Raw genomic sequence first — 54835 nt, forward strand, 5'->3', positions numbered from 1 at the left:
TGTTCATGCTTAGCGGTCCACGTCGGCCATAACGAAATCGATACTACCCAGGTACGCAATCAAGTCCGCGACCATCTCGCCTTTGATCACCGAAGGGATCTGTTGCAAGTGCGGGAAGCTTGGGGTGCGAATCCGGGTGCGGTAGCTCATGGTGCCGCCATCGCTCGTCAGGTAATAACTGTTGATGCCCTTGGTCGCTTCAATCATCTGGAAGGACTCGTTGGCCGGCATCACCGGGCCCCACGAGACTTGCAGGAAGTGCGTGATCAGGGTTTCGATGTGCTGCAGCGTGCGCTCTTTGGGCGGCGGCGTGGTCAGCGGGTGATCCGCCTTGTACGGGCCGGCCGGCATGTTGCGCATGCACTGCTCGATGATCTTCAGGCTCTGGCGCATTTCTTCGACGCGCACGATGCAACGGTCGTAGGCGTCGCCATTGGCCGCCAGCGGGACTTCGAATTCGAAGTTCTCGTAGCCGGAGTACGGGCGCGCTTTACGCAGGTCGAAATCGCAGCCGGTCGAACGCAGGCCAGCACCGGTGACGCCCCATTCCAGGGCCTCTTTGGTGTTGTATTGCGCGACGCCGATGGTACGCCCCTTGAGGATGCTGTTATCCAGGGCGGCCTTCTGGTACTCGTCCAGACGCTTGGGCATCCAGTCGATGAATTCCTTGACCAGGCGCTCCCAGCCGTTCGGCAGGTCGTGGGCCACACCGCCAATGCGGTACCAGGCCGGATGCAGGCGGAAACCGGTGATGGCTTCGATGACCTTGTAGGCGCGCTGGCGGTCGGTGAAGGTGAAGAACACCGGGGTCATGGCGCCAACGTCCTGGATATAGGTACCCAGGAACAGCAGGTGGCTGGTGATACGGAAGAACTCGGCCATCATGATGCGGATGGTGTCGACGCGGTCCGGTACCTTGATGCCGGCCAGCTTCTCGACCGAGAGCACGTACGGCAGGTTGTTCATCACGCCGCCGAGGTAGTCGATACGGTCGGTGTACGGAATGAAGCTGTGCCACGACTGACGTTCGGCCATCTTCTCGGCACCACGGTGGTGGTAGCCGATGTCCGGCACGCAGTCGACGATTTCTTCGCCGTCCAGTTGCAGGATGATACGGAAGGCACCGTGAGCCGAAGGGTGGTTCGGGCCCAGGTTGAGGAACATGTAGTCCTCGTTGGTGCCGGAGCGCTTCATGCCCCAGTCTTCCGGCCGGAAGCGTGCAGCCTCTTCTTCAAGCTGCTGCTTGGCGAGGGTCAGGCTGAACGGGTCGAATTCGGTGGCGCGGGCAGGGTAGTCCTTGCGCAGCGGGTGACCTTCCCAGGTCGGCGGCATCATGATGCGCGTCAGGTGCGGGTGGCCTGGGAAATCGATACCGAACATGTCCCAGACTTCGCGCTCGTACCAGCTGGCGTTCGGCCAGATACCGGTCACGGTCGGGACGCTCAGGTCGCTCTCGCTCAGCGCGACCTTGATCATCACGTCGCTGTTACGTTCCAGCGACATCAAGTGATAGAACACGGTGAAATCGGCGCCGCTCGGCAAACCCTGGCGCTTGGTGCGCAGACGCTCGTCCACGCCATGCAGGTCATAGAGCATGACGTACGGCTTGGGCAGATTGCGCAGGAAGCTCAGGACTTCGACGAGCCTGGCACGCGCCACCCACAGCACCGGCATACCGGTGCGTGTGGCCTGGGCGGTGAAGGCATCAGGGCCAAAACGGTTATTGAGTTCGACAACCACATCCTGGTCGTCTGCCTTGTAAGGCGGGATATACAGAGCACTGCCTGTAGTCATGGTTTTTTATCGCTTTCGGTCAACGTAAAGAATGAAGCCAGGTTTTCGTTCTATAAAAAGAAGCGGGCTGGATCAGACTTCGTCGGGGCTGCGCAGGTTGGTGACTGCGATTCGCTGTTCGCGGCGCTGTTCCTTTTGGGACGGCATCTCGGCGCGGTACACGCCTTGATCACCGACGACCCAGGACAACGGGCGACGCTCCTTGCCAATCGATTCCTGCAACAGCATCAAGCCTTGCAGGAATGCTTCGGGGCGGGGCGGGCAGCCAGGCACGTAGACGTCCACGGGCAGGAACTTGTCCACCCCTTGAACGACGGAGTAGATGTCGTACATGCCACCGGAGTTGGCGCACGAACCCATGGAGATCACCCATTTCGGTTCGAGCATTTGCTCATAGAGACGCTGGATGATCGGCGCCATCTTGATAAAGCAGGTACCGGCGATAACCATGAAATCCGCCTGGCGCGGTGATGCCCGGATAACTTCGGCGCCAAAGCGCGCGATGTCGTGGGGCGCCGTGAAGGCGGTGGTCATTTCCACGTAGCAGCACGAAAGGCCGAAGTTGTACGGCCACAGGGAGTTCTTACGCCCCCAGTTGACCGCGCCACTCAGCACGTCTTCCAGCTTGCCCATGTAGATGTTCTTGTGGACTTGGTCTTCTAACGGATCGGAAACGGTTTCCCGCTCGCCGATGGGGTACTGCTCGTTAGGAGCATCCGGGTCGATCCTGGTGAGATTGTATTGCATCGCCAAAGCCTCATTGTTTCAGCTTCGCTTGCCGCTTGCGACGAGCTTCCGGAGCCCAGTCAAGGGCGCCCACTCGGAACAGGTAGACAAGACCTGCCAACAGAATTGCTATGAAAACGAGAGCTTCGACGAATCCGGTCCAGCCGCTTTCGCGGACGGACACAGACCAGGCAAAGAGAAAGAGGGCTTCGATATCGAAGATCACGAAGAGCATCGCGACCAGATAGAATTTGGCTGAGAGCCGCAAGCGGGCGCCACCTGTAGGTAGCATGCCGGACTCGAACGGTTCGTTTTTGCTGCGGCCCCAGGCTTTTGACCCGAGGAGGCTGGAGACGCCGAGCATGAAGGCGCAAAGCCCCACAACACCGAGGAGGAAAATGGCAAAGCCCCAGTTGTGGGCCATGAGTCCTGTCGCATCGGTCATGCTGGAAATCCTTAACAGAGAGCAAAGGTCTCTGAGCTCGAAAAAGTAACGATGCAGTGACGATATGTCGCACTGCAATCAATCGCGGTGATTTTATGGCTAAACACCGGGCAAGTAAAATTCCTGTGGCGAAATTATTCGGTGGAATAAGCACATAGTGCACCTTAATGGGGCTGTAGCCCTTGCAGCGCGGGCATTAGCGGGCTTTTTATCAAATGTGTTTTGTTTAAGCGGTAACGAAGTTTTCTCATTCCAAATGATAATGAATATTGTTTGCGTGGGATTTAAGCGAATGTTTCTCGTGTAGCGCGGGAAGTTGCCGTTACTTGGTTGAGTGTCGCTTAGTTGATGGAGCGGATTTTTTAACTGATTTGATCCGGGCAGATACCGCTCTGGATCAATGTTTTGCGCACAATCGTCAAATTGCATGCAATCCCCTGTGAGCGGGGGCTTGCCCCCGATTGCCGAGTGTCAGTCAGCACATCTGTTGCTTGATCCACCGCCATCGTGGGGCAAGCCCCCCTCCCACATTGGTTCGGGGTGCGTCAGTACATGGTGTGCAGGCAAAAAAACGCCCCGAACCAGTCGGGGCGTGATGGTTGTGCGGCACTGCGGTTAGGTCTTCCCTGGGGCCGCAGTGGCCGTGTACTCGGTCACTCAGTGGAACTGCTCTTCCTCGGTCGAACCGGTCAGCGCGGTCACGGACGAGGTGCCGCCCTGGATCACGGTGGTCATGTCGTCGAAGTAGCCGGTGCCCACTTCCTGCTGGTGCGCCACGAAGGTGTAACCCTTCGATGCGTCAGCAAACTCTTGCTCTTGCAGCTTCACGTAGGCGGTCATGTCGTTGCGGGCGTAGTCGTGCGCCAGGTTGAACATGCTGTGCCACATGTTGTGAATGCCGGCCAGGGTGATGAACTGGTGCTTGTAGCCCATGGCGGACAGTTCGCGCTGGAACTTGGCGATGGTCGCGTCGTCCAGGTTCTTCTTCCAGTTGAAGGAAGGCGAGCAGTTGTAGGACAGCAGTTGGTCCGGGTATTCCTTCTTGATCGCTTCGGCGAAACGGCGGGCCTCGTCCAGGTCCGGCTTGGCGGTTTCGCACCAGATCAGGTCGGCGTACGGCGCGTAGGCCAGGCCACGGGCGATCGCCTGGTCGAGACCGGCGCGCACTTTGTAGAAGCCTTCCTGGGTGCGTTCGCCGGTGACGAATGGCTGGTCGTACGGGTCGCAGTCCGATGTCAGCAGGTCAGCGGCGTTGGCATCGGTGCGCGCAAGGATGATGGTTGGCGTGCCGGCAACGTCGGCCGCCAGGCGGGCAGCGGTGAGTTTCTGTACGGCTTCCTGGGTCGGAACCAGTACTTTGCCGCCCATGTGGCCGCATTTTTTCACCGAAGCCAGCTGGTCTTCGAAGTGCACGCCGGCAGCGCCCGCCTCGATCATGCTCTTCATCAGCTCGTAGGCGTTGAGCACGCCGCCGAAACCGGCTTCGGCGTCGGCCACGATAGGGGCGAAGTAGTCGATGTAGCCTTCATCGCCCGGACCTTTGCCGGCTTTCCACTGGATCTGGTCGGCACGACGGAACGAGTTGTTGATGCGCTTGACCACGGTCGGCACGGAGTCCACCGGGTACAGCGATTGGTCGGGGTACATGGATTCAGCGGAGTTGTTGTCCGCTGCCACTTGCCAGCCGGACAGGTAAATCGCCTGGATACCGGCTTTTACCTGTTGCACTGCCTGGCCGCCAGTGAGGGCGCCCATGCAGTTGACGAAATCTTTGTCGGGGCGGAAGGACGGCTTGGCACCTTGGGTGACCAGGTTCCACAGCTTCTCGGCGCCGAGTTTTGCAAAGGTGTGCTCAGGTTGGACCGAGCCACGCAGGCGGACGACGTCAGCAGCGGAATAAGCGCGGGTCACGCCTTTCCAGCGTGGGTTTTCAGCCCAGTCTTTTTCAAGGGCTGCAATTTGCTGTTCGCGTGTCAGTGCCATGGGGAAAAACCTCGTCGCATAGGTCTAGGTGGAAAATTCCATTTGCCAGCCGCGTAATGAGTACGTGGTGATGGCTGCTCGCTGACCAGAAGCTCAGGCGGTCAAGCCGGGTTCGGCGGGGAGGGCGACGGGATGAACGATGGCTCAAGGCGGAGTTGAGCAGGTAAGGGCAAACTGCGAACGGTCTTCGGGCATCGTGGGCCTTGGTACGATCCATCAGTGTGTAGCCGGGTTACCTGGTTGGCTTCCGTCCCTCGGGACAACTTCGTTCCAGTCGCAACCTCGTCAAACACACCTTGTGGGCGGTACAGACACGAATCGGCTCAGGTGGGTAGCTTGGAGCGACGATCCGAAGGCCCTTGCCAGGGCCCCTGATTAGCGGGAGCGAGGCCATCATGCCCATGCTTTTTTGGATCGTCAATTGGTTTGTAGTGCTTTTTTTAAAGCACTACATCTTTGGTCTAATACGACTCGCCAGTCAGTTTTTGGTGCTTCAGTTCAGCGTGTCGACCTTGACCCGCACCGTCAGGTCATCGCGGCCCTGAGTAGAGTAGCTGCGGGTTGTAGCGGATTTATCAGCCTGGGTCTCACGGTTGATGCCAGCCAGGGAGATCCATTCGCCCAGGCGGCCACTGACGCTTGTGTCGGTGCTTTGCACGTTCACTACATCAGGCCGTTCCTGGCTCATGCGGTCACGGTTGGTACTGATGGCCAGGTGAACGGTCTCGCCGGTGACGCTGGCGGTCACGTAGAAACCCTGGGTGACGTTGCGATACTGGGTCTGGTTCTGCAGGCGCCCGTAACTGTCCTGCTGCGTGGTGGTCAACGGTACGCTCTGGCCGACCTGGATCAGCGCGGGCACGCCTTCGCTGGCCTGGATCTGCTGAATGCCACCCTCGCGGCTGGTGGTGCCGTAGCTGATGATACGGGTCTGGCTGTCGCCGCTGTTCTGCTGGTTGTTTTCGTTGGTGTCGACGGTGATCAGCAGGCGCTTGGCCGGTGTGTCGAGTTGAGAAAGCAGGGTGCGCAGGCCCTCTATCTTCGCAGGGTCGGCGTTAACGATAAGCTGGTTGCCGTAGGCACTGACGGTGCCATCCTTGCCGATGAAATTCTGCGCCACGGGCAGCAGGTCGGTGCTGGTGCGGTTGCTCAGGTTGACCACTTCGGTGTCGGCCACGGCCGAGACGCTGGCAGCCAGGAGGAGGGCGGTGAGCAGGGTGCGTAGGGACATGTCCGTTATCTCTGCGAGTCAAAGGCTGGATAGTGCCAGTTTGTCGGCCCGGCGGGTCGCAAGTTGAATACTAGACAGCAAAATGCCCTGGCAAGGCAGGGCATTTTGGGGGGTTGCTGAAATAGTCATCGGGGGCAAGCCCCCTCCCACATTTTGACCGAGTCAATTCCTTGGAATGCGGTCAAGTGTGGGAAGGGGCTTGCCCCCGATAGCGGCGATGCGGTCTCGGATCAGTCCCCGCGTACCATATCCACATGCGGAATCCCGACTTCCAGGAATTCGTCACTGACGATCCTGAAGCCCAGGCGCTCGTAGAACGGCGCCGCATACACCTGGGCACTGAGGAATTGACGGGTCTGGCCGCGCTTCTCGGCCACGCCGATCACCGCTTCCATCAGCTTGTCGCCGACCTTCAGCCCGCGCCAGTCCTTGAGTACCGACACGCGACCGATTTCGCCGCTGGGCAGCAGCCGAGCGGTGCCGATCGGGAAATCACCTTCGAACGCCAGAAAGTGCATCGCACCGGCGTCGTCCGCGTCCCATTCCAGCTCGGGTGGAACCGATTGTTCAGCGATGAATACCGCTTCACGAATGCGCCGAATCTCGTCGATATCCTTTCGCCAGTCCGCGACACTTACGTGAATCCTATTCATCCGCAAACCCCAGGCTGCCTTGCTTGACCAATTCGCACAGCAGGTCGCGGCCGTCTTCGTCCGCTAGCCAATCGCCGAGGTTCTCGCTGTGCAGGGCGTCTGCCGAACACACCAGTTTCAACAGTTCGCGCAGTTTGCCCGGCAGGTAACGGCTCTGGCCGCTGGCGAACAGCAACACGTCGTCGTCCACTTCCGACCAGGCCAGGCGTGCACTCGGGTTGCGCACCAGGATTGCGCCGTCTTGCAGGCTGCTGATGAAGTCGTCCTCGCCCAGCTCTTCGCCTGCCACCAGCTCCGGGTAGCGCGGTTCGGTCATGAACTGGCCGAACCAGGTCAGCAGCATGCGCTCGTCGCTCATGTGCTCGGCCAGCAGGCTCTTGAGGCGATCCAGCGCATCGCTCTGAATCTGATGCGGGTCGCTGACCGGCTGGGCGTCGGCATCGGTGTAGCGCTCTTCGTCGGTCAGGTACTGGCTGAGGAAGTCGGTGAAGTGGGTCAGCACCTCGGCGGCGCTCGGTGCGCGGAAGCCTACCGAGTAGGTCATGCAGTCGTCTTCGGCAATGCCGAAGTGCGCCAGGCGCGGCGGCAGGTACAGCATGTCGCCCGGTTCGAGCACCCATTCGGCGCTTTCTTCGAATTCGGCGAGGATGCGCAAGTCGGCGTGCTGCAGCAGCGCACTTTCAGAGTTGCACATCTGGCCGATTTTCCAATTGCGCTTGCCCTGGGCTTGCAGCAGGAACACATCGTAGTTGTCGAAGTGCGGACCGACGCTGCCACCCGGCGCGGCGAAGCTGATCATCACATCATCAATGCGCCAGCTTGGCAGGAAGCGGAAGTGCTCGAGCAGCTCGGCGACTTCCGGCACGAACTGATCCACCGCCTGTACCAGCAGGGTCCATTCACGCTCGGGCAGGGTGCTGAAGGCGTCTTCGGCGAACGGGCCGCGCCGCAGTTCCCACGGACGTTCGCCGTGTTCGATCACCAGGCGCGACTCGACTTCTTCTTCCAGGGCCAGGCCTGCCAGTTCGTCGGCGTCGATCGGGCTTTCGAAGTCGGGGATGGCCTGGCGGATCAGCAGCGGTTTCTTCTGCCAGTAGTCGCGCAGGAATTCCCGTGCCGTGATGCCGCCCAGAAGTTGAAGAGGGATATCAGGATTCATGTGTAACCTATTGAAAAAAAGCACTTTTAAGCCAGGAATAAAAACGCCCGGCGCGGCCGGGCGTCTCAAAGGGTCGTGCGATGATCAGATGCGCTTGGCTTGCTCTACAGCGTTACCGATGTAGTTGGCCGGGGTGAGCAGTTTCAACTCGGCCTTGGCGGCGGCTGGCATGTCCAGGCCGTCGATGAAAGTTTGCAGCGCATCGGAGGTGATGCCCTTGCCGCGCGTCAACTCTTTGAGCTTCTCGTAAGGGTTTTCGATGTTGTAGCGGCGCATCACGGTCTGGATCGGCTCAGCCAGGACTTCCCAGCAGGCATCCAGGTCGGCGGCGATTTTCTGCTCGTTGAGCTCCAGCTTGCTGATGCCCTTGAGGCTGGCTTCGTACGCGATCACGCTATGGGCAAAACCCACGCCGAGGTTGCGCAGCACGGTGGAGTCGGTCAGGTCGCGCTGCCAGCGCGAGATCGGCAACTTGCTGGCCAGGTGCTGGAACAGGGCGTTGGCGATGCCGAGGTTGCCTTCGGAGTTTTCGAAGTCGATCGGGTTGACCTTGTGCGGCATGGTCGAGGAGCCGATTTCACCGGCAATGGTGCGCTGCTTGAAGTAGCCCAGGGAGATGTAGCCCCAGATATCGCGATCGAAGTCGATCAGGATCGTGTTGAAGCGTGCGATCGCGTCGAACAGCTCGGCAATGTAGTCGTGCGGTTCGATCTGCGTGGTGTACGGGTTGAAGCCCAGGCCCAGCTCGTCTTCGATGAAGGCGCGGGCGTTGGCTTCCCAGTCGATCTCGGGGTAGGCCGACAGGTGGGCGTTGTAGTTGCCCACGGCGCCGTTGATCTTGCCCAGCAGCGGCACGGCGGCGACTTGAGCGATCTGGCGCTCCAGGCGGTACACCACGTTGGCCAGTTCTTTGCCCAGGGTGGTCGGCGATGCCGGTTGGCCGTGGGTGCGCGAGAGCATCGGTACGGCGGCGAAGCGGATGGCCAGTTCGCGGATCGCTTCGGCGGTCTGGCGCATCAGTGGCAGCATCACGTCATCACGGCCTTCGCGCAGCATCAGGGCGTGGGACAGGTTGTTGATGTCCTCGCTGGTGCAGGCAAAGTGGATGAATTCGCTGACCTGGGCCAGTTCCGGCAGCTTGGCCGCTTGCTCTTTGAGCAGGTATTCGATGGCCTTGACGTCGTGGTTGGTGGTGCGCTCGATCTCTTTCACACGCTCGGCGTGCTCCAGGGAGAAGTTTTCCGCCAAGGTGTTCAAGACAGCGTTGGCCTCGGCGGAAAACGCCGGCACTTCGCTGATGGCGGGGTGAGCGGCCAGGCGCTGGAGCCAGCGCACTTCAACCATGACACGAGCACGGATCAAACCGTATTCGCTGAAAATAGGGCGCAGGGCCTGGGTTTTGCCGGCGTAGCGGCCGTCAACAGGGGAAACCGCAGTGAGCGAAGAAAGCTGCATGGGGTGTTCTCGGACAGTCGGGCAACGAAATGGGGCGCGTATCATACATGAAAAAATCCGCCGGTCCGTCGCCAACTGACCGGCGTATTACGCGTAACAACTTGAAAAAGGTCTGCTGGTGCGACTTATTCGTTGCGCATCAACGGGTAAAGCTCTTTGAGCAATTTGCGTCGGCTGATCACCAACTGCCAGCGATGACCGCCCAACTGGCGCCACAATCGTGCCGAACGAATCCCCGCCAGGAGCAGGGCGCGGATTTTCGAGGCGTTGTTCGGTTGCTGCAGGTTGCGCATGTCGCCGTGCACCTGGATGCGCTGGCGCAAGGTGCTCAAGGTGTCCTGGTACAGCGCGCCACAGGCGGCGATCACGTTTTCGTGGGCCGGGCCAAAATGTTCAACCTGGGATTGGATCTGCGGCAGACGCTTGCCGATGGTTTCGAGCAGGTCGTCGCGCTTGGCCAGCTGACGCTCCAGGCCCAGCATCGACAGGGCATAGCGCAAGGGTTCGCGCTGCAAGGTGCTGGGGTCGCGTTCCAGGGCGCCGATCAAGGCCCGGTAGCCTTCACGCAAGGCCAGGTCGTCGCCGCCGTAGACTTCCAGGGTGTCCTTGGGGTCGCGGATCAACAGGCTGCCGAGCATGCAGGCCAAGCCCGCTTCGGTGACCTGGCCGGTCTTGGCGATCTTGTCCACCAGCACGGCGGCCAGAAATACCCCGCCCAGCGCAGTCAATTGCTCCTGGGTCGGGCTCATGCCGGGTTGCTCCAGGCTTGCGCAACTTCGATCACGCCACCGCCCAGGCAGATTTCGCCGTCATAGAACACCACGGATTGGCCTGGGGTGACCGCGCGTTGCGGGTCATCGAAGGTGGCCCGGTAACCCGTGGCGGTTTTTTCCAGGGTGCACGGCTGGTCGCTCTGGCGATAGCGCACTTTGGCGGTCAGGCGGCGAGGGGCGCTCAAGTCGATCGGGTTGACCCAATAGATCTCCGAGGCAAGCAGCGCGCCAGAGAACAGCAGCGGGTGTTCGTTGCCCTGGCCGACGATCAGCACGTTGTTTTCCAGGTCCTTGACCAGCACGTACCACGGCTCTTCACCGGCGTCTTTCAAGCCGCCAATGCCCAGGCCCTGGCGCTGGCCGATGGTGTGGTACATCAGGCCGTGGTGTCGGCCGATCACTTCGCCATCAGTGGTCTTGATCTCACCCGGTTGGGCCGGCAGGTACTGCTTGAGGAAGTCGCTGAAGCGGCGCTCGCCGATAAAGCAGATGCCGGTAGAGTCCTTCTTCTTGGCGGTGGCCAGGCCGTGTTTCTCGGCGATCCTGCGCACTTCGGGCTTTTCCAGCTCACCGACCGGGAACAGGGTCTTGGCGATCTGTTCACCGCCGACGGCGTGCAGGAAGTAGCTCTGGTCCTTGTTCGGGTCCAGGCCCTTGAGCAGTTCGGTACGGCCATCGCTATCGCGGCGGCGTACGTAGTGGCCAGTGGCAATCAGGTCGCCGCCAAGCATCATGGCGTAGTCGAGGAACGCCTTGAACTTGATCTCGCGGTTGCACAGGATGTCCGGATTCGGCGTGCGGCCGGCCTTGTATTCGGCCAGGAAGTGCTCGAACACATTGTCCCAGTACTCGGCGGCGAAGTTGGCGGTGTGCAGCTTGATACCGATCTTGTCGCACACGGCCTGGGCGTCCGCCAGGTCGTCCATGGCGGTGCAATATTCCGTTCCATCGTCTTCTTCCCAGTTCTTCATGAACAGGCCTTCCACCTCATAACCCTGCTCCATGAGCAGAACGGCGGAAACGGAAGAATCCACGCCGCCGGACATGCCGACGATGACGCGCTTCTTTTGTGTGTCAGAAGGGGCTGGATCACGCATAGGGTTTCAACGGGTGTCTTGAAAAAGGACGCGATTCTAGCAGGCCTGGGCCCGCAAGGCTAAAGAGAAGGGCGGATCAATTCCAGGCTGTGACGCTGGCCGGCCAGATAATCATCGATACAGCGGATGATCAGCTCGCTGCGCCAGTCGTCGCGCAGGTCCATCAGTTCGTCCCGGGTCAGCCAGCGGGCACGGAGGATGCCTTCGTCGAGTTGATAGTCCGGGTGGTGTTTCAACGCCTTGGCTATAAAGCAGACCCGTTGATAGGTCACGCCATTGCTCGGTGCGGTGTAGAGGTAGATGCCGACGATGCCGGTGGCTTCGACGTCCCAACCGGTTTCTTCGAGGGTTTCGCGCACGGCGGCTTCGGTCAGGGTTTCGTTCGGGTCCAGATGCCCGGCGGGCTGATTGAGTACGGCACGGCCACCCTTGAGTTCTTCGACCATCAGGAAGCGGCCGTTGTCTTCGACGAGGGTGGCGACGGTGATGTGGGGGAGCCAGGTCATGGGATGCCTCGGTTCAGGGCGCAGTGCGGTCTTGCAGCGCGAATACAGTCAATGTGGGAGGGGGCTTGCCCCCGGTGAGGGCGTGTCAGTGCATACATCCGGGGCTCACCCACTGCTATCGGGGGCAAGCCCCGTCCCACATTTGATCCGGTTTCTTCAGTTGAACAGTGGAAATAGAAACCCCGGCACTCGGCCGGGGCTTCCCTGCATCGTTACAACCTTACTTCAACTTGGCAATCGCCGCATTGAGGGTGTTGCTTGGACGCATGGCCTGGCTGGTCAGCTCAGGGTTCGGCGCGTAGTAGCCGCCGATGTCCACTGGCTTGCCCTGTACGGCGTTGAGCTCGGCAACGATGGTTGCTTCGTTCGCGGCCAGGGTCTGGGCCAGTTCGCCGAACTGCGCTTGCAGGGCAGTGTCTTCGGTCTGGGCGGCCAGGGCCTGTGCCCAATACAGCGCCAGGTAGAAGTGGCTGCCGCGGTTGTCGATGTTGCCGACTTTGCGCGATGGCGACTTGTTGTTGTCGAGGAACTGGCCGGTGGCCTGGTCCAGGGTCTTGGACAGCACCAGGGCCTTGGGGTTGTTGTAGGTCACGCCCAGATGCTCAAGGGACGCGGCCAGCGCCAGGAACTCGCCCAGGGAATCCCAGCGCAGGAAGTTTTCTTCCAGCAGCTGCTGCACGTGCTTGGGCGCCGAACCGCCGGCGCCGGTTTCGAACAGGCCGCCGCCGTTCATCAGCGGCACGATCGAGAGCATTTTGGCGCTGGTGCCCAGTTCCATGATCGGGAACAGGTCGGTCAGGTAGTCGCGCAGTACGTTGCCGGTCACCGAGATGGTGTCCAGGCCCTTGCGGGTGCGCTCCAGGGTGAACTTCATCGCGTCGACCGGGGCCATGATGCGGATGTCCAGGCCTTCGGTGTTGTGGTCTTTCAGGTAAGCCTGAACTTTCTCGACCACTACGCCATCGTGGGCACGCTTGGGGTCCAGCCAGAAGATGGCCGGGGTGTTGCTGGCGCGGGCACGGTTGACGGCGAGCTTGACCCAGTCCTGGATCGGCGCGTCTTTGGTCTGGCACATGCGGAAGATGTCACCGGCTTCGACGTTCTGTTCCATCAGCAGGTTGCCCTGGCTGTCGGTGACGCGGACCACGCCGTCAGCCTTGATCTGGAAGGTCTTGTCGTGAGAACCGTACTCTTCGGCTTTCTTCGCCATCAGGCCGACGTTCGGCACGCTGCCCATGGTGGTTGGGTCGAAGGCGCCATTGGCCTTGCAGTCTTCGATGACCGCCTGGTAGATGGTGGCGTAGCAGCGATCCGGGATCACCGCCTTGGTGTCGTGCAACTGGCCGTCGGTGCCCCACATCTTGCCGGAGTCACGGATCATGGCCGGCATCGAGGCGTCGACGATGACGTCGCTCGGCACGTGCAGGTTGGTGATGCCTTTGTCGGAGTTGACCATCGCCAGGGCAGGGCGAGCGGCGTAGACCGCCTGGATGTCAGCTTCGATCTGCGCTTGCTGGTCAGCCGGCAGCGCCTTGATGCGCGCATACAGGTCGCCGATGCCGTTGTTCAGGTTGAAGCCGATCTGCTCGAGCACGGTGGCGTGCTTGGCGAGGGCGTCTTTATAGAACTCGGCAACGATCTGGCCGAACATGATCGGGTCGGAGACCTTCATCATGGTGGCTTTCAGGTGAACCGACAGCAGCACGCCTTGTTTCTTGGCGTCTTCGATTTCAGCGGCGATGAAGCTGCGCAGGGCTTTTTTGCTCAGTACGGCGGTGTCGATGATTTCGCCAGCCTGTACCGAGGTCTTTTCTTTCAGAACGGTCGCGGTGCCGTCTTGAGCGATCAGCTCGATCTTCACGGCATCAGCCGCTTCGATCTGTACGGCTTTTTCGCTGCCGTAGAAGTCGCCGTTGCTCATGTGAGCGATGTGCGACTTGGAGTCTGCAGCCCAGGCGCCCATTTTGTGCGGGTGCTTGCGTGCGTAGTTCTTGACCGACAGCGGTGCGCGGCGGTCGGAGTTGCCTTCGCGCAGTACCGGGTTCACGGCGCTGCCCTTGACCTTGTCGTAACGTGCACGGGTTTCTTTTTCCGCGTCGGTGGTTACGGTTTCCGGGTAGTCCGGCAGGGCGTAGCCCTGGGCCTGCAGTTCCTTGATCGCGGCTTGCAGCTGCGGAGTCGAGGCGCTGATGTTAGGCAGCTTGATGATGTTGGCTTCAGGCGTAACGGCCAGGTCGCCCAGTTCGGCGAGGTGGTCCGGGATAGCCTTGGCGCCCAGTTGCTCGGGGAAGCTTGCGAGGATGCGCGCGGCGAGGGAGATGTCGCGGGTTTCCACGGCAATATCAGCGGAAGCGGTGAAGGCCTCTACGATAGGCAGCAGTGAATAGGTGGCGAGGGCAGGAGCTTCGTCGGTGAAGGTGTAGATGATCTTCGAGCGGGTGGGCATATTCGGATTAACTCTCTTCTTTGCTGAAAGCGTGCGCAGAAACTCGAGATGCGCCGGGTGGAGCGCGTTCGTTCAAAGTCATCCATGAGCGAAATGTCGAGTGTTCTTCGCGGTGATGTTGGGTTGCATCAGTCGAGCGTCAAGCGTTTGGACTATTGTAATAGTCCTGCTTTCTGGCTGAAGGCTACTGTCTAGAGCGGTCAACCGTCGTGACTCTTGGGTCAGCGGCGGCATTATACATAGGTCGCTATGCTTACGCTGAGCCTTCATACAAAAGGTGTGTCGTCCATTGGTCTAAAGGTCGCAGGCGGGCCGGGTGCGACCAACGTCGCATGTTGTGCTCAAGATTGGCGGTTTTCCCTTTGGTTTCAGGCTTGTAGGCGACAAATTATGCTGTTTTCGACGCAAGTGACCATGGCGTGAGGTTTCGGTCGCCATATATCTGGAGTAGGCTCGAACGCAGCCAGATGTTCAATCCATAGATGGAGTTCAGCATGGGATACAAGAAGATTCAGGTTCCGGCAGTCGGCGACAAAATCACCGTCAATGCAGACCATTCTCTCAATGTTCCTGACCAACCGATCATCCCGTATATCGAAGGTGACGGTATCGGCGTCGACATCAGTCCGGTGATGATCAAGGTGGTCGACGCTGCTGTTGAAAAGGCCTACGGCGGCAAGCGCAAGATCTCGTGGATGGAGGTGTATGCCGGCGAGAAGGCGACTCAAGTCTACGACCAGGACACCTGGCTGCCTCAGGAGACCCTGGACGCGGTCAAGGATTACGTGGTGTCCATCAAGGGCCCGCTGACCACCCCGGTCGGCGGCGGCATCCGTTCCCTGAACGTGGCGCTGCGCCAGCAACTCGACCTGTATGTGTGCCTGCGCCCGGTGCGCTGGTTCGAAGGCGTACCCAGCCCGGTCAAGAAGCCCGGGGACGTGGACATGACCATCTTTCGCGAAAACTCCGAGGACATTTACGCCGGCATCGAGTGGAAGGCCGGTTCGCCCGAGGCGATCAAGGTGATCAAGTTCCTCAAGGAGGAAATGGGGGTTACCAAGATCCGTTTCGACCAGGATTGCGGGATTGGCGTCAAGCCGGTGTCGAAGGAGGGCACCAAGCGCCTGGCGCGCAAGGCCCTGCAATATGTGGTGGATAATGACCGCGACTCGCTGACCATCGTGCACAAAGGCAACATCATGAAGTTCACCGAGGGTGCCTTCAAGGAGTGGGCCTATGAAGTGGCAGCCGAGGAATTCGGCGCGACCCTGCTTGATGGCGGGCCGTGGATGCAGTTCAAGAACCCCAGGACTGGCAAGAATGTGGTGGTCAAGGACGCCATTGCCGACGCGATGCTCCAGCAGATCCTGCTGCGCCCGGCTGAATATGATGTGATTGCGACGCTCAACCTCAACGGCGACTACTTGTCCGACGCCCTCGCGGCGGAAGTGGGCGGCATCGGTATCGCGCCGGGTGCCAACCTGTCGGACACCGTGGCCATGTTCGAAGCCACCCACGGCACGGCACCGAAGTACGCGGGCAAGGATCAAGTCAACCCGGGTTCATTGATTCTGTCGGCAGAAATGATGCTGCGACACATGGGCTGGGTCGAAGCGGCAGATCTGATCATCAAGGGCACCAATGGCGCCATCTCGGCCAAGACCGTGACGTATGACTTCGAGCGGCTGATGGAGGGGGCGACATTGGTGTCGTCGTCGGGCTTTGGTGACGCGTTGATTTCACATATGTAAAACCGCTGCATGAAAAACCGGCCATCCGATAAGTGGGGTGGCCGGTCTTTTCGCCCTGCGCAGGATCAGGCTGTTTCTTTCCTTTCGTTGTGAGCGGCCAGTGCCAAAGGCGTGTCGGTCGCAAGGTTCGTAGGCACAGAAACGCCTTCGGCTTGTTTTCCTTTTGGTCCTTCGACAATTTTTTCGAACTGCACGAGCTGGCCCGCTTTCAGCGTTTTATACCCTTCCATTTCTATTTGTGAGTAATGCACGAAAATGTCCTCTTCGTAGCCCTCCACTCGAAGAAACCCAAACCCCTTGGCGTTGTTGAACCAATTGACCTTACCGCTAGCCATTCCCTTATCCCTCTGCACCAGACTCCATCACTGGAGTATCATCCCGTCTATCCGTCCTAACCCGAATAAATAAGGTTGACTGCGCGGACCTTTTTTACCCACTGTGGGCTCTATTTGTTGTAACACCGATTTGCCGATAGTCAAGGCGACCAAAGGGTCGGAGTTGAAAATCTGACAGGTCGCCCCCACCACTGTATTTGAACCACTGACGAACCTTTCTTTCCATGCATGCAAATAGCCAGATTCGACTAACATTCAATCAGGATCGCCCGGATCAGGAACATGACGACGACGGTTCTGCAGGCATTGCTGTTCAGGAGGCCAAGCCTGCTTTACAGGCGCCGCCGATGTACAAGGTGGTTTTGTTCAATGATGACTACACACCGATGGATTTCGTGGTCGAAGTGCTCGAGGTGTTTTTTAACCTGAACCGCGAGTTGGCGACCAAGGTAATGCTGGCCGTTCACACAGAAGGACGGGCAGTATGTGGAGTGTTTACCCGCGACATCGCCGAGACAAAGGCCATGCAGGTCAACCAGTACGCCAGGGAAAGCCAGCATCCGCTACTCTGTGAAATCGAGAAGGACGGTTAACGCCGACCACTTGGGTATGAGGTGAAGCTATGTTAAACCGCGAGCTCGAAGTCACCCTCAATCTTGCCTTCAAGGAGGCTCGTTCGAAGCGTCATGAATTCATGACCGTCGAACACCTGCTGCTGGCACTTTTGGATAACGAAGCTGCCGCCACCGTTCTACGTGCGTGCGGCGCCAACCTCGACAAACTCAAGCATGACCTGCAGGAGTTTATCGACTCCACCACGCCACTGATCCCCGTGCATGACGAGGACCGTGAGACCCAGCCAACCCTGGGCTTCCAGCGGGTATTGCAGCGTGCTGTGTTCCACGTACAGAGCTCCGGTAAGCGTGAGGTCACGGGCGCCAATGTGCTGGTGGCGATTTTCAGCGAACAGGAAAGTCAGGCCGTGTTTCTGCTCAAGCAGCAGAGCGTTGCCCGTATCGATGTCGTCAACTACATCGCCCACGGTATCTCCAAGGTGCCTGGGCACGGCGATCATTCCGAGGGTGAGCAGGATATGCAGGACGACGAGGGCGGTGAGTCTTCTTCTTCAAGCAACCCGCTGGATGCCTATGCCAGCAACCTCAACGAGCTGGCGCGCCAGGGGCGGATCGATCCGCTGGTGGGGCGTGAGCTTGAGGTTGAGCGTGTAGCGCAGATCCTCGCGCGTCGTCGCAAGAACAACCCGCTGCTGGTCGGTGAAGCGGGCGTGGGTAAAACCGCGATTGCCGAGGGCCTGGCCAAGCGTATCGTCGACAACCAGGTGCCGGATCTGCTGGCCAACAGTGTCGTCTACTCCCTGGACCTGGGCGCGTTGCTCGCCGGGACCAAGTACCGTGGCGATTTCGAGAAGCGCTTCAAGGCGCTGCTCGGCGAACTGAAAAAACGCCCGCAGGCAATCCTGTTCATCGACGAGATCCACACCATTATTGGTGCGGGGGCTGCGTCGGGCGGGGTGATGGATGCGTCCAACCTGCTCAAGCCGTTGCTGTCGTCGGGTGATATCCGCTGCATTGGCTCGACCACGTTCCAGGAATTTCGCGGGATTTTCGAAAAAGACCGTGCCCTGGCGCGCCGCTTCCAGAAAGTCGATGTGTCCGAGCCTTCGGTTGAGGACACCATCGGTATTCTGCGTGGGCTCAAGGGGCGTTTCGAAGCGCACCATGGCATCGAGTACACTGATGAGGCGTTGCGTTCAGCTGCTGAGCTGGCGGCGCGCTACATCAACGACCGGCATATGCCGGACAAGGCGATCGATGTGATCGACGAGGCGGGTGCCTACCAGCGCCTGCAGCCGGTCGAGAAGCGCGTGAAACGCATCGACGTGCCCCAGGTCGAGGACATCGTGGCGAAAATCGCGCGGATTCCGCCAAAACACGTCAACAGTTCCGACAAGGAGCTGCTGCGTAACCTGGAGCGTGACCTTAAATTGACCGTCTTCGGACAGGATGCGGCGATCGACGCGCTGTCCACCGCGATCAAGCTGTCGCGTGCGGGCCTCAAGTCGCCGGACAAGCCAGTGGGTTCGTTCCTGTTCGCCGGGCCGACCGGTGTCGGCAAAACCGAGGCGGCGCGCCAGCTGGCCAAGGCCATGGGAATCGAACTGGTACGCTTCGACATGTCCGAATATATGGAGCGTCACACTGTGTCGCGCCTGATCGGTGCCCCTCCGGGCTATGTCGGCTTCGACCAGGGCGGCCTGTTGACCGAGGCCATTACCAAGCAGCCGCATTGCGTGTTGCTGCTCGATGAAATCGAAAAGGCTCACCCGGAAGTCTTCAACCTGCTGCTGCAGGTCATGGACCACGGCACCTTGACCGACAACAACGGGCGCAAGGCGGATTTTCGCAACGTAATCGTGATCATGACCACCAACGCCGGTGCCGAGACCGCTGCGCGGGCCTCGATTGGCTTTACGCATCAGGATCATTCCTCGGATGCGATGGAAGTGATCAAGAAAAGCTTCACGCCGGAGTTCCGCAACCGCCTGGACACCATTATCCAGTTTGGTCGCCTCAGCCATGAGGTCATCAAGAGCGTGGTGGACAAGTTCCTCACCGAGCTTCAGGCGCAGTTGGAAGACAAGCGCGTGCAGCTGGAGGTGTCGGAAGCGGCGCGCAGCTGGATTGCGGAAGGCGGCTACGACGCGGCAATGGGCGCACGCCCGATGGCGCGTCTGATCCAGGACAAGATCAAGCGGCCGCTGGCCGAAGAGATCCTGTTCGGCGAGCTTTCCGACCATGGTGGCGTGGTGCATATCGATCTGAAGGACGGCGAGCTGACCTTCGAGTTCGAAACCACGGCGGAAATGGCCTGATCGATAGCTACGGGCGCCAATGTGGGAGGGGGCTTGCCCCCGATAGCAGTGTTTCAGTCGCTACATGAGTGACTGATCTACCGCTATCGGGGGCAAGCCCCCTCCCACATTGGTTTTGGGTGTCAGGTAAATAACACACCCACACAAAAACGCCCGGCATAACCGGGCGTCTTGTATTGACTTGCTTAGCGAGCGCGGTAAGTGATGCGCCCTTTGCTCAAGTCATAGGGCGTCAGCTCGACGCGCACTTTGTCACCGGTAAGAATACGAATGTAGTTCTTGCGCATCTTGCCGGAGATATGCGCGGTTACGACGTGCCCATTTTCCAACTCCACACGAAACATGGTGTTGGGCAGGGTGTCGACGACAGTGCCTTCCATTTCGAAGCTGTCTTCTTTCGACATGCAGTAAAGCCCTCGGTATCCAGTGAATGGCCCGGTGCAACTGCGCCAGGCAAAAGCGGCGTGCATTGTGCCCGAAAAAGGGTGTTCAAGCCAAGGGGTTCTAGTTAAGCGTTACCCATCTTTGATTAATCAGTAGCTCAATGGGCCGATATTGGGTCTTGTAATTCATCTTTTTACAGTTTTTGATCCAGTAACCGAGGTACACCGCCTCCAGTTCCAGGCGCAGCGCTTCACCTATTTGCCAGAGAATTGCAAAGCGCCCCAGGCTGCGGCGTTCTTCGGCGGGTTCATAGAAGGTGTACACCGCCGACAAGCCATTGGGCAGCAGGTCGGTCACCGCCACCGCCAGCAACCGTCCGTCGAGGCGAAATTCGTAGAAGCGCGAAAAAGGCAGGTCACGTACCAGGAACGTGGAAAATTGGTCACGGCTGGGCGGGAACATATCGCCGTCGGCATGACGTTGTTCGATGTAGCGTTGATAGAGATCGAAATATTCTTCGCTGTACTGCGGCTTGACCGCGTTTACCGTCAGGTCCGCATTGCGCTTGAGAATGCGTTTCTGGTTGCGATCCGGTAAAAATTGCGCCACCGGAATGCGCGCCGGGACACAGGCATTGCAGTGTTGGCAATGAGGTCGGTACAGATGATCGCCGCTGCGTCGAAAGCCCATCTCGGACAGGTCGGCGTACACGTGCACATCCATCGGCTGGCTGGGGTCGAGGAACAGCGTGGTGGCCTGCTCGTCGGGCAGATAGCTGCAAGAGTGGGCTTGAGTGGCATAAAACTTCAAGCGTGCCAGCTCGGTCATGATCAACCCTCGGGATAAGCTTTGAAATAAGTGTAAGCCAGGTAGGCGGATGTCGCCTAAGAAACCCACGGCCCAGCGTTGGGCTGGTCCAGATAATCGCGCAGGTACCCGGCGAACTCGTTGCGCGGTATGCCGCGTGCGCCCAGGCTGTGCAGATGATCATTGGGCATCTGGCAGTCAATCAGCACAAAACCCCAGGCCTGCAATTGCCGGGTCAGCGTGGCGAAGCCGAATTTCGAGGCGTTATCGGCGCGGCTGAACATGGATTCGCCAAAAAACAATTGGCCCATCGCCAGGCCGTACAGGCCGCCGACCAATTCGCCCTGGTCCCAGACCTCCACGGAGTGCGCGTAACCACGCTGATGCAGCTCCAGGTAGGCGCTCTGGATGCTTTCGGTGATCCATGTGCCGTCCGCATATGCCCGAGGCGCTGCGCAGGCCTGGATGACCGCGGCGAAATCCTGGTCGAACGTCACGCTATAGCGCTGTTGGCGCAATAATTTGCCAAGGCTGCGCGAGACGTGCAGCTCGTCGGGGAATATCACCGTGCGTGGGTCGGGTGACCACCAGAGAATCGGCTGGCCTTCGGAGAACCATGGGAAGCAGCCGTGGCGATAGGCCTGGATCAATCGTTCGGCCGACAGGTCGCCGCCGGCGGCAAGCAGGCCGTTGGGTTCGCGCATGGCCTTGGCCAGTGGCGGGAATGTCAGGGTGTCGCGTTGTAACCAGGTCAGCATGGTATCCAGGCTTACGGAAGGGGAGGGGAGTGGCAGGTTGGGCGCCTGCCCCGGGACCTGATTATTGTCGACACGGCGCCTCGGGGCCAGCGCAAATGGCTGCTCGGGCTGGTTTAGCGTGAAAGGGTGTTTCTGCAACTCTGCGCATAAGGTGCGGTCGTAATCGGGTCTGGCCAATGCACGCCATTTGCCAAGCTTGCCTGGATTGGTAAATACAGCGCATAAGCCTTTGTCAGCAAAGACAATGCATGCTCAAATTGAACAGGCTGCAACGCGTGCAGGGCTCTGGCTGCCGGGTGATGGGCAAGTGCGTGGCATCACGCACGCAAACCCGTACAATGCGGCGATTATGGCGTTATCGCCATTTCATCCATGGGTTATGCAGTGTTAAAAAGTAGATTCAGCAACATTTGTCATTTTTCAGCTGCTCGGATAGAGCAGTCGTGTGCAGTCATTCAACAGATGGACGCGCTAACAGGCGCAGGAAAAGACCCGTTTTGAAGAAATCCGCCGCAACACCCAAAGCAGCAGTCGTGCCGGCCTGGCGTCAGCACCTGCATTACCGACTCAAGGAAGGTGCGCTGATCGCGATCGGCGCGCTGTGCCTGTTCCTGATGATGGCCTTGCTCACCTATGGCAAGGACGATCCCGGCTGGAGCCATAACAGCAAAATCGACGACGTGCAGAATTTCGGTGGCCCGGTGGGTTCCTACAGCGCCGATATCCTGTTCATGATTCTCGGTTATTTCGCGTACATCTTTCCGCTGTTACTGGCGATCAAGACCTGGCAGATTTTCCGCCAGCGTCACGAGCCGTGGCAGTGGAGCGGCTGGTTGTTCTCCTGGCGCCTGATCGGGCTGGTCTTCCTGGTGTTGTCCGGCGCCGCTCTGGCGCATATCCATTTCCATGCGCCCACCGGTCTGCCGGCAGGTGCGGGCGGGGCGCTGGGCGAAAGCCTGGGCGACCTGGCGCGCCGCACCCTGAATATCCAGGGCAGCACCCTGATGTTCATCGCGCTGTTTCTGTTCGGTCTTACGGTGTTCACCGACCTGTCGTGGTTCAAGGTGATGGACGTGACCGGCAAGATCACCCTTGACCTGTTCGAGTTGTTCCAGGGCGCCGCCAACCGCTGGTGGGCCGCCCGCGTGGAGCGTAAGCAGATGGTTGCGCAACTGCGCGAAGTGGACACCCGCGTCAATGAAGTGGTGGCGCCAAGCACGCCGGACCGCCGCGAGCAGGCCAAGGTCAAGGAACGCCTGATCGAGCGCGAACAGGCCCTGAGCAAGCACATGTCGGATCGCGAGAAGCAGGTGCCGCCGGTGATCGCCCCTGCGCCGCCCAAGGCGCCCGAGCCCAGCCACCGCGTGCAGAAAGAGAAACAGGCGCCGCTGTTCATCGACAGCGCCGTCGAAGGCACCTTGCCGCCGATCTCGATTCTCGACCCGGCGGAAAAGAAACAACTCAACTACTCGCCCGAATCCCTGGCGGCCGTCGGCCACTTGCTGGAAATCAAGCTCAAGGAGTTCGGCGTCGAAGTGTCGGTGGACTCGATTCACCCTGGCCCTGTGATTACCCGGTACGAAATTCAGCCGGCCGCGGGCGTCAAGGTCAGCCGTATTTCCAACCTGGCCAAGGACCTGGCCCGTTCCCTGGCCGTGACCAGCGTGCGCGTGGTGGAAGTGATACCCGGCAAGACCACCGTCGGTATCGAGATTCCCAACGAAGACCGCCAGATCGTGCGCTTCTCCGAAGTGCTGTCGACTCCGGAATACGACAACTTCAAATCGCCGGTCACCCTGGCCCTCGGCCATGATATCGGCGGCAAGCCGGTCATCACCGACCTGGCGAAAATGCCGCACCTGCTGGTGGCCGGTACCACCGGTTCCGGTAAGTCGGTGGGTGTGAACGCGATGATCCTGTCGATCCTGTTCAAGTCGGGCCCGGACGACGCCAAGCTGATCATGATCGACCCGAAAATGCTTGAGCTGTCGATCTACGAAGGCATTCCGCACCTGCTGTGCCCGGTAGTGACCGACATGAAGGACGCCGCCAACGCCCTGCGCTGGAGCGTCGCCGAGATGGAGCGTCGCTACAAACTGATGGCGAAGATGGGCGTGCGTAACCTGTCCGGCTTCAACGCCAAGGTCAAGGAAGCCCAGGACGCCGGTACGCCGCTGACCGACCCGCTGTACAAGCGCGAGAACATTCACGACGAAGCGCCGCTGCTGACCAAGCTGCCGACCATCGTGGTGGTGGTCGACGAATTCGCCGACATGATGATGATCGTCGGCAAGAAGGTCGAAGAACTGATCGCACGTATCGCCCAGAAGGCCCGTGCGGCCGGGATCCACCTGATCCTCGCCACCCAGCGGCCGTCGGTGGATGTGATCACCGGCCTGATCAAGGCCAACATTCCTACGCGTATGGCGTTCCAGGTGTCGAGCAAGATCGACTCGCGGACCATCATCGACCAGGGCGGCGCCGAGCAACTGCTGGGCCACGGTGACATGCTCTATATGCCACCCGGCACCAGCCTGCCGATCCGTGTCCACGGTGCGTTCGTTTCCGACGATGAAGTGCATCGCGTGGTGGAAGCCTGGAAACTGCGTGGCGCACCGGAATACAACGACGATATTCTCGCGGGCGTGGAAGAGGCCGGCAGCGGCTTTGACGGCGGCAGTGGGGGTGGCGACGATGACGCTGAAACCGACGCGCTCTACGACGAAGCCGTGGCGTTTGTGCTGGAAAGCCGCCGAGCCTCGATCTCCGCCGTGCAACGCAAGCTGAAGATCGGCTACAACCGCGCCGCCCGCATGATCGAAGCCATGGAGCACGCCGGCGTCGTCACCGCAATGAACACCAACGGCTCGCGCGAAATCATCGCCCCCGGGCAGATGCGCGACTGATTCCGCGCCGCGTGGCAGCACGCGGCGCGCCCTGACTACTCAATGAGGACTCCCATGCGCATTATCCGCATGCTGTTGTTGCCGGCACTGGCCCTGACCGCCGTTTCGGCCCACGCTGACCCGGCTTCCGTGGCCAGTCTGAAGAACCTGCTGGACAAATCCCAGACCCTGACCGCGCGCTTTTCCCAGCTGACCCTGGACGCCGGTGGCACCCAGTTGCAGGAAACCGCAGGCGAAATGGCCGTGCAGCGTCCCGGCCTGTTCTACTGGCACACCGAAGGCAAGGCCGAGCAGACCATCGTGTCCGACGGCCAGAAAGTCACGCTGTGGGACCCGGACCTGGAACAGGCGACCATCAAGAAACTCGACCCGCGCCTGAACCAGACGCCGGCGCTGCTGCTGTCGGGGGACGTGTCGAAGATCAACGACAGCTTTGATATCACCTCCAAGCAAACCAGCAACGTGATCGAATTTACGCTCAAGCCCAAATCCAGGGACACACTGTTCGACACGCTGTCGTTGTCGTTCGGCAACGGCGTGATCAACAACATGCGCCTGGTCGACAGCGTTGGCCAGCGCACCGATATCCTGTTCTCCGGGGTCAAGGCCAACCAGCCTGTGCCCGCGTCCAAGTTCAAGTTCGACATCCCCAAGGGTGCCGACGTGATCCAGGAATAAACTCCCCAGAGGTTTCAAACGCTGCCCATGGATCTGTTTCGAAGTGACCCGATTGCCCAGCCCCTGGCCGCGCGCCTGCGCTCGACCAACCTGGATGAGTACGTCGGTCAGGAACACCTGCTCGCTCGCGGCAAGCCCTTGCGTGAAGCCCTGGAGCAGGGTGCGCTGCACTCGATGATCTTCTGGGGGCCGCCGGGGGTGGGTAAAACCACCCTGGCACGGCTGCTGGCCAAGGTCTCGGATGCGCACTTCGAAACGGTCTCCGCCGTGCTGGCCGGGGTCAAGGAGATCCGCCAGGCGGTGGAAGTCGCCAAGCAGCAGGCCGGGCAGTACGGCAAGCGCACCATCCTGTTTGTCGACGAAGTGCATCGCTTCAACAAGTCGCAGCAGGATGCATTCCTGCCCTATGTGGAAGACGGCACGTTGATCTTTATCGGTGCCACCACCGAGAACCCTTCTTTTGAATTGAACAACGCCTTGCTTTCGCGGGCGCGCGTCTATGTGCTGAAAAGCCTGGACGAAGCGGCAATGCGAAAGCTGTTGCAGCGTGCGTTAAGCGAAGACAAGGGCCTGGGCAAGCGCCAGCTGAGTCTCAGCGATGAAGGCTTCAAGATACTGATGAGCGCCGCCGACGGTGACGGGCGCCGCTTTCTCAACCTGCTGGAAAACGCCTCGGACCTCGCCGAAGACGGCAATGAAATTGGCGTCGACCTCCTGCAAAGCCTGCTCGGCGATACGCGTCGGCGCTTCGACAAGGGCGGCGAAGCCTTCTACGACCAGATATCGGCGCTGCACAAATCCGTACGCGGTTCCAACCCGGACGGCGCGCTGTACTGGTTCGCGCGCATGATCGACGGCGGCTGCGACCCGCTTTACCTTGCCCGCCGCGTGGTGCGCATGGCCAGCGAAGACATCGGCAACGCCGACCCTCGTGCGCTGAGCCTGTGCCTGGCGGCGTGGGAAGTTCAGGAGCGCCTGGGCAGCCCGGAAGGCGAATTGGCAGTGGCCCAGGCCATTACCTATTTGGCCTGCGCACCTAAAAGCAACGCGGTGTACATGGGCTTCAAGTCCGCGCTGCGCGCCGCTGCCGAACACGGCTCCCTGGAAGTGCCGCTGCACCTGCGCAACGCGCCGACCAAGCTGATGAAACAACTGGGTTACGGCGATGAATACCGTTATGCCCACGATGAACCGGACGCCTATGCTGCCGGTGAAGATTACTTCCCCGACGACCTTGAGCCACAACCGTTCTACCAGCCGGTGCCCCGTGGCCTGGAGCTGAAGATCGGTGAAAAGCTCAATCACCTCGCCCAACTCGATCGACTCAGCCCAAAACAGCGGAGAAAGTAGTGCTCAAGACGATTCTTGCCGTGTCCGCAGCGGGCATCGCTGGTACATTATTGCGTTTCGCCACTAGCACCTGGGTCAGCGCCAACTGGCCGAAGCATTTTTATGCGGCGACCCTGGCGGTCAATCTGGTGGGCTGTTTGATCATCGGGCTGTTGTACGGCTGGTTCCTGTTGCGCCCGGAAGTGCCGATTGAAATTCGCGCCGGCTTGATTGTCGGCTTTGTAGGCGGTCTGACGACCTTTTCATCCTTTTCACTGGATACACTGCGCCTGCTGGAAAGCGGGCAGGCCCTGGTCGCCTTCGGGTACCTGGGTATCAGCGTGTTCGGCGGGCTGCTCGCCACCTGGGCCGGCCTGTCCCTGACCAAACTTTGATAAACGAGAGACCGACATGCTCGATTCCAAACTGTTACGTAGCAACCTTCAGGACGTAGCGGACCGCCTGGCATCCCGTGGCTTTGCCTTGGATGTTGCGCGCATCGAAGCGCTGGAAGAACAGCGCAAGACCGTCCAGACCCGCACCGAAGCACTGCAGGCTGAGCGTAATGCGCGTTCCAAATCCATCGGTCAGGCCAAGCAGCGCGGCGAAGACATCGCGCCGTTGATGGCGGACGTCGAGCGTATGGGCACCGAGCTGTCCGACGGCAAAGTCGAGCTGGACAAGATCCAGTCCGAACTGGATTCGATCCTGCTGGGTATCCCCAATATTCCCCATGAATCGGTACCGATTGGCGAAGACGAAGACGGCAACGTCGAAGTGCGCCGCTGGGGCACGCCGAAAGCCTTCGATTTCCAAATCAAGGACCACGTGGCCCTGGGCGAGTTGACGGGCGGCCTGGATTTCGAAACCGCCGCGAAAATGTCCGGCGCGCGTTTCGCGTTGTTGCGTGGCCCGGTCGCCCGCATGCACCGCGCCCTGGCGCAGTTCATGATCAACCTGCACACCGCCGAGCACGGTTACGAAGAAGCCTACACGCCTTACCTGGTGCAGGCGCCGGCGCTGATGGGCACCAGCCAGCTGCCGAAATTCGAGGAAGACCTGTTCAAGATCAGCCGCGACGGCGAAGCCGACCTGTACCTGATCCCCACCGCCGAAGTGTCGCTGACCAATATCGTTGCCGGCGAGATCCTCGATGCCAAGCAACTGCCGTTGAAGTTCGTGGCTCACAGCCCGTGCTTTCGCAGTGAAGCCGGTGCATCGGGTCGCGATACGCGCGGAATGATCCGCCAGCACCAGTTCGACAAGGTCGAGATGGTGCAGGTGGTCGAGCCGTCGACGTCCATGGATGCCCTGGAAGGCCTGACAGCCAACGCCGAACGCGTCCTGCAACTGCTGGAGTTGCCGTATCGCGTGCTGGCGCTGTGCACCGGCGACATGGGATTCAGCGCCGTGAAGACCTACGACCTTGAAGTGTGGGTGCCGAGCCAGGACAAATACCGCGAGATTTCGTCGTGCTCCAACTGCGGTGATTTCCAGGCGCGTCGCATGCAGGCGCGTTTCCGTAATCCGGAAACCGGCAAGCCGGAGTTGGTACACACCCTTAACGGTTCGGGCCTGGCCGTAGGCCGTACGCTGGTGGCCGTACTGGAAAACTACCAGCAGGCCGACGGGTCGATCCGCGTGCCTGAGGTGCTCAAGCCGTACATGGGCGGCGTCGAGGTCATCGGCTAAATGGAATTTCTGCCGCTGTTTCATAACCTGCGCGGCAGTCGTGTGCTGGTCGTCGGTGGGGGGGAGATCGCCTTGCGCAAATCCCGCCTGCTGGCTGACGCCGGCGCAGTGCTGCGGGTGGTTGCTCCCCAGATCGAAGACCAGTTGCGTGAATTGGTACTGGGCAGTGGCGGGGACCTGATGTTGCGCGGTTATCAGGAGGCCGACCTCGACGGTTGCGTGCTGATCATCGCGGCCACGGACGACGAGCCACTGAACGCGCAAGTGTCCAGTGATGCCAAGCGTCGCTGTGTTCCGGTCAATGTGGTGGACGCGCCAGCCTTGTGCAGCGTGATCTTCCCGGCGATCGTCGACCGTTCGCCGTTGGTGATTGCAGTGTCCAGTGGCGGCGATGCGCCGGTGCTGGCGCGCCTGATCCGCGCCAAGCTGGAAACCTGGATTCCGTCAACCTATGGCCAATTGGCCGGGTTGGCGGCGCGTTTTCGCGCCCAGGTCAAAGGCTTGTACCCGGATGTGCAGCAGCGCCGGGCGTTCTGGGAAGAGGTGTTCCAGGGCCCGATTGCCGACCGCCAATTGGCCGGGCAGGGCGATGAGGCCGAGCGCCTGTTGATCGAAAAGGTCAATGGCGCGCCGCCTTATGCACCGGGTGAGGTGTACCTGGTGGGCGCAGGCCCCGGTGATCCGGACCTGCTGACCTTCCGCGCCTTGCGCCTGATGCAGCAAGCCGACGTGGTGTTGTATGACCGTCTGGTGGCCCCGGCGATTCTGGAGCTGTGCCGTCGTGATGCCGAGCGCGTGTATGTCGGCAAGCGTCGCGCCGAGCATGCCGTGCCGCAGGATCAGATCAACCAGCAACTGGTGGACCTGGCCAAGCAAGGCAAGCGCGTGCTGCGTCTCAAGGGCGGCGATCCGTTCATTTTCGGGCGTGGCGGCGAAGAGATCGAGGAACTGGCGGCCCATGGCATCCCGTTCCAGGTGGTGCCGGGCATCACGGCGGCCAGTGGTTGCGCGGCGTATGCGGGCATTCCGCTGACGCACCGTGACTATGCGCAGTCGGTGCGCTTTATCACCGGACACCTGAAAAACGGTACGTCGGATCTACCCTGGCAGGATCTGGTGGGGCCGTCACAGACCCTGGTGTTCTACATGGGCTTGATCGGTTTGCCGATTATCTGCCAACAGTTGATCCTGCATGGCCGCGCCGCCGATACGCCGGCAGCGTTGATCCAGCAGGGCACCACCTCCAACCAGCGCGTGTTCACCGGCACCCTGGCCGACTTGCCGCGCATGGTGGCGGAGCATGAAGTGCATGCGCCGACGCTGGTGATCGTGGGTGAGGTGGTGGTGTTGCGCGAGAAGCTCAAGTGGTTTGAAGGCGCTCAGTCTCAGGTGTAAGCCTCAAAAGCATCGCGGGCAAGCCCCCTCCCACCTTTTGACTGTATTCACAGATCCAAGTGTGGGAGGGGGCTTGCCCCCGATGAGGCCATCAGCTTCAACCCATCATCCGCATCAGCCAAAGACACCCTTACCACTCAACCGCTCCCGATCATGCCCAACATCAAAGCGCTGGGCAGGCCCCTTCGGCACAATCCCCGTCGGGTTGATCGTCCGATGGCTGGCATAGTAATGCCCCTTGATATGCTCGAAATCCACCGTCTCGGCCACCCCCGGCCACTGATACATCTCCCTTAGCCAGTTCGACAGGTTCGTGTAGTCGGCAATCCGCCGCAGGTTGCACTTGAAGTGGCTGTAATACACCGCATCAAAACGAATCAGTGTGGTGAACAGCCGAACATCCGCTTCGGTGAGGTATTCGCCGGCCAGGTAACGATGCTCGCCCAGGTGGCGTTCCAGGTGGTCGAGCTCGGCAAACACATCATCAAACGCGCTTTCATAAGCCTGCTGCGAGGTAGCGAACCCGGCGCGGTATACGCCGTTGTTCACGGCGGGGTAGATGCGTTCGTTCAGGGTGTCGATGGTCGAACGCAGTGCCTGCGGGTAGAAATCCAGGGTATTGCCGGTCAGTTCATTGAAGGCGCTGTTGAACATGCGGATGATCTCCGCCGATTCGTTGCTGACGATGCGCTTGAGCTTCTTGTCCCATAACACCGGCACCGTGACGCGCCCGGTGTAGTCAGCGGTGTCGGCGGTGTACCGCTGGTGCATGAAGTCAAAACCGTCCAGTGCATCGCCGCTTGAGCCGTGGGCCTTGTCGAAGGTCCAGCCGTTTTCCAGCATCAGCCAACTGACTATCGAGACGTCGATCAGACTTTCCAGGCCCTTGAGTTTGCGCAGGATCAGGGTGCGGTGGGCCCAGGGACAGGCCAGGGAGACGTAGAGGTGATAGCGCCCGGCCTCGGCCTTGAAGCCGCCTTCGCCGCTCGGGCCGGGCTGGCCGTCGGCGGTGACCCAGTGACGGCGTTGCGCCTGTTCACGCTGGAAAGCGCCATCTGCGCTACTTTCGTACCACTGGTCTTTCCAGTGTCCTTCGATCAGCAAACCCATGACTGGCTCCTTGGCTAATAAGCGTTGGAGCCCAGTTTAAAGGGATGAGTTCGAACTAAAAGCGCAAAGACCGGAGCTCAATGATCGATTAAATCGATTTCTCTCGCGCATCCCAGTACTGCCGGGCCAGTTCGAACGCTTGCTCGCGGGTGCGTCCAAGGCCGCGCAAGGCCAGGGCCATGGTCGCGATCAATGCCAGTTGCGGGTAGCTGTCTTCGACGTCGCCACGCCACACGGCGTTCAGGTGCTCGGGCTCCAGGCTCGCCGGTTTGACGTGGCGCTGGGCGGAGAGGGCGGGCCATTTTTCGTCCCAGCTCTGGCCGCCGGTGGTGCCATACAAGTGGCTGAGGGTGTCGGGGTTGATCTCGATCTCGCCGCCGTCGCCCTTGACCACAATCACGTTGTCGCCCAGCAGGCCACTGGCATCGCGGTGCACGCCCTGGTAACCCGGGTGGAAAATGCTTTGCAGGCCGCAACGGGCATTCAGCGGGTTGAGCAGGCGTGCCAGGGAGTGGATCGGCGAGCGCAGGCCCAGGGTGTTGCGCAGGTCGATCATGCGCTGCAACTGGGGTGCCCAGTCACCCAGCGGGATAAACGCCAGGTTGGCGTGTGCATACGCCGCCTCGACCTGTTGCCAATTGCGGCACAGCGGTATGTGCAAGCGCTCCAGCAGTTGCTCGGTGTACAAGCGCCCCGCCGTATGCGCGCCGCCGCCGTGCATGAGGATGCGCACGCCCTGTTGCGCCAGGCATTTGGCCGCCAACAGGAACCAGGGCAAGTGGCGCTTTTTGCCCGCATAGGTCGGCCAGTCGATATCGACATTCAATGCGGGCGGGTTCAACCGCTCGCGTACCGCTTCGGTGAAGCCGGCGAGCTCTTCCGGGCTTTCTTCCTTGTGCCGCAGCAGCATCAGGAAGGCGCCCAGTTGGGTGTCTTCGACTTTTTCGTCGAGCAGCATGCCCATGGCTTGCCGCGCTTCCTCACGGGTGAGGTTGCGTGCGCCGCGCTTGCCTTTGCCAAGGATGCGCACAAACGGCGCAAACGGATGTTCTTCAGGCGTCGAGAGGGTCAGGGGGGCAAAGTCGGTCATAAGCAATTCGTCGGCCTGGGCAGGCCCGCCAGCTTGGCGGCGAGTTTGGCGGGAGTGCCGTTGAACAGTTTGTTGAGGTGCAGGCTGTTGCCCTTTTGCGGGCCGAGCTTCAAGGCGGTGTACTTGATCAGCGGGCGCGTGGCGGGGGACAGCTGGAATTCGGCATAGAACTGGCGCAGCAACAGGAGGATTTCCCAATGGTCCGGGGTCAGCTCCACGGCTTCGGCGGTGGCCAGGGCGTGCGCCACCTCATCGGACCAGTCATCCAGGTCGACGAGGTAGCCGTCCTTGTCCAGCTCGAGGGTGCGCGTGCCTACGGTCAGCGTGTTCATAGCCAAGTATTGACCTTGTCATAGTCGATCGACAACTGCACGAAGCCCGGATAGTCCACGCTGTCGGCCCAGTCCGGGAGCGGCAGGTTGCGTGCCTGCAGGTCTTCAGCCAGCACAAACACTTTCACCCCCCTGGTTTGCAGCGCTGCGTTGTGCAGGCCGTAGGCGCCGTCGCCGCACAGCAGGATGGCATCCGCGCTGCCGCACACACGCAGGCAACTGTCCAGACGAATGTCGGTAAAGGGGGAGTGGGTCACCACATGTAGAGTCGACATCAGAGGGTAATCACCTGGTCGTAACGGTCAATCAGCTGGGTAATGGCTTGGCTGTCCAGCGCCTGCGCAGTGTGCGGTGGCGGCAGCCCGCGCGCGGACAGGCTGTGGCTGCAGGCGAACACGTCATCGATGCCGAACAGGCCCAGCGCCTGCAGGTTGGCGCTCAAATCTTTTTGTTGCACGGCCTTGGCGTCCTGGTGCGGCGCCAGTTGGAACACACCGTCGTCCAGAAACAGCAGGCCGATGGGCAGGTCGAACGCGCCGCCGGCCAGCACGATATCCAGCGCTTCGCGCGCACTGGGGCCGGACCACGGCGCCTGGCGGCTGATGATCAGCAATGATTGGGCCATCACGAGCCTCCAAAACAGATCAGGCGGTCGGCGTCCTGGATCGCGTCATGCAATTGCCCCAGGCCCGACAGGGCCCAGGGCGCGTCCAGGTTCACCGCGCTGCGTTGATAGCGCGTGGCTTCCTCGGCATTGAGCACGCCGCGGCGCAAGGCGGCGGCGATGCACACGACGCCGTCCAGTTGTTGAGTACGGACAAATTCGCGCCATTGGCGCGCGATGTCCTGCTCGTCCTGGGGCGCGACGATGTTAGTGGAGGCGCTGTACACGCCATCCTGATAAAAAAACAGCCGCACAATCTCATGCCCGCCGGCCAGCGCCGCCTGGGCGAACAACAGGGCGCGGCGCGAGGCGGGCGCGTGGGCGGCGCTATACAGTGCAATCGCGAACTTCATGGAACACTCTGCCAACAAACGTGGGCCAATGATAAAGCCGCCGCGACGAAAAAGCCCGCCGTGATCAAAACGGTCACTGCGGTTGATTGTTCTGACGATTGCCGTCAGCGCCGAAGGCTGACTACGCTGTGGCCCGTCCAATTGCAAACGGAGTTTGTATGTCAGGTCCCTTGGCGTCCCTCAAAGTGCTGGATTTTTCCACCCTGTTGCCCGGCCCGTTCGCCTCGCTGATGCTGGCGGATATGGGCGCCGATGTATTGCGCATCGAATCGCCGACGCGGCCGGACCTGTTGCGCGTATGGCCGCCCCATGATCACGGCACGTCGGCGAGCCATGCCTACCTCAATCGCAACAAGCGCAGCCTGGCACTGGACCTCAAGCGGGCCGAGGCGCTGCAGATCGTCCTCGAGTTGGTCAAGGGCGCCGATATTCTCATCGAACAGTTCCGCCCCGGGGTCATGGACCGTCTGGGCCTGGGGTACGCCGCACTGCAGGCGATCAACCCCAGGCTGATCTATGTGTCGATCACCGGCTACGGCCAGACCGGCCCCTACAGGGATCGCGCCGGTCACGACATCAACTATCTCGCAGTCGCAGGCTTAGCCAGCCACACCGGGCGACGGGACAGTGGGCCGTTGCCGCTGGGCGTGCAACTGGCGGATGTGGGCGGTGGTTCCCTGCATGCAGTGGTGGGCGTGCTCGCGGCGGTGGTTGCACGGCAGCACAGCGGCGTCGGTCAATACCTGGATGTGAGCATGACCGACTGCTCGTTCAGCCTGAACGCCATGGTCGGCGCGGGTTACCTGGCCTGCGGGGTAGAGCCGGAGCGGGAAAACCATGTGCTCAATGGCGGCAGTTTTTACGATTACTACCGCACCCGGGACGGACGCTGGATGTCGGTGGGCAGCCTGGAACCGGCGTTCATGCAGCGGCTGTGTGAAACCCTGGGGCGACCGGAGCTGGCGCTGCACGGCGTGAAGCCTGAGCAGCAGCCGGCACTCAAGCGGGCGTTGCAGGTGGAGTTTGAAAAACGCAGTTTTGACGAGCTGTGCGCGTTATTTGCGCAAGTGGATGCGTGTGTGGAACCGGTGTTGAGCTTGAGCGAAGCGCTGGCGCATCCGCAGTTGCAGGCGCGCGGGTTGATCAGCCAGGTGCCGAGGGGCGATGGTTCGACCCAGGCGCAGATGGCCTGCCCGCTGAAGTTCTCCGAGGGTTTGCCGGCGCCACGGCATATCGGGGCTGAGGTCGGCGCGCACAGTGATGAAGTGTTGGCGGAGTTGGGGTTGAGTGCTGAGCGGATTGCGGATTTGCGGCAGGCCAAGGTCATTGGGTGACTGCTCTGGCGCTATCGGGGGCAAGCCCCCTCCCACATTTGCCCGTGTTCACAGCGTTAAGGTGGGAGGGGGCTTGCCCCCGATAAGGCCCTCATTCCACCCGAGTCTCCCCAGTGAACACAAGAGTATGCCGGCACCGCCGACACAAGTACCGCCGCCCCTGGCCGACCAACCCATGACGCTGGGCCGAAAACGCAAAGTCGCTGTCGGCACACGGGCACCGGTAGATATAGCGAGTCACCTGGCGACGCTTGACTGCGTAGGTGTGACAACGGTCCGGCGGCAGTTCGTAAACCCCACGCATGATCAACTGCCATTCCTCCCCATGGGGCTGGATGCGCTCGCCAAACAGTTGGTGGGCAATCAGATGCGCCACTTCGTGGGCCACGGTCTGTTTCAGGAAGTGCTGGCTGTTTTCTTGATAGAGCTGAGGGTTGAAGCGCAGCAGGTTTTCGTGCAAATGCGCGACACCGGCTTTCTGGCCCCGCAGCTTGAGGCTGACCGTGGGGCGTTTGAAGCTTCGTTTGAAAAAGGATTCGGCTTGCAGGAAACAATCTTCGACGCGGGTATTGAGTTGCTCGGGCATGCTGTACATATCTCCAGAGACGCCCAGTATGCCGCAAAGCAGGGGGTTTTCGAATCTGTCAGGCGCCGAATGGTCATGCATAACGCACAAAGCCACCGTATCGGTGGCTTTGCCTGCATTCCAAGGCGTCAACTGGTGTAGATGGGCCCCACGCCCAGGCCCCAGACAATGACGGTAAACGCCATGATTGCCACCAGCACCACCAGGCCTACAGCCAATACCGAGCTGGAAAACAGAAAGCCTTCATCCGGGTCGATACTCATGAACGTCGGCAAGCCCACGTACAGCAGATACACCGTGTAGCAGATCGCTGCGGTCCCCACCACCATACCCAGCCACATGTGCGGATAGAGTGCCGCCAACCCGCCGATGAACAGGGGCGTCGCGGTGTAGGTGGCAAAGGCCACGCAACGCGCCATGCTGGGGTTGGCATCATAGGTGCGGGCCATCCAGTGAATGAACGCGCCCATCACCGCCACACCGCCCAGCATCGCGGCGTACGACATCAGGGTCATCCATAGCGCGCTTTCCTGGGTGAGCATCACCGGGGCACGGTTGCCGATGACCCAACCGACCCGGGTGGTGCCGATAAATGCGGCTACGGCGGGGATCGCTGCGAGAACCAGCGTGTGAGTGAGGTACATGTGGCTGATGCTTTCTTCCTTATCGCCACGAATTTCCCGCCATTCCTGATCGGGATGGGTAAACAGCCCCACGACGTGATGGATCATGCCAGTCACTCCTGTCGTTATTACTATCGCCCCCATCGGAGCGCCCACCGGCCAACTGGCCTGCAAGGTCTGGATAGTTGTGCGACCTCACGTCGCAGTATAGGAAGTGATGTCCGGGAAAACTGTAGGGCCTTTAGAGTAAATCGCGCTGTAAACACGGGGCGTAATCGCCGCTGGGTCTGTGGATGGCAATTCGATCCAATGTGGGAGGGGGCTTGCCGCCGATGGCAGTGTGTCAGTCGAGGTAGTTGCTACTGATACACCGCAATCGGCGGCAAGCCCCCTCCCACATTGGAACTTGGTCGTTCATACCGGTAAAATGTCCGGCTTTTCGTCACACACCTCTAGCGGATCCAAGCGCCATGGGCACTCTTACGGTCAACCAGAACAAACTGCAAAAACGCCTGCGTCGCCTGGCCGGTGAAGCGGTCGCTGATTTCAACATGATCGAGGAGGGCGACAAGGTCATGGTCTGCCTCTCCGGCGGCAAAGACAGCTACACCCTGCTCGACGTGCTGCTGCACCTGCAAAAGGTCGCGCCGATCAAGTTCGAGATCGTTGCCGTCAACATGGACCAGAAGCAGCCGGGCTTTCCCGAGCATGTGCTGCCGGCCTATCTGAAGGAATTGGGCGTCGAGTACCACATCGTCGAGAAAGACACTTACTCGGTGGTCAAGGAGCTGATCCCGGAAGGCAAGACCACCTGCTCGCTGTGTTCGCGCCTGCGGCGTGGCACGCTCTATACCTTTGCCGATGAGATCGGCGCGACCAAGATGGCCCTGGGGCATCATCGCGACGACATCGTCGAAACCTTCTTCCTGAATATGTTCTTCAACGGTTCGCTCAAGGCCATGCCGCCCAAGCTGCGCGCCGATGACGGACGCAACGTGGTAATCCGCCCGCTGGCGTATTGCAACGAGAAGGACATCCAGGCTTATTCCGACTTCAAGCAATTCCCGATCATCCCGTGCAACCTGTGCGGCTCCCAGGAAAACCTGCAACGCCAGGTGGTCAAGGAAATGCTGGTGGACTGGGAGCGCAAGACCCCTGGGCGTACCGAGAGTATTTTCCGCAGCCTGCAGAATGTGATTCCGTCGCAATTGGCCGATCGCAACCTGTTCGACTTCGCCAGCTTGAAAATCGATGAGACGGCAGCTTCGCGTTTCGTCAATGTAGTGAACCTCTGAGCCTTATCGAGGCTCTAGTACACGGCGCTTGCGGGCGCCGTTTTCCATTCAACTGCCAGGAGAGGGCATGCGCGATTACAAGTGGCTGCACGAATATTGTCTGAATCGCTTCGGTTCGGCGGCCAAGCTGGAAGCCCATCTGCCTGTGCCCAAGACCCCGGCGCAACTGCGCAAGATCCCCGATGACCGTTACCTGTCGACCTTGGCGCTGCGGGTGTTTCGTGCGGGCTTGAAGCACAGTGTGGTCGATGCCAAGTGGCCGGCATTCGAGCAAGTGTTTTTCGGTTTCGACCCGGAAAAAGTCGTGCTGATGGGCGCCGAGCACCTGGAGCGCCTGATGCAGGACACGCGCATCATCCGCCACCTGGGCAAACTCAAGAGTGTGCCGCGCAATGCGCAGATGATCCTGGATATCGAGCAGGAAAAGGGTAGCTTCGGTGCGTTTGTCGCCGAGTGGCCGGTGACCGATATCGTCGGGTTATGGAAATACCTGAGCAAACACGGTCACCAGTTGGGCGGGCTGTCGGCCCCGCGTTTCCTGCGCATGGTGGGCAAGGATACGTTTGTGCCGAGTGATGACGTGGTGGCGGCGTTGAATGCGCAGAAGATCGTCGACAAGGCACCCACCAGCCTGCGCGACCTGGCGGCCGTGCAGGGTGCCTTTAACCAGTGGCATGCGCAAAGTGGGCGGTCGATGTGTCAGTTGTCGATGATGTTGGCGTACACCGTCAACCATTGATCATCAGGCCGCCGCCATCCGCCGATTCAACTGATGCCGCCAGCGCACATACAACAGCGCCGTGCAAAACACCGCCAGGCTCGCCAGCATCTCAAGCACCCCGAACCCTTGCCGGTTCGGGTCATACGCCGCCAGTGCGCCCTTGATGAAATACAGGTTCACCACAAAGCACATCCACGAATGCCCGCGCGCGCTGCCCGTGATCATCCCTGGCGCCAACACCAGCAGCGGCACCAGTTCGATCAGCAGGATGACCCACGGGCGTGCCCCGTGCAGGTCGGCGACGAACAGGTAATACGCGCACAACAAGCCCACCAGGCCGAAAAACGCCAGAAGACTCAGGGCGCGCGCCAGCTTGACCCGTGGTTCCAGCCACGCCTGGGACGGTAGAACCTTAGGCTTTCTGGCCAACGCCGTTCTCCAGCAGTGTGGCGGTCTTGGCCAGGCGCAGGCCCAGGGCGCGGCACAGGGCGATTTCATGCGGGTCGAGCAGACGCTTGCCGTCAGGCCCGGCGTGGTGGCTGGCGCCATAGGGCGTACCACCGCCCTGGGTGTCGAGCAGCGCCTGTTCGCTATAGGGCAGGCCGGTGATCAGCATGCCGTGGTGCAGCAATGGCAACAGCATCGACATCAGCGTGGTTTCCTGGCCGCCGTGCAGGCTGGCGGTGGAGGTGAACACGCCGGCGGGCTTGCCGACCAGGGCGCCGGTGAGCCACAGGTTGCTGGTACCGTCGAGGAAGTACTTGAGCGGCGCGGCCATGTTGCCGAAACGCGTCGGGCTGCCCAGGGCCAGGGCCGAGCAGTGTTTCAGGTCATCCAGGCTGGCATACAGCGCGCCCTCGTCCGGGATACTCGGTGCCACGGCTTCGCACTCGGTGGAGATTGCCGGCACGGTGCGCAGCCGGGCTTCCATGCCGCCTTGCTCGATGCCCCTGGCAATCTGCCGGGCCATTTCGCTGACCGAGCCATTGCGGCTGTAATACAACACCAGCACATAAGGCGTCGTCACGGCAGGATCTCCAGCACGTTTTCCGGCGGGCGGCCAATGATGGCTTTATCGGCGGTTTCCAGGATCGGGCGTTCCATCAACGAGGGGTGTGCGGCGATGGCGGCGATCAGTTGCGCTTCGCTGAGGCTGGCGTCGGCCAGGTTGAGGCTTTTATATTCATCTTCGCCGGTGCGCAACAATTGCCGGGCACTGAGGCCAAGTTTGGCCAGCAGGGCCTTTAATTGCGCCGCGTTCAGCGGCGTTTCCAGATAGCGCACCACGGTTGGCGTGAGGCCGCGGTCTTGCAGCAGTTCGAGCGCACCGCGGGATTTCGAGCAGCGCGGGTTGTGATAAAGCGTCAGATCGGTCATGTGCGGGTCGCATCTTGCGTAAGGTGGCAGGTATTCTACCTGCGCTGGCGCCTGTCCTTAAACCGTAAGAGGCGATAGGCCGCAGCCAACGTTCATTTTTGCGAAGGATTACCCCATGACAAGGCGACTGATCGGTGCATTGGCGATCATCACAACCCTGCTGCTCAGCGGCTGCGGTAACGATTACGGCGTTGATCAGTACGGCCAGAAGGTGCCGGCCGAGCGCCTGGACAAGCAGTGGCTGGTGGTCAATTACTGGGCCGAATGGTGTGGCCCGTGCCGCACCGAAATCCCCGAGCTCAATGCCCTGGCCGAGCAGCTCAAGGCGCAGAACGTGGGCGTGTTCGGGGTCAACTTCGACAATGTGCAGGGTGAGGAGCTCAAGGCTGCCAGTGACAAGCTGGGCATCAAGTTCACCGTGCTGGCGCAGAACCCGGAGGGGATCTTTGATATTCCGCGCAGCGAGGCGCTGCCGGTGACCTACATCATCGATGACCAGGGCAAGGTGCGCGAGCAACTGATGGGTGAGCAGACGGCGCAAGGGGTGTTGGCCAAGCTCAAGGCGCTGCGCGGTTAAAGCAAGACCTCAAATCAAATGTGGGAGGGGGCTTGCCCCCGATAGCAGTGTGTCAGTCACTGTATGTGCTGGCTGACACAGCGCCATCGGGGGCAAGCCCCCTCCCACATTTTGCTCGCGCATGGCCAAAGATCGGCGGCGTCAGCCTTCTTCAAGCCACAAGCGAATCGGCTTGCCTTCGGCGGGCCAGAACCGCGTCTGCTCGATCGGCGAGATATCCCAGCGCTGGACGCCTTGCAGGGCCTGGAAGAAGCGGTGCTCCTGCTCCATCAGCGCCTCGGCGCACAGTTTGCGGGTGCTGCCGATGGCGCCGAAGCTGAGCTTGTCGCCTTCAAGGGTGTACGGCGCAAACCAGTGGTTGCAGCCGCCATTGCCATAGGCGCGACCATCGGCACCGAGGGTTACGGTCAGGTGCGCGTAGTCCATCAACGGCCGCTCGCCGATCCACTCCACCACATAGCTGTGATCCTGCTTGAGCTTGACCGCATCGCCGGCGCAGCCACTCAGGGCCGTACCCATCGCGGCGAGCAGCAGCAGGCGCTTCATTGTGCGGCCTGCTGGCATTTCGGGCAGCGGTGCCTGTCGCCTTCGCTGGCCCAGCCGAGTTCTTTGATCCGGGCATTGGCGGCCGGTTGCAGCGGTTCTTGGGTGAGCTTGGTTTCCACCGCGAATTCAAACTCCAGCACGCTGTCGCAGCTGTCGCAATTGACCTTCCAGGTGTGAATCTCCAACTCGCCGAATTTCGGCCCCTGGGCCATGGCGACCCATTGGCCCGCCGGGCGGATGGAGTAGCGCGCGTCACCTTCCACGGTCAGGCGCATCGACAGGGTTTTGCTGCCGCGCAGGGTAACGATCAGCACGTCGCCATGCTTGATCGAACCACCGTTGCCGGTGACTTGATAACGGCCCGGCACCAGGGCGCGGCATTCGATCAGGGTGTGTTGCGGGCTCAGCAAGCTGAAGCGGAAATCGTGTTCGGCCATGGATCCTCCAAATAGGCGCGGCATCCTATCACGGGTGCCGGACTATCATGAGCCCGGTATGTGACCGCTGATCATCACTCGATGAGGTTCTGCGCGCGACCGTCGGCCCACGCCGCAATATTGGCCAGTGTAGTGCCGGCAATCGCCGCCAGCGCCTCGCGGGTCAGGAAGGCCTGGTGGGCGGTGATGATCACATTGGGGAAGGTCAGCAGGCGGGCGAGCACGTCGTCTTGCAGGGGCAGGTCCGAGCGGTCCTCGAAAAACAGCTGGGCCTCTTCTTCATAGACATCCAGCCCCAGGTAACCGAGTTGGCCGTTCTTGAGCGCCTCCACCAGCGCCGGCGTGTCGACCAGGCCTCCGCGGCCGGTATTGATCAGCATGGCGCCCGGTTGCATGTGGGCCAGGGTGCCGGCGTTGATCAGGTGCCTGCTGTCGGCCGTCAGCGGGCAATGCAGGCTGATGACCTGCGCCTCGGCGAGCAGTTCGGGCAGGCTCACGTAGCGCGCGCCCAGGGCTTGGACCTCAGGGTTGGGGAAGGGGTCGTGGGCCAGCAGCCGGCAGCCGAAACCGCTCATGATCCTGGCGAAGGTGGCGCCGATCTGTCCGGTACCGACCACGCCGACGGTTTTGCCGACCAGGTCGAACCCGGTGAGCCCATGCAGGCTGAAATCGCCATCGCGGGTGCGGTTGTAGGCGCGGTGCAGGCGACGGTTCAGGGCCAGGACCAGCGCCACGGCATGCTCGGCCACGGCGTGGGGCGAGTAGGCCGGTACGCGCACAACGCTCAGGCCCAGGCGCTTGGCGGCGCGCAGGTCGACATGGTTGTAGCCGGCCGAGCGCAACGCAATCAGGCGCGTGCCGCCTCTGGCCAGATGCTCGAGCACCGGGGCGCTGAGGTCATCGTTGATAAAGGCGCAGACCACCTCGTGGTGTTCGGCCAGGGCCACGGTGTCGAGGTTGAGGCGGGCGGGCTGGAATTGCAGCTCGATGCCCTGGGGGCATGGCTCAGCGCTAAAACTGTCGCGATCGTAGGTTTGGCTGCTGAAAAGAATGACGCGCATTGAAGAGAGGCTCCCTGCAATTTACAAATGAGAAATGCTGACCAGATGTGGGAGGGGGCTTGCCCCTCCCACATGGAAATTGGCTCAGGCGCTGACCCGCGCTTCACTGGCCAACCGCGCAATCGCCATGTCCAGTTCATCCAGTGCGGCCATGGCCTTGGCGTCGTCCTGCTTGAGCAGGGTTTCGGCGCGTTGACAGGCCGCGCGCAATTGCGGCACGCCGCAGTAGCGCGTGGCGCCATGCAGGCGATGGACGCGTTCGATCAAGGCATGATTGTCATTGGCTTCACGCGCGACCGTGATCGCCAGGCGGTCGGCTTCCAGGGAGGCCAGCAGCATGGCGAGCATGTCGGCTGCCAGGTCTGCCTTGTTGGCGGCCAGGCGCAGGCCTTCTTCATGGTCCAGCACCAGCAATTGCACGCCTGGGCCGAGGCCCTCGGGAAGGCGCTCCGGCCCTTGGTTGCGCAGGGCCAGGCCGGTCCATTTCAACACGACCTGGGCCAACTGCCGCTCGCTGATGGGTTTGGTCAGGTAATCGTCCATGCCGCTTTGCAGCAGGGCGCGTTTTTCGTTGGCCATCGCATGGGCGGTGAGGGCGACCACCGGCAGCGGCGTGCCATGGCGTTCGCTTTCCCATTGGCGAATCGCTTCGGTACTCTGGCGCCCGTCCATGCCGGGCATCTGCACGTCCATCAACACCAGATCGAAGGTTTCCTGCTTCACCGCGTCAATCGCCGCGTAGCCGCTTTCCACGGCCTGCACCTTGGCGCCCATGTCTTCAAGCAGGGTTTGCACCAGCAACAGGTTCGCCGGGTTATCGTCCACGCACAGCACACGCGGCGCACGGCTGGACAACGGCTCGCCCGGCTCGCTGCGTGAGGGCCGCGGGCTGATCAGGTCGGCCAGGGATCGGCGCAGCTTGCGCGTACACGCGGGCTTGGCCTGCAACTGGCTGTTGGGGTTGGGCACCGATTGGTTGAATAGCATCTGCTCGGTCGTCGGGCACAGCACCAGCACCTTGCAGCCCAGGTGTTCGAGGTCCCACAAGTGCTGGTTGAGGCGCTCGGGCGGAATGTCGTTGGCGGTGACGCCGAGCACCGCCAGGTCAATCGCCTGATCGGTCTGGTGCGCGCTGGTAATGCCGTTGGTCAGGCTTTCCAGGGTATTGAACGGGGTCACTTCCAGGCCGCAGTCTTCCAACTGATGTTGCAGGGCCTGGCGCGCCAGTTCGTGGTTCTCCAGCACGGCCACGCGGCGCCCGAGCAGCGGCGCGCTGGGCAAGTCTTCGACGTCGTCGCGGGTCTTGGGCAGGTTCAGGCTGATCCAGAACTCCGAGCCCTCGCCCGGTGTGCTGTCGACGCCGATTTCGCCGCCCATCTGTTCGATCAGGCGCTTGGAGATCACCAGGCCCAGGCCGGTGCCACCTGGCTGGCGCGACAGCGAATTGTCCGCCTGGCTGAAGGCTTGGAACAGCGCACGCACGTCCTGGTTGGACAGGCCGATGCCGGTGTCCTGCACGCTGATGCGCAGTTGCACGCTGTCTTCCTGTTCGTCCTCGATCATCGCCCGGGCAACAATGGTGCCTTCGCGGGTGAACTTGATCGCGTTGCTGATCAGGTTGGTCAGGATCTGCTTGAGGCGCAGCGGGTCGCCCACCAGTGACAGCGGCGTGTCACGGTAGACCAGGCTGACCAGTTCGAGCTGTTTGGCGTGGGCGGCGGGAGCGAGGATGGTCAGGGTGTCCTGCAGCAGGTCGCGCAGGTTGAAGGGCACGCTGTCGAGCACCAGTTTGCCGGCTTCGATCTTCGAGAAGTCGAGGATTTCGTTGATGATGCCCAACAGGTTGTCGGCGGATTTTTCGATGGTGCCCAGGTAATCCAGCTGACGCGGCGACAATTCGCTTTTTTGCAGCAAGTGGGTGAAGCCCAGGATGCCGTTGAGCGGGGTGCGGATCTCATGACTCATATTGGCCAGGAATTCCGATTTGATCCGGCTGGCTTCCAGGGCCTCCTTGCGGGCCAGGTCCAGCTCGATGTTCTGGATCTCGATGGTCTCCAGGTTCTGGCGCACATCCTCGGTGGCCTGGTCGATGCTGTGTTGCAATTCCTCCTGGGCGTTTTGCAGGGTTTCGGCCATGCGGTTGATGCCCGATGCCAGCTGATCCAGCTCCTGGCTGCCCAACGGCGGCAGGCGGGTTTCCAGGTTGCCGTCCTTGAGCTGGGCCACGGCTTGCTTGATCTGGCCGATCGGCGAATTGATGGTGCGGCTGATGCGCAGGGCCAGCGCCGCGGTGCAGATCAAGCCGATGGCGATCAGCAGCAGGCTGGCGAACAGGCTGCGATAGCCGCGCAGCAGCATGCCGTTGTGGGACAGTTCCACCTCGACCCAGCCCAACAGGCGGTCGGACTCATCCGGAATCAGCTCGCCCGCCAGGTTGCGATGGCGGCCAAACACGGGCATGAGGTAGCGGGTGGCATCATTGCCGCTGCGCTGCAGCAGGTGCGAACTGTTGCCGGTGGGCGGTTGATTGAGCATGGTCGGACCGGCATGAGCCAGGGACGAGCGGTCCGGCGCCAGGATCGACACCGTACGCACGTCCGGTTGTTCCAGGGATTGGGTCGCGATGCGTTCCAGCAGATCCGTGTTTCTGCTGCTCAGGGCGGGCGCGACCAGCGGCGCCAACTGCTCGGCGATCATTTCGCCGCGTTGCAGCAATTGAGTCTGCAGTTCGGAGAGCTGCATCCAGGTGAAGTAGCCTCCCAACAGCAGGGCCATCAGGCTGGTCGGCAATAAAGTCAGCAACAGTACGCGGCCTTTTATCCCCATTCTTCTAAGCACGCCACTCTCCTGCTACCACATTGATATCAATCATCCACGCAGGCATCCGGCCCACGCCACGTGCGCAGTGTAGCCATTTGCGCCCTTGGGAATCTCGTAAATTAATGACACGTCGCAATCTTCGGGCCATTCGGCGCCGACCGGCGATTGCCTGTATGGGCGGCACTGGACCGCGTGCGAGAGGGCGATCACTGGCATATCTGGCGGGAGGATCAGGGGGGAGGCATCGATGAGGCTGACGTGAAACGTATCTTCGCGGCCATTATCCGGTTGGACGGTTCACGGCCCGGGCTTGCGCATTGCGCGCAACGCCGTGCAGCGGCGGAGTGGCCGTATCTGGGCGCAAATTCCGGGCAGGGCCTGCTGCGCGTACATCTGCACCTGCCTGCCCGTTAGCCCTCAGCGGCGGCGCAGTTTGCGTTTCTTCCACTGGTGCGCGACCCACCAGCGCCAATATCCCATGGTCAGGCAGTAGGCCAGGGCTCCCAATACCAACCCGCAGACCACCGAGCCCAGCAGGAACGGTTGCCACATCGTGCTCAACTCGCCGCTGATCCATTCCCAGGTGAGGTTATCGGGCAGGCTGCGTGGCGGCACGTTCATCAACCAGGCGCCGGTCATGTAGGTGCAGACAAACACCACCGGCATCGTCACCGGGTTGGTCAGCCACACCAGGCTGACGGCAATCGGCATGTTGCCGCGCACCACGATCGCCAGGATCGCGGCCAGCAACATCTGCAACGGGATGGGGATGAACGCGGCAAACAAGCCCACGGCCATGGCCCGGGCCACCGAGTGCCGGTTCAGGTGCCAGAGGTTCGGATCATGCAGCAGGGTGCCAAGAAACTGTAATGACTTGTGTTCCCTGATACTGCTGGGGTCGGGCATGTACCGTTTGAATAAGCGCCGGGGCATATGGGGTCCAGGTCAGTTCGAGGGGCAAGTATGCGCGTATTCTATAAACAGAAAATTCAGACTTTGTGACAAAACATCAAAGGCGCCCCTGGGAACTCCGGCTAAGACTGAATGAATCATTGAAAGGAATGATTCATGAGGACAGGGATGTTCGCGCTCGCGCTGGGGTTGCTGACCCTGCGCTTTCTTCCGGCGTTGCCGCCCACCGGATGGCTGTTGGCCATGCTGGTGTTGGCCTTGATGCTGCTGCCGTTTCGCACCTATCCGCTGGCGTTTTTCCTGCTGGGCTTGAGCTGGGCTTGCATCAGCGCGCAGTGGGCACTGGATGATCGATTGCGCCCGGCGCTGGACGGCGAGACGCGTTGGGTGGAGGGGCGTGTGGTCGGGTTGCCGCAACAGACGGACACCGGCGTGCGCTTTGAACTGGCTGACAGCCGGTCGCGCAAAGCCCGGCTGCCCAAGCGCATCCGTGTGTCCTGGCGCGGCGGGCCGCCGGTGCGCAGTGGGGAACGCTGGCGCTTGGCTGTCACGCTCAAGCGGCCGTCCGGCCTGCTCAATTTTCATGGCTTCGACCAAGAGGCCTGGCTGCTGGCGCAACGCATTGGGGCCACGGGCTCGGTGAAACACGGCGAGCGCTTGGCGCCGGCCCGCAACGCCTTGCGCGACAGCCTGCGTCAACGCCTGAAGGCCGCCGATGCGCAAACCCATGAGGCCGCCCTGGCAGCGTTGGTGCTGGGTGACGGTTCCGGGCTGAGCGCAGAGCAATGGCAGGTGTTGCAAGACACCGGCACCGTGCACTTGTTAGTCATTTCCGGTCAACACATCGGCTTGCTGGCCGGGTTGATCTACGCACTGGTGGCCGGGATGGCCCGTTACGGTTGCTGGCCGCGCCACCTGCCATGGCTGCCATGGGCCTGCGGCCTGGCCTTTGCCGCAGCGCTGGGTTATGGCCTGCTGGCGGGGTTTGGCGTGCCGGTGCAGCGGGCCTGCGTGATGGTCGGTCTGGTGTTGCTATGGCGCCTGCGCTTTCGGCATCTGGGCGCGTGGTGGCCGTTGTTGCTGGCATTCAACGGCGTACTGCTGCTAGAGCCGCTGGCCAGTCTGCAGCCGGGCTTCTGGTTGTCCTTTGCGGCGGTTGCGGTGCTGCTCCTGACGTTCGGTGGACGGCTGGGGCCATGGAGCATCTGGCAGGCATGGACGCGTCCCCAGTGGCTGATTGCCGTCGGATTGTTTCCACTTTTGCTGGTGCTGGGTTTACCCATCAGCCTCACTGCGCCTGTGGCCAATTTGTTCGCCGTGCCCTGGATCAGTCTGGTGGTGTTGCCTCTGGCGCTGCTCGGTACGGTGCTGCTGTGGGTGCCCTCGATCGGTGACGGCCTGCTTTGGTTGGCCGGCGGGGCGTTGGAGGGGTGGTTCAAGGTGCTGACGCTGCTGGCCGGGCAGTTGCCGGCCTGGACGCCGGCCCAGGTGCCGTGGGCGTATTGGCTGGTCAGCCTGGTGGGCGCGGTGCTGCTGCTACTGCCCAAGGGGGTGCCGTTTCGGTTGCTGGGCTGGCCCATGCTGTTGCTGGCGGTGTTTCCTCCCAGGGAGTCGGTGCCCCACGGGCAGGTGATGGTGGTGCAGTTGGATGTCGGCCAGGGGCAGGCGCTGATCCTGCGCACCCGCAATCATGCGTTGCTTTACGATGCCGGGCCGCGTTCCGGGTCGGTCGATCTGGGCGCGCGTGTGGTCGTGCCGGCGCTGAAAACGTTCGGGATAGCGCGGCTCGACATGCTGCTGCTGAGCCATGCCGACGCCGATCACGCCGGTGGCGCGGCAGCTGTAGCCCGTGGTTTGCCGATCAGGCGCGTGGTAGGCGGCGAAACCGAGGGCTTGCCGGCTTTTCTGGGGACTGAACCCTGTATCAGTGGCGAGCGGTGGGAGTGGGATGGTGTGTCTTTCGCGTTGTGGCAGTGGCCTGACGCCCTGAGTGGCAATCCAAAATCCTGTGTGTTGCAGGTGCAGGCCAATGGTGAACGGCTGCTGCTCACCGGCGATATCGACAGCGCGGCGGAGCGCGCCTTGCTTGACACGCCACTGGCGGTGCCGACCGATTGGCTGCAAGCGCCCCATCATGGTAGCCGCAGCTCGTCCTCCAGATCCTTTGTGCAGCGGCTTGCCCCCAAGACGGTGCTGATTTCCCGAGGCCGGGGCAACGCCTTCGGTCATCCTCATGCGCAAGTGGTAGCGCGCTATCAGGCCCAGGGCAGCCGACTATACGACAGCGCCGAACACGGGGCCGTGCGCTTTCAGTTGGGTGCCTTCCAGCCCGCCATGGTTGCGCGCAGTCAACGCCGGTTCTGGCGCGAACCGTTGCCGTAATCCGGCGTTACCAAACACCGAAGGCTGCGACAGGCCGGTCTGCGGCCAACGAACCCCGCTGCCGAACCTATATGATAAAGTGGCGCACTTTTTCGAGGGGGCATTCACTGTGTGGGAATTGGTCAAATCCGGCGGCTGGATGATGTTGCCGATCATCATGAGTTCCATCGCCGCACTCGGCATCGTCGCCGAACGCCTGTGGACCCTGCGCGCCAGTCGCGTCACCCCCGAGCACCTGCTGGGGCAAGTCTGGGGCTGGATCAAGAACAAACAGCTCGACAAGCAGAAGCTCAAGGAACTGCGCGCCAATTCGCCGTTGGGTGAAATCCTTGCCGCTGGCCTGGCCAACTCCAAGCATGGTCGCGAGATCATGAAAGAGTGCATCGAGGAAGCCGCCGCGCGGGTGATCCATGAACTGGAGCGCTACATCAACGCCCTCGGCACCATCGCCGCCATGGCGCCGCTGCTCGGTTTGCTGGGCACGGTGCTGGGTATGATCGATATTTTCAGCTCGTTCATGGGCTCGGGCATGACCACCAACGCCGCGGTGCTGGCCGGTGGTATTTCCAAAGCATTGATCACCACGGCCGCGGGCCTGATGGTGGGTATCCCTTCGGTGTTCTTCCACCGCTTCCTGCAACGGCGCATCGATGAGCTGGTGGTCGGCATGGAACAGGAAGCCATCAAGCTGGTGGAAGTGGTGCAGGGCGACCGTGATGTGGACCTGGTCGAGGGCAACGCGTGAAATTTCGCCGCAAGCAACGGGAAAATGTCGATATCAACCTCGCGTCACTGATTGACGTGGTGTTTATCCTGCTGCTGTTCTTTGTCGTCACCACCACGTTTACCCGGGAAACCCAGCTGCGCGTCGACTTGCCCGAAGCCGTCAGCGGCTCGCCGGCCGAAGATCAGCAGGTCAAGCAACTGGACATTGCCATCAGCGCCGATGGCGTGTTTTCGGTGAACAACCAGTTGCTGGAGAAAAACGACCTGACCAGCCTGATGGACGCCTTGCAGAAGGAATCCGGCGGCGATACCAGCCTGCCACTGTCGATCAGTGCCGACGGCAAGACCCAGCACCAGGCTGTGATTACCGCGATGGACGCCGCCGGCAAGCTCGGTTTCAGTCATCTGCGCATGACCACCGTCGAGGCGGCGAGTCCACCCTGATGGCCATGTCCGATCGTTTGCTCAAGGCCTGGTACGCGGGCCATCCGGCGCTCGTGCTGTTACGGCCGCTGGAGTCGTTGTATCGCCGGGTCGTGCAGCGCAAGCGCGCGCGTTTCCTGGCGGGCGAGGGCGCTGTCTATCGGTCCCCGGTGCCCGTTGTGGTCGTGGGGAATATCACCGTCGGGGGCACGGGCAAGACGCCGCTGATCCTGTGGATGATCGAGCACTGCCGGCGCAATGGCTTGCGCGTGGGCGTGGTCAGTCGCGGGTATGGGGCCAAGCCGCCACAGTTGCCCTGGCGAGTCGAAGCCGATCAGAGTGCCGATGTGGCCGGCGACGAACCCTTGCTGATCGTGCAGCGCTGCGGTGTCCCGTTGATGATCGATCCGGACCGCAGCCGCGCGGTGAAAGCGCTGTTGGCCAGCGAAACCCTGGACCTGATTCTTTCCGACGACGGTCTTCAACACTATCGTCTGGCCCGCGATCTCGAACTGGTACTGATCGATGCCGCCCGCGGCCTGGGCAATCGCCGTTGCCTGCCGGCCGGGCCGTTGCGCGAGCCGGTCGAGCGCCTGCACAGCGTGGATGCGCTGCTCTATAACGGTGCCGCCGAGGACCGCGAAGACGGCTTTGCCTTTGGCCTTGCGCCTGCGGCGCTGATCAACCTGCACAGCGGCGAGCGGCAGCCGGTTACCTATTTTCCGGCAGGCCAGCAAGTACACGCGGTTGCCGGTATCGGCAACCCGCAACGTTTCTTCAATACCCTTGAAACGCTACACTGGCAGCCGATCCCCCATGCGTTTGCCGACCACGCGCCCTACAGTGCCCAGGTGTTGGATTTCACACCGCGTTGGCCGCTGGTCATGACTGAAAAGGACGCGGTGAAGTGCCGCGCCTTCGCCCGGTCCGACTGGTGGTACCTTGCAGTGGACGCGCGGCCGTCGCCGGCGTTTGTCGCCTGGTTCGACACACAACTGATGCGCCTGCTGCCCAACCGTCTTTTGCCTTAAACCGTTTATTTCCAGGAAATACTCATGGACACCAAATTGCTCGACATCCTTGCTTGCCCGATCTGCAAAGGCCCGCTCAAGCTCAGCGCCGATAAAACCGAGCTGATCAGCAAAGGTGCCGGCCTGGCTTACCCGATCCGTGACGGGATTCCGGTGATGCTCGAGAGCGAAGCCCGCACCTTGACGACCGATGAGCGCCTGGATAAATGACTACCGCCTTTACCGTGGTGATTCCCTCGCGTTATGCATCGACCCGTCTGCCGGGCAAGCCGCTGCAAATGATCGGCGCCAAGCCGATGATCCAGCTGGTATGGGAACAGGCCTGCAAAAGCAGCGCCGAGCGGGTGGTGGTGGCGACTGACGATCCGCGTATCATCGAAGCCTGCAAAGGTTTCGGCGCCGAGGCGGTGCTGACCCGCGAAGACCATAATTCCGGCACCGATCGCCTGGCCGAAGTGGCTACGCAACTGGGCCTGGCGCCCGACGCCATCGTGGTGAACGTGCAAGGTGACGAGCCGTTGATCCCGCCGAGCGTCATCGACCAGGTCGCCGCCAATCTGGCGGCCCATGGCGAAGCGCGCATGGCGACCCTGGCCGAACCGATCGAAGACATTGAAACCTTGTTCAACCCGAACGTGGTGAAGGTGGTCAGCGATATCAACGGCCTGGCCCTGACGTTCAGCCGTTCGACCCTGCCCTGGGCGCGGGATGCCTTCGCCAGCAACCCCGGCGTACTGCCGCCAGGCGTGCCGTACCGCCGCCACATCGGCATCTACGCCTATCGCGCCGGTTTCCTGCATGACTTCGTCAGCTGGGGCCCGTGCTGGTTGGAAAACACCGAATCCCTGGAGCAACTGCGGGCCCTGTGGCACGGCGTGCATATCCACGTGGGCGATGCGCTGGAAGCACCGCCTGCAGGCGTCGATACCCAGGAAGACCTTGAGCGCGTCCGTCGCCTGCTGGGGGCTTGATGGAAGTCCTGTTTGTCTGCCTGGGCAATATCTGCCGCTCGCCCACCGCCGAAGGCGTCTTGCGCCATAAGTTGCGCGAAGCCGGCCTGGCCGATCAGGTTGAGGTGGCGTCGGCGGGGACGGGGGAGTGGCATATCGGCAACCCACCGGACCTGCGCAGCCAACGTGCGGCGCTGGCGCGGGGCTATGACTTGTCAGCCCAGCGTGCCCAGCAGGTCTGTCGCGCCGATTTTGCGCGCTATGACCTGATCCTGGCCATGGACCACAGCAACCTGCGCAACCTCAAAGCCATGCAGCCTGCGCAGGGTAAGGCGCAGCTGGATTTGTTCCTGCGCCGCTTCGACGGCGAAGTGGACGAGGTGCCAGACCCGTATTACGAAGGCGAACAAGGCTTTGACCGGGTGCTGGACCTGATCGAGCGCGCCTGTGATTCATTGGTGATCGAATTGAAGGGCCGGCTATGACTTTGCAAGTACGTGCGCAGGTATCGCTCAAGCCTTTCAACAGCTTCGGCATCGACGTACGCGCCCAGCTGTTTGCCGAGGCTCACAGTGATGCCGATGTGCATCAAGCCCTGGCCTACGCCGACGCGCATAGTGTGCCGCTGCTGGTGATCGGCGGCGGCAGCAACCTGCTGCTGACCCGGGACGTGCCTGCCCTGGTGTTGCGCATGGCGACCCAGGGTATTCGCGTGCTGCACGATGATGGCGTGCACGTGGTGGTTGAAGGCGAGGCGGGCGAAGCCTGGCACCCCTTTGTATCGTGGACCCTGGAACAGGGTTTTTGCGGCCTGGAAAACCTCAGCCTGATCCCCGGCACGGTCGGCGCGGCGCCGATGCAAAACATCGGCGCCTACGGCGTTGAGATCAAGGACGTGTTTGCCGGCCTCACGGCGCTGGATCGCCAGACGGGCGAGCTGCGGGATTTCAGCCTGGACGAATGCCAGTTTGCTTACCGCGACAGCCTGTTCAAGCATGAAGTCGGGCGTTGGTTGATCCTGCGGGTACGCTTTGCCCTGAGTCGCGCCAGTCATCTGAAACTCGACTACGGCCCGGTGCAGCAGCGCCTGGCTGCGCAGGGCATCACCGAGGCCACGCCGAAGGATGTGAGCCAGGCGATCTGCAGTATTCGCCGCGAAAAATTGCCGGACCCGGCAGAGCTGGGCAATGCCGGTAGTTTTTTCAAAAACCCGTTGGTGCCCCAGGCTCTGGCTGCCGAGCTGAAGAGCCAGTATCCGGACCTGGTGGCTTACCCTCAGGCCGACGGGCAAGTAAAGCTCGCCGCCGGTTGGCTGATCGACAAGGCGGGTTGGAAGGGCTTTCGTGACGGCGATGCCGGCGTGCATAAAATGCAGGCGCTGGTGCTGGTGAACTATGGCTCAGCCACCGGGCGGGATATTGCCAACCTGGCGCTGCGTATCCAGCAGGACATTGCCGAGCGCTTCGGGGTCGAGCTTGAGATGGAACCTAACAGGTACTGAGCGTCCACCGCCCCACAAATGAAAATGCCCCGCATCTCACGATACGGGGCATTTTTTATAGCGCTGACACTCAGTCGTCACGGCTCATGATGCCGAAGATCTGCAACAGGCTGATAAACAGGTTGTAGATCGACACATACAGGCTGATGGTCGCCATGATGTAGTTACGCTCACCGCCATGGATGATGGCGCTGGTCTGGAACAGGATGCACACCGAGGAGAACAGCACGAAACCTGCGCTGATCGCCAGTTGCAAACCGCTGATCTGGAAGAACATGCCGGCTACCACCGCCGCCAGCAACACGAAGAAGCCTGCGGTGATGAAGCCACCCAGGAAACTCATGTCCTTGCGGCTGATCAGCACGTACGCCGACAGGCCACCAAACACCAGCGCGGTCATGGCAAATGCCGAACTGACCACCTCCGCACCGCCGGCCATGCCGAGGTAACGGTTAAGGATCGGGCCGAGGATAAAACCCATGAAACCGGTCAAGGCGAACGCCGACACCAGGCCCCAGGCCGAGTCGCGCAGCTTGTTGGTCAGGAAGAACAGACCATAGAAGCCGATCAGCACGACAAAGATATTCGGATAGCCGACGCGCATCTGCTGGGCCACGTAAGCCATCACGCCGCTGAATGCGAGGGTAAGGGCGAGCAGGCCGTACGTATTGCGCAACACGCGGCTGACTTCAAGCTGCTCAGCCTGCGCGTTGCCATTCACTGCGTAATTCTGTTCGCGCATGGCGACACTCCTTCAGTTTTGAAACGTTCAGTCGCAAAGATCATAACAGACGCTCTGTAACAAGCTATGCAGAGAGTTTGACAGTGTGTTTCATTCGGGTATTATGGCGCCCGCTGAGACGGGATGAGCGACTATAATCCCGTGATGCACAAGGGAAATTGGCAGAGTGGTTGAATGCACCGGTCTTGAAAACCGGCGAACGTTAATAGCGTTCCCAGGGTTCGAATCCCTGGTTTCCCGCCAAACACATAAGAAAGTCCCGCGAGCTAAATGCCCAGCGGGATTTTTTTTGCCCGCGATTGCGCAGTGCCACGACGGCCAGTGCCATTGGCCCATAAAATCCGTGGTCTTTCTGACGAGCTTTTACTCGTCACCTCGCTGTTTTTTTACTACCATCGTTAATCTGCGTACTCAAGGAAGAGCGGCTGAGCGCCTTGAGTCTGGTAGAAATTCATACTCGATCATTGAATGAGTCATGGCTTTTACCCAGAACCTAACGACTCAGCTAACCGAAATGACCTGTTTGGTGGAACTGATGAATAAAATGTGTGGCATCGTTGCAGTGCTAGGGATTGCCCTCTCGGGATGCGCTACAAAAAATCAAGAAAAACCTGAAGTGACACCACCTCCTGCCGTCGTCCAGCAAGAAGCGCCTGAAGCCGCAACTCCGGCACCCGCACAATCGCCTGCGCGATATGAGGCTGCACCTGCGAACGCCAGTGCTTACGCTGCAGTGCCTTACTCACCGCAGGCGGCAGAGCCAGAGCAAGAGCCAGAATCAGAGACAAAACTCAACCAGAATCGCGCTGAGCAATGCCGTAAAGAGCTGGATGTTCTTAAGGTTTACAACAAGGCGTCTTACGACAAATACGAGGTCGAATACCAGGCCATTGCCAGTAAGACCGCTAAATACATGGAAGTTAAAGATTCACTGGGTGCCGATTTGAACTATATGGTTATGCCTGCTTATCAATTTCAAATTCGTGAGTTCTGCTTCCGCGTTAAGACCCGTCTGTCGGAGCTTGTGCTTCGCCAAGCCAAATAAATCCCGGGTTGCACGCCAAAACATCCAAGAGAAATCCCGCGAGCCATCTGCTCTGCGGGATTTTTTTTGCCTGTGATCGGTGTTTGATCCAACTTCAAGTCCTGAACCGCAGCACCAAGTCGTTCAAGTTGACGGCCAAGCGTGATAACTCGTTGCTTGCCGTCAAGGTCTGGCGGGTACCCTCAGTGCTCTGGATGGCCAGGTCGCGAATGCTGATAAGGCTGCGATCCACGTCACGCGCCACGTGAGCCTGCTCCTCGGAAGCGGTCGCAATCTGGATATTGCGGTCGTTGATTTCCAGGACGGAATCAATAATCTGGCGCAGTGAGTGGCCAGCTTGCTCTGCGGTATCTCGGGTGGTGTAGACCTCAGAGGTGCTCTTGTGCATCAACTCGACTGCGGCTGAAGAACCGGCCTGAATCGTGGATATCATCTGTTCGATTTCCTGGGTCGACGTCTGGGTGCGGTGCGCCAGGGCCCGAACCTCATCGGCGACCACCGCAAAGCCACGACCTTGCTCGCCTGCACGTGCCGCTTCAATGGCGGCATTCAACGCCAACAGGTTCGTTTGCTCGGCAATCGCCCTGATCACGCTCAGTACTTTGGAGATGTCTTGAGCCTGGCCTGCCAGTTCTTTTACCTGGCCTGACGAGACTTCTACCAGTTCTGTCAGTCCACGCATTGCCGTCAGCGTTTCAGTCACTTTCTGATTGCCCAGATCAGCCGAGAGGCTGGACTGCATGGCCGCTTCAGAGGTGGAGTTGGCATTCCTGGCGACCTCTTCAACCGCCGCGCTCATTTCGGTGACGGCGGTGGCCGCTTGCTCTATTTCGCTGTTCTGCTGTTGCAGGGTGCGATCGGCACTCTCGGTGATCGAGGTCATTTCAACGGCTGCAGTACTCAGTTGAGCAGACGCTCCCGAGATTTCTGAAATAGTACTCCTGAGGTTTTTCTGCATCAGATTGAGTGCCTGCATCAAGCGCGAGGCTTCATCCGAACCT

At 60.9% G+C, this 54835-nt stretch carries 57 protein-coding genes, 1 tRNA gene and 2 pseudogenes (2 of these 60 running past the window's edge); 24 read left to right on the top strand and 36 right to left on the bottom strand.

Going from position 1 to position 54835, the window contains the following annotated elements:
• The 13 genes from nuoE to CIB54_RS14360 all read right to left on the bottom strand — a co-directional run.
• Nucleotides 1-7, bottom strand: the 5' portion of a protein-coding gene (nuoE, locus tag CIB54_RS14300) for an NADH-quinone oxidoreductase subunit NuoE (RefSeq protein WP_003232080.1). The gene continues 491 nt to the left of window position 1, outside the view; only the first 7 of its 498 coding nucleotides appear in the window; the start codon lies at nt 5-7; its stop codon lies off the left edge, out of view.
• Nucleotides 8-9: 2 nt separating this feature from the next.
• Nucleotides 10-1794, bottom strand: a complete 1785-nt coding sequence (gene nuoC / locus CIB54_RS14305; RefSeq protein WP_101220121.1) for an NADH-quinone oxidoreductase subunit C/D — start codon at nt 1792-1794, stop codon at nt 10-12.
• 72 nt (nt 1795-1866) lie between these two features.
• A complete protein-coding gene (locus CIB54_RS14310; protein ID WP_003174719.1) occupies nt 1867-2541 on the bottom strand; it encodes a NuoB/complex I 20 kDa subunit family protein in 675 nt (224 codons plus the stop codon).
• Between the two features lie 10 nt (nt 2542-2551).
• Nucleotides 2552-2965 (bottom strand): NADH-quinone oxidoreductase subunit A, encoded by a 414-nt coding sequence (locus CIB54_RS14315; protein ID WP_003192109.1) that lies wholly within the window; start codon nt 2963-2965, stop codon nt 2552-2554.
• Nucleotides 2966-3622: 657 nt separating this feature from the next.
• Nucleotides 3623-4948 carry an isocitrate lyase gene (gene aceA / locus CIB54_RS14320; protein WP_010458877.1) on the bottom strand — a complete coding sequence of 442 codons (1326 nt, stop codon included), beginning with the start codon at nt 4946-4948 and terminating at the stop codon, nt 3623-3625.
• A 493-nt stretch (nt 4949-5441) separates the two neighbouring features.
• Nucleotides 5442-6179 carry a secretin N-terminal domain-containing protein gene (locus CIB54_RS14325; RefSeq protein ID WP_065953136.1) on the bottom strand — a complete coding sequence of 246 codons (738 nt, stop codon included), beginning with the start codon at nt 6177-6179 and terminating at the stop codon, nt 5442-5444.
• A gap of 230 nt (nt 6180-6409) precedes the next feature.
• Nucleotides 6410-6832, bottom strand: a complete 423-nt coding sequence (locus tag CIB54_RS14330; protein ID WP_065953137.1) for a GNAT family N-acetyltransferase — start codon at nt 6830-6832, stop codon at nt 6410-6412.
• The gene (locus CIB54_RS14335; protein ID WP_065953138.1) at nt 6825-7991 is read right to left on the bottom strand and encodes a ribosomal protein uL16 3-hydroxylase; all 1167 of its coding nucleotides are present in this window, start codon (nt 7989-7991) and stop codon (nt 6825-6827) included. Before CIB54_RS14335 ends, CIB54_RS14330 begins: the two co-directional genes overlap by 8 nt.
• A gap of 84 nt (nt 7992-8075) precedes the next feature.
• Nucleotides 8076-9446, bottom strand: a complete 1371-nt coding sequence (purB, locus tag CIB54_RS14340) for an adenylosuccinate lyase (protein WP_101220122.1) — start codon at nt 9444-9446, stop codon at nt 8076-8078.
• A 125-nt stretch (nt 9447-9571) separates the two neighbouring features.
• On the bottom strand, nt 9572-10195 hold the full coding sequence (hflD, locus tag CIB54_RS14345; RefSeq protein WP_065953139.1) for a high frequency lysogenization protein HflD: 624 nt from the start codon (nt 10193-10195) through the stop codon (nt 9572-9574).
• Nucleotides 10192-11316 carry a tRNA 2-thiouridine(34) synthase MnmA gene (gene mnmA, locus CIB54_RS14350; RefSeq protein ID WP_065953140.1) on the bottom strand — a complete coding sequence of 375 codons (1125 nt, stop codon included), beginning with the start codon at nt 11314-11316 and terminating at the stop codon, nt 10192-10194. Before mnmA ends, hflD begins: the two co-directional genes overlap by 4 nt.
• A 59-nt stretch (nt 11317-11375) precedes the next feature.
• Nucleotides 11376-11822: an NUDIX hydrolase gene (locus CIB54_RS14355; protein ID WP_101220123.1), complete on the bottom strand. Its 447-nt coding sequence runs from the start codon at nt 11820-11822 to the stop codon at nt 11376-11378.
• A gap of 220 nt (nt 11823-12042) precedes the next feature.
• Nucleotides 12043-14268, bottom strand: coding sequence for an NADP-dependent isocitrate dehydrogenase (locus CIB54_RS14360; RefSeq protein ID WP_101220124.1), 2226 nt, complete (start codon nt 14266-14268; stop codon nt 12043-12045).
• A 494-nt stretch (nt 14269-14762) separates the two neighbouring features.
• Here CIB54_RS14360 and icd point away from each other — a divergent pair, with 494 nt between their 5' ends.
• A complete protein-coding gene (gene icd, locus CIB54_RS14365; RefSeq protein WP_065885048.1) occupies nt 14763-16019 on the top strand; it encodes an NADP-dependent isocitrate dehydrogenase in 1257 nt (418 codons plus the stop codon).
• Between the two features lie 65 nt (nt 16020-16084).
• Here the strand turns inward: icd and CIB54_RS14370 are convergent, their stop codons facing one another.
• Nucleotides 16085-16354 (bottom strand): cold shock domain-containing protein, encoded by a 270-nt coding sequence (locus tag CIB54_RS14370; protein WP_065953212.1) that lies wholly within the window; start codon nt 16352-16354, stop codon nt 16085-16087.
• Between the two features lie 224 nt (nt 16355-16578).
• Between CIB54_RS14370 and clpS the strand changes: the two genes are divergently transcribed.
• Both clpS and clpA read left to right on the top strand, forming a co-directional pair.
• On the top strand, nt 16579-16947 hold the full coding sequence (gene clpS / locus CIB54_RS14375) for an ATP-dependent Clp protease adapter ClpS (protein ID WP_005789091.1): 369 nt from the start codon (nt 16579-16581) through the stop codon (nt 16945-16947).
• A gap of 29 nt (nt 16948-16976) precedes the next feature.
• On the top strand, nt 16977-19247 hold the full coding sequence (gene clpA, locus CIB54_RS14380; protein ID WP_101220125.1) for an ATP-dependent Clp protease ATP-binding subunit ClpA: 2271 nt from the start codon (nt 16977-16979) through the stop codon (nt 19245-19247).
• A 185-nt stretch (nt 19248-19432) separates the two neighbouring features.
• Here clpA and infA read toward each other — a convergent pair whose 3' ends face one another.
• The 3 genes from infA to aat form a co-directional block, all read right to left on the bottom strand.
• Nucleotides 19433-19651, bottom strand: coding sequence for a translation initiation factor IF-1 (gene infA / locus CIB54_RS14385; protein WP_002553999.1), 219 nt, complete (start codon nt 19649-19651; stop codon nt 19433-19435).
• A 100-nt stretch (nt 19652-19751) separates the two neighbouring features.
• A complete protein-coding gene (locus CIB54_RS14390; RefSeq protein ID WP_101220126.1) occupies nt 19752-20459 on the bottom strand; it encodes an arginyltransferase in 708 nt (235 codons plus the stop codon).
• A 56-nt stretch (nt 20460-20515) separates the two neighbouring features.
• Nucleotides 20516-21196, bottom strand: a complete 681-nt coding sequence (aat, locus tag CIB54_RS14395; RefSeq protein ID WP_101220127.1) for a leucyl/phenylalanyl-tRNA--protein transferase — start codon at nt 21194-21196, stop codon at nt 20516-20518.
• A 497-nt stretch (nt 21197-21693) separates the two neighbouring features.
• Between aat and CIB54_RS14400 the strand changes: the two genes are divergently transcribed.
• From CIB54_RS14400 to cysG, 6 genes are read left to right on the top strand one after another with little or no spacing between them, the layout of a single operon-like run.
• A complete protein-coding gene (locus CIB54_RS14400) occupies nt 21694-24102 on the top strand; it encodes a DNA translocase FtsK (RefSeq protein ID WP_065884967.1) in 2409 nt (802 codons plus the stop codon).
• 54 nt (nt 24103-24156) lie between these two features.
• Nucleotides 24157-24780 (top strand): outer membrane lipoprotein periplasmic chaperone LolA, encoded by a 624-nt coding sequence (gene lolA, locus CIB54_RS14405; RefSeq protein ID WP_065884968.1) that lies wholly within the window; start codon nt 24157-24159, stop codon nt 24778-24780.
• A gap of 27 nt (nt 24781-24807) precedes the next feature.
• The gene (locus CIB54_RS14410; RefSeq protein WP_049712683.1) at nt 24808-26130 is read left to right on the top strand and encodes a replication-associated recombination protein A; all 1323 of its coding nucleotides are present in this window, start codon (nt 24808-24810) and stop codon (nt 26128-26130) included.
• A complete protein-coding gene (crcB, locus tag CIB54_RS14415) occupies nt 26130-26504 on the top strand; it encodes a fluoride efflux transporter CrcB (RefSeq protein WP_065872076.1) in 375 nt (124 codons plus the stop codon). Before CIB54_RS14410 ends, crcB begins: the two co-directional genes overlap by 1 nt.
• 16 nt (nt 26505-26520) lie before the next feature.
• On the top strand, nt 26521-27801 hold the full coding sequence (gene serS / locus CIB54_RS14420; RefSeq protein WP_101220128.1) for a serine--tRNA ligase: 1281 nt from the start codon (nt 26521-26523) through the stop codon (nt 27799-27801).
• Nucleotides 27802-29196, top strand: coding sequence for a siroheme synthase CysG (gene cysG / locus CIB54_RS14425; RefSeq protein WP_101220129.1), 1395 nt, complete (start codon nt 27802-27804; stop codon nt 29194-29196).
• Between the two features lie 114 nt (nt 29197-29310).
• On the opposite strand, the gene CIB54_RS14430 is transcribed toward cysG, so the two are convergent.
• The 6 genes from CIB54_RS14430 to tusD all read right to left on the bottom strand — a co-directional run bounded on the left by CIB54_RS14430 (nt 29311) and on the right by tusD (nt 32745).
• Nucleotides 29311-30306: a glutathione S-transferase family protein gene (locus CIB54_RS14430; protein ID WP_101220130.1), complete on the bottom strand. Its 996-nt coding sequence runs from the start codon at nt 30304-30306 to the stop codon at nt 29311-29313.
• Nucleotides 30307-30394: 88 nt separating this feature from the next.
• A complete protein-coding gene (locus CIB54_RS14435; protein ID WP_101220131.1) occupies nt 30395-31396 on the bottom strand; it encodes a glycosyl transferase family protein in 1002 nt (333 codons plus the stop codon).
• Nucleotides 31393-31728, bottom strand: a complete 336-nt coding sequence (locus tag CIB54_RS14440) for a TusE/DsrC/DsvC family sulfur relay protein (protein WP_065953150.1) — start codon at nt 31726-31728, stop codon at nt 31393-31395. Before CIB54_RS14440 ends, CIB54_RS14435 begins: the two co-directional genes overlap by 4 nt.
• Nucleotides 31725-32003 (bottom strand): sulfurtransferase complex subunit TusB, encoded by a 279-nt coding sequence (gene tusB / locus CIB54_RS14445; protein ID WP_101220132.1) that lies wholly within the window; start codon nt 32001-32003, stop codon nt 31725-31727. Before tusB ends, CIB54_RS14440 begins: the two co-directional genes overlap by 4 nt.
• Complete coding sequence (gene tusC, locus CIB54_RS14450) at nt 32003-32353, bottom strand: sulfurtransferase complex subunit TusC (protein ID WP_065953152.1); 351 nt, start codon at nt 32351-32353, stop codon at nt 32003-32005. Before tusC ends, tusB begins: the two co-directional genes overlap by 1 nt.
• Entirely contained in the window at nt 32353-32745 is a 393-nt protein-coding gene (tusD, locus tag CIB54_RS14455; protein ID WP_101220133.1) for a sulfurtransferase complex subunit TusD, read from the bottom strand. The genes tusC and tusD overlap by 1 nt, the downstream gene beginning before the upstream one ends.
• A gap of 158 nt (nt 32746-32903) precedes the next feature.
• On the opposite strand from tusD, the gene CIB54_RS14460 reads away from it, so the two are divergent.
• Nucleotides 32904-34079 (top strand): CaiB/BaiF CoA transferase family protein, encoded by a 1176-nt coding sequence (locus tag CIB54_RS14460; protein WP_101220134.1) that lies wholly within the window; start codon nt 32904-32906, stop codon nt 34077-34079.
• Between the two features lie 91 nt (nt 34080-34170).
• Here CIB54_RS14460 and CIB54_RS14465 read toward each other — a convergent pair whose 3' ends face one another.
• The gene (locus CIB54_RS14465) at nt 34171-34665 is read right to left on the bottom strand and encodes a SprT family zinc-dependent metalloprotease (RefSeq protein WP_065953213.1); all 495 of its coding nucleotides are present in this window, start codon (nt 34663-34665) and stop codon (nt 34171-34173) included.
• A 128-nt stretch (nt 34666-34793) separates the two neighbouring features.
• A complete protein-coding gene (locus tag CIB54_RS14470; RefSeq protein ID WP_065953155.1) occupies nt 34794-35396 on the bottom strand; it encodes a Yip1 family protein in 603 nt (200 codons plus the stop codon).
• A 362-nt stretch (nt 35397-35758) separates the two neighbouring features.
• Here CIB54_RS14470 and ttcA point away from each other — a divergent pair, with 362 nt between their 5' ends.
• Nucleotides 35759-36583 carry a tRNA 2-thiocytidine(32) synthetase TtcA gene (ttcA, locus tag CIB54_RS14475; protein WP_065953156.1) on the top strand — a complete coding sequence of 275 codons (825 nt, stop codon included), beginning with the start codon at nt 35759-35761 and terminating at the stop codon, nt 36581-36583.
• A 67-nt stretch (nt 36584-36650) separates the two neighbouring features.
• Entirely contained in the window at nt 36651-37322 is a 672-nt protein-coding gene (locus CIB54_RS14480) for a DNA-3-methyladenine glycosylase I (RefSeq protein WP_101220135.1), read from the top strand.
• Between the two features lie 3 nt (nt 37323-37325).
• On the opposite strand, the gene CIB54_RS14485 is transcribed toward CIB54_RS14480, so the two are convergent.
• The 3 genes from CIB54_RS14485 to arsC are packed head-to-tail and all read right to left on the bottom strand — an operon-like array spanning nt 37326 to nt 38681.
• Nucleotides 37326-37733 (bottom strand): DUF2069 domain-containing protein, encoded by a 408-nt coding sequence (locus CIB54_RS14485; protein ID WP_101220136.1) that lies wholly within the window; start codon nt 37731-37733, stop codon nt 37326-37328.
• Nucleotides 37717-38331 (bottom strand): NAD(P)H:quinone oxidoreductase, encoded by a 615-nt coding sequence (gene wrbA, locus CIB54_RS14490; RefSeq protein WP_065953159.1) that lies wholly within the window; start codon nt 38329-38331, stop codon nt 37717-37719. The genes CIB54_RS14485 and wrbA overlap by 17 nt, the downstream gene beginning before the upstream one ends.
• Nucleotides 38328-38681, bottom strand: a complete 354-nt coding sequence (gene arsC, locus CIB54_RS14495) for an arsenate reductase (glutaredoxin) (RefSeq protein ID WP_065953160.1) — start codon at nt 38679-38681, stop codon at nt 38328-38330. The genes wrbA and arsC overlap by 4 nt, the downstream gene beginning before the upstream one ends.
• A 115-nt stretch (nt 38682-38796) precedes the next feature.
• Here arsC and CIB54_RS14500 point away from each other — a divergent pair, with 115 nt between their 5' ends.
• Nucleotides 38797-39258 carry a TlpA disulfide reductase family protein gene (locus CIB54_RS14500; protein WP_065953161.1) on the top strand — a complete coding sequence of 154 codons (462 nt, stop codon included), beginning with the start codon at nt 38797-38799 and terminating at the stop codon, nt 39256-39258.
• Nucleotides 39259-39399: 141 nt separating this feature from the next.
• Here the strand turns inward: CIB54_RS14500 and CIB54_RS14505 are convergent, their stop codons facing one another.
• From CIB54_RS14505 to CIB54_RS14520, 4 genes are all read right to left on the bottom strand, one after another.
• Nucleotides 39400-39804 carry an META domain-containing protein gene (locus CIB54_RS14505; protein WP_065953162.1) on the bottom strand — a complete coding sequence of 135 codons (405 nt, stop codon included), beginning with the start codon at nt 39802-39804 and terminating at the stop codon, nt 39400-39402.
• Nucleotides 39801-40241, bottom strand: a complete 441-nt coding sequence (locus CIB54_RS14510) for a hypothetical protein (RefSeq protein WP_065953163.1) — start codon at nt 40239-40241, stop codon at nt 39801-39803. Before CIB54_RS14510 ends, CIB54_RS14505 begins: the two co-directional genes overlap by 4 nt.
• A 74-nt stretch (nt 40242-40315) precedes the next feature.
• Nucleotides 40316-41302 (bottom strand): 2-hydroxyacid dehydrogenase, encoded by a 987-nt coding sequence (locus CIB54_RS14515; protein ID WP_101220137.1) that lies wholly within the window; start codon nt 41300-41302, stop codon nt 40316-40318.
• A gap of 84 nt (nt 41303-41386) precedes the next feature.
• The gene (locus CIB54_RS14520; protein WP_065953165.1) at nt 41387-44140 is read right to left on the bottom strand and encodes a response regulator; all 2754 of its coding nucleotides are present in this window, start codon (nt 44138-44140) and stop codon (nt 41387-41389) included.
• A 165-nt stretch (nt 44141-44305) separates the two neighbouring features.
• On the opposite strand from CIB54_RS14520, the pseudogene CIB54_RS14525 reads away from it, so the two are divergent.
• Nucleotides 44306-44536 (top strand): annotated as a pseudogene (locus CIB54_RS14525) (ATP-binding protein); the annotation flags it as partial.
• A 3-nt stretch (nt 44537-44539) separates the two neighbouring features.
• Here the strand turns inward: CIB54_RS14525 and CIB54_RS14530 are convergent.
• Nucleotides 44540-45055, bottom strand: coding sequence for a DUF2062 domain-containing protein (locus tag CIB54_RS14530; protein WP_065953166.1), 516 nt, complete (start codon nt 45053-45055; stop codon nt 44540-44542).
• Between the two features lie 135 nt (nt 45056-45190).
• Between CIB54_RS14530 and CIB54_RS14535 the strand changes: the two genes are divergently transcribed.
• The 8 genes from CIB54_RS14535 to murB all read left to right on the top strand — a co-directional run bounded on the left by CIB54_RS14535 (nt 45191) and on the right by murB (nt 52047).
• A complete protein-coding gene (locus CIB54_RS14535; protein WP_101220138.1) occupies nt 45191-47416 on the top strand; it encodes a DNA internalization-related competence protein ComEC/Rec2 in 2226 nt (741 codons plus the stop codon).
• Between the two features lie 109 nt (nt 47417-47525).
• A complete protein-coding gene (locus CIB54_RS14540; RefSeq protein ID WP_065953214.1) occupies nt 47526-48161 on the top strand; it encodes a MotA/TolQ/ExbB proton channel family protein in 636 nt (211 codons plus the stop codon).
• A complete protein-coding gene (locus tag CIB54_RS14545) occupies nt 48158-48586 on the top strand; it encodes an ExbD/TolR family protein (protein WP_065953168.1) in 429 nt (142 codons plus the stop codon). Before CIB54_RS14540 ends, CIB54_RS14545 begins: the two co-directional genes overlap by 4 nt.
• Entirely contained in the window at nt 48586-49596 is a 1011-nt protein-coding gene (gene lpxK, locus CIB54_RS14550) for a tetraacyldisaccharide 4'-kinase (RefSeq protein ID WP_101220139.1), read from the top strand. The genes CIB54_RS14545 and lpxK overlap by 1 nt, the downstream gene beginning before the upstream one ends.
• A 24-nt stretch (nt 49597-49620) precedes the next feature.
• Nucleotides 49621-49806: a Trm112 family protein gene (locus CIB54_RS14555; protein ID WP_003174668.1), complete on the top strand. Its 186-nt coding sequence runs from the start codon at nt 49621-49623 to the stop codon at nt 49804-49806.
• Nucleotides 49803-50567, top strand: a complete 765-nt coding sequence (gene kdsB / locus CIB54_RS14560; RefSeq protein WP_101220140.1) for a 3-deoxy-manno-octulosonate cytidylyltransferase — start codon at nt 49803-49805, stop codon at nt 50565-50567. Before CIB54_RS14555 ends, kdsB begins: the two co-directional genes overlap by 4 nt.
• Nucleotides 50567-51031 (top strand): low molecular weight protein-tyrosine-phosphatase, encoded by a 465-nt coding sequence (locus CIB54_RS14565; protein ID WP_065953170.1) that lies wholly within the window; start codon nt 50567-50569, stop codon nt 51029-51031. The genes kdsB and CIB54_RS14565 overlap by 1 nt, the downstream gene beginning before the upstream one ends.
• A complete protein-coding gene (gene murB / locus CIB54_RS14570; RefSeq protein WP_101220141.1) occupies nt 51028-52047 on the top strand; it encodes a UDP-N-acetylmuramate dehydrogenase in 1020 nt (339 codons plus the stop codon). The genes CIB54_RS14565 and murB overlap by 4 nt, the downstream gene beginning before the upstream one ends.
• 70 nt (nt 52048-52117) lie before the next feature.
• On the opposite strand, the gene CIB54_RS14575 is transcribed toward murB, so the two are convergent.
• Nucleotides 52118-52789 carry a Bax inhibitor-1/YccA family protein gene (locus CIB54_RS14575; protein WP_053256786.1) on the bottom strand — a complete coding sequence of 224 codons (672 nt, stop codon included), beginning with the start codon at nt 52787-52789 and terminating at the stop codon, nt 52118-52120.
• 152 nt (nt 52790-52941) lie between these two features.
• Here CIB54_RS14575 and CIB54_RS14580 point away from each other — a divergent pair.
• Both CIB54_RS14580 and CIB54_RS27630 read left to right on the top strand, forming a co-directional pair.
• Nucleotides 52942-53032, top strand: a tRNA-Ser gene (locus CIB54_RS14580).
• A gap of 232 nt (nt 53033-53264) precedes the next feature.
• Nucleotides 53265-53834: a hypothetical protein gene (locus CIB54_RS27630; protein ID WP_232790550.1), complete on the top strand. Its 570-nt coding sequence runs from the start codon at nt 53265-53267 to the stop codon at nt 53832-53834.
• A gap of 94 nt (nt 53835-53928) precedes the next feature.
• On the opposite strand, the gene CIB54_RS27965 is transcribed toward CIB54_RS27630, so the two are convergent.
• Together CIB54_RS27965 and CIB54_RS27970 are read right to left on the bottom strand one after the other, a co-directional pair.
• Nucleotides 53929-54810: a methyl-accepting chemotaxis protein gene (locus tag CIB54_RS27965; protein ID WP_420094158.1), complete on the bottom strand. Its 882-nt coding sequence runs from the start codon at nt 54808-54810 to the stop codon at nt 53929-53931.
• Nucleotides 54787-54835: pseudogene (locus tag CIB54_RS27970) on the bottom strand (MCP four helix bundle domain-containing protein); its annotated part runs 719 nt beyond the window's last position; the annotation flags it as partial. The pseudogene CIB54_RS27970 and the gene CIB54_RS27965, both read right to left, overlap by 24 nt.

It is taken from the genome of Pseudomonas fluorescens (genome assembly GCF_002837185.1).
GTDB lineage: Bacteria > Pseudomonadota > Gammaproteobacteria > Pseudomonadales > Pseudomonadaceae > Aquipseudomonas > Aquipseudomonas fluorescens_AM.

Bases quoted from the DNA above. Each gene is read 5' to 3' on its own strand.
- nuoC (WP_101220121.1), bottom strand. From the start codon at position 1,794: ATGACTACAGGCAGTGCTCTGTATATCCCGCCTTACAAGGCAGACGAC.
- CIB54_RS14310 (WP_003174719.1), bottom strand. From the start codon at position 2,541: ATGCAATACAATCTCACCAGGATCGACCCGGATGCTCCTAACGAGCAG.
- CIB54_RS14315 (WP_003192109.1), bottom strand. From the start codon at position 2,965: ATGACCGATGCGACAGGACTCATGGCCCACAACTGGGGCTTTGCCATT.
- aceA (WP_010458877.1), bottom strand. From the start codon at position 4,948: ATGGCACTGACACGCGAACAGCAAATTGCAGCCCTTGAAAAAGACTGG.
- CIB54_RS14325 (WP_065953136.1), bottom strand. From the start codon at position 6,179: ATGTCCCTACGCACCCTGCTCACCGCCCTCCTCCTGGCTGCCAGCGTC.
- CIB54_RS14330 (WP_065953137.1), bottom strand. From the start codon at position 6,832: ATGAATAGGATTCACGTAAGTGTCGCGGACTGGCGAAAGGATATCGAC.
- CIB54_RS14335 (WP_065953138.1), bottom strand. From the start codon at position 7,991: ATGAATCCTGATATCCCTCTTCAACTTCTGGGCGGCATCACGGCACGG.
- purB (WP_101220122.1), bottom strand. From the start codon at position 9,446: ATGCAGCTTTCTTCGCTCACTGCGGTTTCCCCTGTTGACGGCCGCTAC.
- hflD (WP_065953139.1), bottom strand. From the start codon at position 10,195: ATGAGCCCGACCCAGGAGCAATTGACTGCGCTGGGCGGGGTATTTCTG.
- mnmA (WP_065953140.1), bottom strand. From the start codon at position 11,316: ATGCGTGATCCAGCCCCTTCTGACACACAAAAGAAGCGCGTCATCGTC.
- CIB54_RS14355 (WP_101220123.1), bottom strand. From the start codon at position 11,822: ATGACCTGGCTCCCCCACATCACCGTCGCCACCCTCGTCGAAGACAAC.
- CIB54_RS14360 (WP_101220124.1), bottom strand. From the start codon at position 14,268: ATGCCCACCCGCTCGAAGATCATCTACACCTTCACCGACGAAGCTCCT.
- icd (WP_065885048.1), top strand. From the start codon at position 14,763: ATGGGATACAAGAAGATTCAGGTTCCGGCAGTCGGCGACAAAATCACC.
- CIB54_RS14370 (WP_065953212.1), bottom strand. From the start codon at position 16,354: ATGGCTAGCGGTAAGGTCAATTGGTTCAACAACGCCAAGGGGTTTGGG.
- clpS (WP_005789091.1), top strand. From the start codon at position 16,579: ATGCATGCAAATAGCCAGATTCGACTAACATTCAATCAGGATCGCCCG.
- clpA (WP_101220125.1), top strand. From the start codon at position 16,977: ATGTTAAACCGCGAGCTCGAAGTCACCCTCAATCTTGCCTTCAAGGAG.
- infA (WP_002553999.1), bottom strand. From the start codon at position 19,651: ATGTCGAAAGAAGACAGCTTCGAAATGGAAGGCACTGTCGTCGACACC.
- CIB54_RS14390 (WP_101220126.1), bottom strand. From the start codon at position 20,459: ATGACCGAGCTGGCACGCTTGAAGTTTTATGCCACTCAAGCCCACTCT.
- aat (WP_101220127.1), bottom strand. From the start codon at position 21,196: ATGCTGACCTGGTTACAACGCGACACCCTGACATTCCCGCCACTGGCC.
- lolA (WP_065884968.1), top strand. From the start codon at position 24,157: ATGCGCATTATCCGCATGCTGTTGTTGCCGGCACTGGCCCTGACCGCC.
- CIB54_RS14410 (WP_049712683.1), top strand. From the start codon at position 24,808: ATGGATCTGTTTCGAAGTGACCCGATTGCCCAGCCCCTGGCCGCGCGC.
- serS (WP_101220128.1), top strand. From the start codon at position 26,521: ATGCTCGATTCCAAACTGTTACGTAGCAACCTTCAGGACGTAGCGGAC.
- cysG (WP_101220129.1), top strand. From the start codon at position 27,802: ATGGAATTTCTGCCGCTGTTTCATAACCTGCGCGGCAGTCGTGTGCTG.
- CIB54_RS14430 (WP_101220130.1), bottom strand. From the start codon at position 30,306: ATGGGTTTGCTGATCGAAGGACACTGGAAAGACCAGTGGTACGAAAGT.
- CIB54_RS14435 (WP_101220131.1), bottom strand. From the start codon at position 31,396: ATGACCGACTTTGCCCCCCTGACCCTCTCGACGCCTGAAGAACATCCG.
- CIB54_RS14440 (WP_065953150.1), bottom strand. From the start codon at position 31,728: ATGAACACGCTGACCGTAGGCACGCGCACCCTCGAGCTGGACAAGGAC.
- tusB (WP_101220132.1), bottom strand. From the start codon at position 32,003: ATGTCGACTCTACATGTGGTGACCCACTCCCCCTTTACCGACATTCGT.
- tusC (WP_065953152.1), bottom strand. From the start codon at position 32,353: ATGGCCCAATCATTGCTGATCATCAGCCGCCAGGCGCCGTGGTCCGGC.
- tusD (WP_101220133.1), bottom strand. From the start codon at position 32,745: ATGAAGTTCGCGATTGCACTGTATAGCGCCGCCCACGCGCCCGCCTCG.
- CIB54_RS14460 (WP_101220134.1), top strand. From the start codon at position 32,904: ATGTCAGGTCCCTTGGCGTCCCTCAAAGTGCTGGATTTTTCCACCCTG.
- CIB54_RS14465 (WP_065953213.1), bottom strand. From the start codon at position 34,665: ATGCCCGAGCAACTCAATACCCGCGTCGAAGATTGTTTCCTGCAAGCC.
- CIB54_RS14470 (WP_065953155.1), bottom strand. From the start codon at position 35,396: ATGATCCATCACGTCGTGGGGCTGTTTACCCATCCCGATCAGGAATGG.
- ttcA (WP_065953156.1), top strand. From the start codon at position 35,759: ATGGGCACTCTTACGGTCAACCAGAACAAACTGCAAAAACGCCTGCGT.
- CIB54_RS14480 (WP_101220135.1), top strand. From the start codon at position 36,651: ATGCGCGATTACAAGTGGCTGCACGAATATTGTCTGAATCGCTTCGGT.
- arsC (WP_065953160.1), bottom strand. From the start codon at position 38,681: ATGACCGATCTGACGCTTTATCACAACCCGCGCTGCTCGAAATCCCGC.
- CIB54_RS14500 (WP_065953161.1), top strand. From the start codon at position 38,797: ATGACAAGGCGACTGATCGGTGCATTGGCGATCATCACAACCCTGCTG.
- CIB54_RS14505 (WP_065953162.1), bottom strand. From the start codon at position 39,804: ATGAAGCGCCTGCTGCTGCTCGCCGCGATGGGTACGGCCCTGAGTGGC.
- CIB54_RS14510 (WP_065953163.1), bottom strand. From the start codon at position 40,241: ATGGCCGAACACGATTTCCGCTTCAGCTTGCTGAGCCCGCAACACACC.
- CIB54_RS14515 (WP_101220137.1), bottom strand. From the start codon at position 41,302: ATGCGCGTCATTCTTTTCAGCAGCCAAACCTACGATCGCGACAGTTTT.
- CIB54_RS14530 (WP_065953166.1), bottom strand. From the start codon at position 45,055: ATGCCCCGGCGCTTATTCAAACGGTACATGCCCGACCCCAGCAGTATC.
- CIB54_RS14535 (WP_101220138.1), top strand. From the start codon at position 45,191: ATGAGGACAGGGATGTTCGCGCTCGCGCTGGGGTTGCTGACCCTGCGC.
- lpxK (WP_101220139.1), top strand. From the start codon at position 48,586: ATGGCCATGTCCGATCGTTTGCTCAAGGCCTGGTACGCGGGCCATCCG.
- CIB54_RS14555 (WP_003174668.1), top strand. From the start codon at position 49,621: ATGGACACCAAATTGCTCGACATCCTTGCTTGCCCGATCTGCAAAGGC.
- kdsB (WP_101220140.1), top strand. From the start codon at position 49,803: ATGACTACCGCCTTTACCGTGGTGATTCCCTCGCGTTATGCATCGACC.
- CIB54_RS14565 (WP_065953170.1), top strand. From the start codon at position 50,567: ATGGAAGTCCTGTTTGTCTGCCTGGGCAATATCTGCCGCTCGCCCACC.
- murB (WP_101220141.1), top strand. From the start codon at position 51,028: ATGACTTTGCAAGTACGTGCGCAGGTATCGCTCAAGCCTTTCAACAGC.
- CIB54_RS14575 (WP_053256786.1), bottom strand. From the start codon at position 52,789: ATGCGCGAACAGAATTACGCAGTGAATGGCAACGCGCAGGCTGAGCAG.
- CIB54_RS27630 (WP_232790550.1), top strand. From the start codon at position 53,265: ATGGCTTTTACCCAGAACCTAACGACTCAGCTAACCGAAATGACCTGT.
- CIB54_RS27965 (WP_420094158.1), bottom strand. From the start codon at position 54,810: ATGCAGGCACTCAATCTGATGCAGAAAAACCTCAGGAGTACTATTTCA.